42 protein-coding genes and 1 pseudogene (1 of these 43 running past the window's edge) are annotated in these 57,671 nt (G+C 69.6%); 14 read left to right on the forward strand and 29 right to left on the reverse strand.

Annotated features, from left to right (window positions below):
* Window positions 1-7: 7 nt before the first annotated feature.
* The gene (locus tag IMZ11_RS25730; RefSeq protein ID WP_061257157.1) at window positions 8-1,576 is read right to left on the reverse strand and encodes an acyl-CoA carboxylase subunit beta; all 1,569 of its coding nucleotides are present in this window, start codon (window positions 1,574-1,576) and stop codon (window positions 8-10) included.
* Between the two features lie 92 nt (window positions 1,577-1,668).
* On the opposite strand from IMZ11_RS25730, the gene IMZ11_RS25735 reads away from it, so the two are divergent.
* Window positions 1,669-2,355 carry a TetR family transcriptional regulator gene (locus IMZ11_RS25735; protein ID WP_228644960.1) on the forward strand — a complete coding sequence of 229 codons (687 nt, stop codon included), beginning with the start codon at window positions 1,669-1,671 and terminating at the stop codon, window positions 2,353-2,355.
* A gap of 61 nt (window positions 2,356-2,416) precedes the next feature.
* Here the strand turns inward: IMZ11_RS25735 and aceE are convergent, their stop codons facing one another.
* A complete protein-coding gene (aceE, locus tag IMZ11_RS25740; protein WP_228644962.1) occupies window positions 2,417-4,945 on the reverse strand; it encodes a pyruvate dehydrogenase (acetyl-transferring), homodimeric type in 2,529 nt (842 codons plus the stop codon).
* A gap of 415 nt (window positions 4,946-5,360) precedes the next feature.
* On the opposite strand from aceE, the gene wrbA reads away from it, so the two are divergent.
* The 4 genes from wrbA to IMZ11_RS25760 all read left to right on the forward strand — a co-directional run bounded on the left by wrbA (window position 5,361) and on the right by IMZ11_RS25760 (window position 8,410).
* A complete protein-coding gene (gene wrbA, locus IMZ11_RS25745; protein WP_228644964.1) occupies window positions 5,361-5,969 on the forward strand; it encodes an NAD(P)H:quinone oxidoreductase in 609 nt (202 codons plus the stop codon).
* 125 nt (window positions 5,970-6,094) lie between these two features.
* Entirely contained in the window at window positions 6,095-6,541 is a 447-nt protein-coding gene (locus IMZ11_RS25750; protein WP_228644966.1) for a MarR family winged helix-turn-helix transcriptional regulator, read from the forward strand.
* A gap of 92 nt (window positions 6,542-6,633) precedes the next feature.
* A complete protein-coding gene (locus IMZ11_RS25755) occupies window positions 6,634-7,593 on the forward strand; it encodes an ABC transporter ATP-binding protein (RefSeq protein ID WP_228644968.1) in 960 nt (319 codons plus the stop codon).
* Window positions 7,553-8,410 carry an ABC transporter permease gene (locus IMZ11_RS25760; RefSeq protein ID WP_255707096.1) on the forward strand — a complete coding sequence of 286 codons (858 nt, stop codon included), beginning with the start codon at window positions 7,553-7,555 and terminating at the stop codon, window positions 8,408-8,410. Before IMZ11_RS25755 ends, IMZ11_RS25760 begins: the two co-directional genes overlap by 41 nt.
* Window positions 8,411-8,456: 46 nt before the next feature.
* Here the strand turns inward: IMZ11_RS25760 and IMZ11_RS25765 are convergent, their stop codons facing one another.
* Window positions 8,457-9,059: a TetR/AcrR family transcriptional regulator gene (locus IMZ11_RS25765; RefSeq protein WP_228644970.1), complete on the reverse strand. Its 603-nt coding sequence runs from the start codon at window positions 9,057-9,059 to the stop codon at window positions 8,457-8,459.
* Between the two features lie 137 nt (window positions 9,060-9,196).
* Between IMZ11_RS25765 and IMZ11_RS25770 the strand changes: the two genes are divergently transcribed.
* Window positions 9,197-9,862 (forward strand): heme oxygenase (biliverdin-producing), encoded by a 666-nt coding sequence (locus tag IMZ11_RS25770; protein WP_228644972.1) that lies wholly within the window; start codon window positions 9,197-9,199, stop codon window positions 9,860-9,862.
* Window positions 9,863-9,955: 93 nt separating this feature from the next.
* Here the strand turns inward: IMZ11_RS25770 and IMZ11_RS25775 are convergent, their stop codons facing one another.
* The 7 genes from IMZ11_RS25775 to IMZ11_RS25805 all read right to left on the reverse strand — a co-directional run bounded on the left by IMZ11_RS25775 (window position 9,956) and on the right by IMZ11_RS25805 (window position 18,990).
* Complete coding sequence (locus IMZ11_RS25775; RefSeq protein WP_228644974.1) at window positions 9,956-10,144, reverse strand: ferredoxin; 189 nt, start codon at window positions 10,142-10,144, stop codon at window positions 9,956-9,958.
* Window positions 10,141-11,400, reverse strand: a complete 1,260-nt coding sequence (locus tag IMZ11_RS25780) for an NADH-ubiquinone oxidoreductase-F iron-sulfur binding region domain-containing protein (protein ID WP_228644976.1) — start codon at window positions 11,398-11,400, stop codon at window positions 10,141-10,143. Before IMZ11_RS25780 ends, IMZ11_RS25775 begins: the two co-directional genes overlap by 4 nt.
* Window positions 11,397-12,053, reverse strand: coding sequence for a heme oxygenase (biliverdin-producing) (locus IMZ11_RS25785; protein ID WP_228644978.1), 657 nt, complete (start codon window positions 12,051-12,053; stop codon window positions 11,397-11,399). The genes IMZ11_RS25780 and IMZ11_RS25785 overlap by 4 nt, the downstream gene beginning before the upstream one ends.
* A gap of 629 nt (window positions 12,054-12,682) precedes the next feature.
* Window positions 12,683-13,483 carry an IclR family transcriptional regulator gene (locus tag IMZ11_RS25790; RefSeq protein ID WP_228644980.1) on the reverse strand — a complete coding sequence of 267 codons (801 nt, stop codon included), beginning with the start codon at window positions 13,481-13,483 and terminating at the stop codon, window positions 12,683-12,685.
* Between the two features lie 522 nt (window positions 13,484-14,005).
* Window positions 14,006-14,302 (reverse strand): hypothetical protein, encoded by a 297-nt coding sequence (locus tag IMZ11_RS25795; RefSeq protein WP_228644982.1) that lies wholly within the window; start codon window positions 14,300-14,302, stop codon window positions 14,006-14,008.
* A 166-nt stretch (window positions 14,303-14,468) separates the two neighbouring features.
* On the reverse strand, window positions 14,469-17,540 hold the full coding sequence (locus IMZ11_RS25800; protein ID WP_228644984.1) for a DUF3427 domain-containing protein: 3,072 nt from the start codon (window positions 17,538-17,540) through the stop codon (window positions 14,469-14,471).
* Between the two features lie 226 nt (window positions 17,541-17,766).
* Window positions 17,767-18,990: a saccharopine dehydrogenase family protein gene (locus IMZ11_RS25805; RefSeq protein WP_228644986.1), complete on the reverse strand. Its 1,224-nt coding sequence runs from the start codon at window positions 18,988-18,990 to the stop codon at window positions 17,767-17,769.
* Between the two features lie 194 nt (window positions 18,991-19,184).
* Between IMZ11_RS25805 and IMZ11_RS25810 the strand changes: the two genes are divergently transcribed.
* Complete coding sequence (locus tag IMZ11_RS25810) at window positions 19,185-19,838, forward strand: TetR/AcrR family transcriptional regulator (RefSeq protein WP_228644988.1); 654 nt, start codon at window positions 19,185-19,187, stop codon at window positions 19,836-19,838.
* A gap of 41 nt (window positions 19,839-19,879) precedes the next feature.
* On the opposite strand, the gene IMZ11_RS25815 is transcribed toward IMZ11_RS25810, so the two are convergent.
* The 15 genes from IMZ11_RS25815 to IMZ11_RS25885 all read right to left on the reverse strand — a co-directional run bounded on the left by IMZ11_RS25815 (window position 19,880) and on the right by IMZ11_RS25885 (window position 36,981).
* Window positions 19,880-20,704 (reverse strand): glutamate ABC transporter substrate-binding protein, encoded by an 825-nt coding sequence (locus IMZ11_RS25815; RefSeq protein WP_228644990.1) that lies wholly within the window; start codon window positions 20,702-20,704, stop codon window positions 19,880-19,882.
* A 13-nt stretch (window positions 20,705-20,717) separates the two neighbouring features.
* A complete protein-coding gene (locus tag IMZ11_RS25820; protein ID WP_228644992.1) occupies window positions 20,718-22,172 on the reverse strand; it encodes a hypothetical protein in 1,455 nt (484 codons plus the stop codon).
* Between the two features lies 1 nt (window position 22,173).
* Window positions 22,174-22,887, reverse strand: coding sequence for an FHA domain-containing protein (locus tag IMZ11_RS25825; protein ID WP_228644994.1), 714 nt, complete (start codon window positions 22,885-22,887; stop codon window positions 22,174-22,176).
* 2 nt (window positions 22,888-22,889) lie between these two features.
* Window positions 22,890-24,182 (reverse strand): VWA domain-containing protein, encoded by a 1,293-nt coding sequence (locus IMZ11_RS25830; RefSeq protein WP_228644996.1) that lies wholly within the window; start codon window positions 24,180-24,182, stop codon window positions 22,890-22,892.
* Window positions 24,179-25,084, reverse strand: a complete 906-nt coding sequence (locus IMZ11_RS25835) for a PP2C family serine/threonine-protein phosphatase (protein WP_228644998.1) — start codon at window positions 25,082-25,084, stop codon at window positions 24,179-24,181. Before IMZ11_RS25835 ends, IMZ11_RS25830 begins: the two co-directional genes overlap by 4 nt.
* On the reverse strand, window positions 25,081-27,312 hold the full coding sequence (locus tag IMZ11_RS25840) for a serine/threonine-protein kinase (protein ID WP_228644999.1): 2,232 nt from the start codon (window positions 27,310-27,312) through the stop codon (window positions 25,081-25,083). The genes IMZ11_RS25835 and IMZ11_RS25840 overlap by 4 nt, the downstream gene beginning before the upstream one ends.
* Entirely contained in the window at window positions 27,309-28,484 is a 1,176-nt protein-coding gene (locus IMZ11_RS25845) for a hypothetical protein (protein WP_228645000.1), read from the reverse strand. The genes IMZ11_RS25840 and IMZ11_RS25845 overlap by 4 nt, the downstream gene beginning before the upstream one ends.
* Window positions 28,485-28,733: 249 nt before the next feature.
* On the reverse strand, window positions 28,734-29,987 hold the full coding sequence (locus IMZ11_RS46330) for a glycosyltransferase family 4 protein (RefSeq protein WP_228645001.1): 1,254 nt from the start codon (window positions 29,985-29,987) through the stop codon (window positions 28,734-28,736).
* On the reverse strand, window positions 29,984-31,291 hold the full coding sequence (locus IMZ11_RS25855) for a lipopolysaccharide biosynthesis protein (protein ID WP_228645002.1): 1,308 nt from the start codon (window positions 31,289-31,291) through the stop codon (window positions 29,984-29,986). Before IMZ11_RS25855 ends, IMZ11_RS46330 begins: the two co-directional genes overlap by 4 nt.
* The gene (locus tag IMZ11_RS25860; RefSeq protein WP_228645003.1) at window positions 31,288-32,601 is read right to left on the reverse strand and encodes a glycosyltransferase family 4 protein; all 1,314 of its coding nucleotides are present in this window, start codon (window positions 32,599-32,601) and stop codon (window positions 31,288-31,290) included. Before IMZ11_RS25860 ends, IMZ11_RS25855 begins: the two co-directional genes overlap by 4 nt.
* Window positions 32,589-33,383, reverse strand: coding sequence for an NTP transferase domain-containing protein (locus IMZ11_RS25865; protein ID WP_228645004.1), 795 nt, complete (start codon window positions 33,381-33,383; stop codon window positions 32,589-32,591). The genes IMZ11_RS25860 and IMZ11_RS25865 overlap by 13 nt, the downstream gene beginning before the upstream one ends.
* Complete coding sequence (locus IMZ11_RS25870) at window positions 33,376-34,077, reverse strand: HAD family phosphatase (RefSeq protein WP_228645005.1); 702 nt, start codon at window positions 34,075-34,077, stop codon at window positions 33,376-33,378. Before IMZ11_RS25870 ends, IMZ11_RS25865 begins: the two co-directional genes overlap by 8 nt.
* Window positions 34,074-35,336 carry a 2-phospho-L-lactate transferase CofD family protein gene (locus tag IMZ11_RS25875; RefSeq protein WP_228645006.1) on the reverse strand — a complete coding sequence of 421 codons (1,263 nt, stop codon included), beginning with the start codon at window positions 35,334-35,336 and terminating at the stop codon, window positions 34,074-34,076. Before IMZ11_RS25875 ends, IMZ11_RS25870 begins: the two co-directional genes overlap by 4 nt.
* Window positions 35,333-36,175, reverse strand: coding sequence for a glycosyltransferase family 2 protein (locus IMZ11_RS25880; RefSeq protein WP_228645007.1), 843 nt, complete (start codon window positions 36,173-36,175; stop codon window positions 35,333-35,335). Before IMZ11_RS25880 ends, IMZ11_RS25875 begins: the two co-directional genes overlap by 4 nt.
* A 68-nt stretch (window positions 36,176-36,243) precedes the next feature.
* Window positions 36,244-36,981, reverse strand: a complete 738-nt coding sequence (locus tag IMZ11_RS25885) for a hypothetical protein (RefSeq protein WP_228645008.1) — start codon at window positions 36,979-36,981, stop codon at window positions 36,244-36,246.
* A gap of 271 nt (window positions 36,982-37,252) precedes the next feature.
* Between IMZ11_RS25885 and IMZ11_RS25890 the strand changes: the two genes are divergently transcribed.
* A complete protein-coding gene (locus IMZ11_RS25890; RefSeq protein WP_228645009.1) occupies window positions 37,253-37,672 on the forward strand; it encodes a hypothetical protein in 420 nt (139 codons plus the stop codon).
* Window positions 37,673-37,747: 75 nt separating this feature from the next.
* The gene (locus IMZ11_RS25895; RefSeq protein ID WP_228645010.1) at window positions 37,748-38,581 is read left to right on the forward strand and encodes a trans-aconitate 2-methyltransferase; all 834 of its coding nucleotides are present in this window, start codon (window positions 37,748-37,750) and stop codon (window positions 38,579-38,581) included.
* Window positions 38,582-38,781: 200 nt separating this feature from the next.
* Here IMZ11_RS25895 and IMZ11_RS25900 read toward each other — a convergent pair.
* The 3 genes and pseudogenes from IMZ11_RS25900 to IMZ11_RS46335 form a co-directional block, all read right to left on the reverse strand.
* Window positions 38,782-39,484: pseudogene (locus tag IMZ11_RS25900) on the reverse strand (transposase family protein).
* Window positions 39,472-39,828, reverse strand: coding sequence for a hypothetical protein (locus tag IMZ11_RS25905; protein ID WP_228645011.1), 357 nt, complete (start codon window positions 39,826-39,828; stop codon window positions 39,472-39,474). Before IMZ11_RS25905 ends, IMZ11_RS25900 begins: the two are co-directional and overlap by 13 nt.
* A 203-nt stretch (window positions 39,829-40,031) precedes the next feature.
* A complete protein-coding gene (locus tag IMZ11_RS46335; RefSeq protein ID WP_228645012.1) occupies window positions 40,032-42,563 on the reverse strand; it encodes a DUF262 domain-containing protein in 2,532 nt (843 codons plus the stop codon).
* 453 nt (window positions 42,564-43,016) lie between these two features.
* Here IMZ11_RS46335 and IMZ11_RS25915 point away from each other — a divergent pair, with 453 nt between their 5' ends.
* From IMZ11_RS25915 to IMZ11_RS25930, 5 genes are all read left to right on the forward strand, one after another.
* Window positions 43,017-46,298, forward strand: a complete 3,282-nt coding sequence (locus tag IMZ11_RS25915) for an AAA domain-containing protein (protein ID WP_228645013.1) — start codon at window positions 43,017-43,019, stop codon at window positions 46,296-46,298.
* 60 nt (window positions 46,299-46,358) lie between these two features.
* Window positions 46,359-47,255: a phosphorothioated DNA-binding restriction endonuclease gene (locus tag IMZ11_RS25920; protein ID WP_228645014.1), complete on the forward strand. Its 897-nt coding sequence runs from the start codon at window positions 46,359-46,361 to the stop codon at window positions 47,253-47,255.
* 660 nt (window positions 47,256-47,915) lie between these two features.
* A complete protein-coding gene (locus tag IMZ11_RS45505; RefSeq protein ID WP_255707102.1) occupies window positions 47,916-48,047 on the forward strand; it encodes a hypothetical protein in 132 nt (43 codons plus the stop codon).
* A gap of 1,316 nt (window positions 48,048-49,363) precedes the next feature.
* Entirely contained in the window at window positions 49,364-55,465 is a 6,102-nt protein-coding gene (locus tag IMZ11_RS25925; RefSeq protein ID WP_228645015.1) for a hypothetical protein, read from the forward strand.
* A complete protein-coding gene (locus tag IMZ11_RS25930; protein WP_228645016.1) occupies window positions 55,462-57,507 on the forward strand; it encodes an MBL fold metallo-hydrolase in 2,046 nt (681 codons plus the stop codon). Before IMZ11_RS25925 ends, IMZ11_RS25930 begins: the two co-directional genes overlap by 4 nt.
* Window positions 57,508-57,584: 77 nt before the next feature.
* Here IMZ11_RS25930 and IMZ11_RS25935 read toward each other — a convergent pair whose 3' ends face one another.
* Window positions 57,585-57,671 carry the end of a transposase gene (locus tag IMZ11_RS25935; protein WP_228645017.1) on the reverse strand. The gene runs 525 nt beyond the window's last position, so only the last 87 of its 612 coding nucleotides appear in the window; its start codon lies beyond the right edge, outside the window; its stop codon occupies window positions 57,585-57,587.

The following is a 57,671-nucleotide window of genomic DNA, read 5'->3' on the forward strand; positions in this document are numbered from 1 at the left end:
AGCTCGCTCACAGCGGGATGTTCCCGTGCTTCTTGGGCGGCAGCCCCTCCCGCTTGCCGCGCAGCAGCCGCAGCGATCGGACGATCTCCCGCCGGGTCTCACGGGGGGCGATCACCGCGTCGACGTAGCCGCGCTCGGCCGCCTGGTAGGGGTTGGCCAGCGTGTCCTCGTACTCCGTGACCAGTTTGGCACGCAGCGCCTCGGGGTCGTCGGCCGCCGCCAGCTCCTTGCGGTAGAGGATGTTGACCGCGCCCTGGGCGCCCATCACCGCGATCTGCGCGGTCGGCCACGCGATGTTGAGGTCCGCGCCCAGATGCTTGGACCCCATGACGTCGTAGGCGCCGCCGTACGCCTTGCGGGTGATCACGGTGATCAGCGGGACGGTGGCCTCGGCGTAGGCGTACAGGAGCTTGGCGCCGCGCCGGATGATGCCGTTCCACTCCTGTTCGGTGCCGGGCAGGAAGCCGGGGACGTCGACCAGCGTGAGCACGGGGATGTTGAACGCGTCGCAGGTGCGCACGAAGCGCGCGGCCTTCTCCGACGCGTTGATGTCGAGGGTCCCGGCGAACTGCATGGGCTGGTTGGCGACCACGCCGACCGGCCGGCCGTCCACCCGCCCGAAGCCGATGATGATGTTGGGCGCGAACAGCGCCTGCACTTCGAGGAAGTCGCCCTCGTCGAGGAGGGACTCGATGACGACGCGCATGTCGTACGGCTGGTTCGCCGAGTCGGGGATGAGCGTGTCGAGCGCCAGATCGGTCTCGCCGATCTCGAGGTCGGCCTCCTCGCCGGTGACCGGCGGGTCGTCGAGGTTGTTCTGCGGGAGGTAGGACAGCAGCGCCTTGACGTACTCCAGGGCGTCGTCCTCGTCCTGGGCCAGGTAGTGGGCGTTGCCGCTCCTGGCGTTGTGGGTGTGGGCGCCGCCGAGCTCCTCGAACGTGACGTCCTCGCCGGTGACGGTCTTGATGACCTCGGGACCGGTGACGAACATGTGCGACGTCTGGTCGACCATGACGGTGAAGTCGGTGAGCGCGGGCGAGTACACGTGGCCGCCCGCGCAGGCGCCCATGATCAGGGAGATCTGGGGGATCACGCCGGAGGCGTGCACGTTCCGCCGGAAGATCTCTCCGTACAGGCCGAGCGAGACGACGCCCTCCTGGATGCGCGCCCCGGCACCCTCGTTGATCCCGATGATCGGGGAGCCGGTCTTCACGGCGAGGTCCATGACCTTGCAGATCTTCTCGCCGTACACCTCTCCGAGGCTACCGCCGAGGAAGGTGAAGTCCTGCGCGAAGACGCACACGTTCCTGCCGTCGATCGTGCCGTAGCCGGTGATGACTCCGTCTCCGGGGACGCGGTTGCGCTCCAGCCCGAAGGCGGTGCTGCGGTGCTTGGCGAGCGCGTCCAGTTCGACGAACGATCCCTCGTCGAGCAGCCGCTCGATCCGCTCCCTGGCGCTGATCCTTCCCTCGGCACGCCGTTTCTCGGCCGCGCGTCCGGTGGTTCCGACCCGTACGGCCTCGTCGCGGCGGTCTTCGAGATCGGCGAGCTTGCCCGCCGTACTGTGCAGATCCATTGACCACCACACCTCTTGAGACTCAGTTTCAAGCGTACGATACTGAGTCTCACATCATTCGACAAGGTCGGGGAATCCGGGAGAATGGGCCGATGGCAAGATCGCCAACCAGCCAGCGCCTCGCCGACGCGGCCATTCGGCTCTTCAACGAGCGCGGCTACGACGAGACGACCGTGGATGACATCGCGGCCCGCGCGGGCGTGAGCCGCAGCACCTTCTTCCGGTATTACCGGTCCAAGGACGATGTGATCTTTCCCGACCACGACGCGCTGCTCGCGAAGGTGGAGGCCCGCCTGAGGGCGTCGACCGCCGACACCGCCATCGTGGCGGTGTGCGACGCCGTCCGGATCGTCCTCGCCCACTACGTCGAGGACGCCGAGGTGTCGCTGCGGCGCTACCGATTGGTCGGACGAGTGCCCGCGCTGCGCGACCGCGAGATCGTCAGCGTCGCGCGCTACCAGCGGCTGTTCCGGGAGTACGTCGGCGACTGGCTGGCCGGATCGCCCGACGCCGCGCTGCGCGCCGAGCTCATGGCCTCCTCCGTCGTGGCGGCCCACAACCAGGTGCTGCGCGGCTGGCTGCGGGCGAGAGGATCGTACGACCCGTTCGAGCCGCTCGACCACGCGCTGCAGTACGTCATCAGGACCTTCCGGCACCTGGAGAACCTGGAGGGGCCGCGCGACGGCGGCGACCAGGTGGTCGTGGCGGCCTTCCCGCGCTCGGCCTCACCGGACGACGTCATGGACGCCATCCGGGCGCACCTCGGCTCGCGGCCGTAGCGTCCACCGCGAGCCGAGGTGCCCGTGGGCCCGGAACTCTTTCGAGTGCTCGGGCCGGTGCTCAGGCGTACCGCTGGGCGGCCTGCTCGGCGAGTTCCGGCTTCAGCGCCCGGAGGGTGGCGACCGTGATCGCCCGCGCGTCCACGCCGAAGTGCCTGCGCGCCGCCTCCCTCGTGTCCGACAGGCCGAAGCCGTCGGTGCCGAGCGAGACCCAGTCCTGGGCGACCCAGGGCCTGATCTGGTCGGGCACGGCCCGCATCCAGTCGCTCACCGCGACGACCGGTCCGTCCGCCCCGGACAGGGCGGCGGTGATGTACGGCACGCCTTCCCGCTCGGCGGCCATCGCCTCGCGGCGCAGCTCGCTCCACGACGTGACCGACCAGACGTCGACGCCCACGCCCCAGTCGTCCGCGAGCAGCCGCTGCGCCTCCAGCGCCCAGTGCATCGCGGTGCCGCTGGCGAGGATCTGGGCCTGGCCGCCGCCCGCCGAATAGCGGTAGACGCCGCGCACGATGCCCTCCTCGACGCCCTCGGGCATCGGCGGCTGGGGCATCGGCTCGTTGTAGACGGTGAGGTAGTAGAAGACGTCCTCCCCCGCCTCGCCGTACATCCTGCGCAGCCCCTCACGGACGATCACGCCGACCTCGTACGCGAAGGCCGGGTCGTAGCTGAGGCACGCCGGGTTGACCGAGGCGAGCAGTTGCGAGTGACCGTCGGCGTGCTGCAGCCCCTCCCCCGTCATGGTGGTACGGCCGGCGGTGGCGCCGATCAGGAACCCGCGCCCCATCTGGTCGGCGAACGCCCACATCTGGTCGGCCGTGCGCTGCCAGCCGAACATGGAGTAGAAGATGTAGAACGGGATCATCGGCTCGCCGTGCGTGGCGTAGCTCGTGGCGGCCGCGGTGAAGCTGGCCATGCAGCCCGCCTCGGTGATGCCCTCGTTCAGGATCTGCCCGCTGGCGGACTCCTTGTAGGACAGCAGCAGCTCCCTGTCGACCGCGTCGTACCTCTGCCCGAGGGACGAGTAGATCTTCGCCGTGGGGAAGAGCGACTCCATCCCGAACGTCCTGGCCTCGTCGGGGACGATCGGCACCCAGCGGTGCCCGCTCTCGGGCACGCGCATGAGGTCTTTGACCAGGCGGACGAAGGCCATCGTGGTGGCGATGGTGCCGCCGCCCTTGGTGAGCGCGGCGAACGGCCGTTCCGGGGCCGGCGGCAGCGGCGCGTACGCCGTGACGCGCCGGGGCACGGGGCCGCCGAGCGCGCTCCGCCGTTCGGCGAGGTACTCGCGCTCCTCCGGGCCGGGCCGCAGGTAGGGCGGCAGTTCACCGGCGAGCGCCGAGTCGGGCACGGGCAGGTCGAGGCGGTCGCGCATGGCGCGGAACTCGTCCTGCGTGAGCTTCTTCATCTGGTGGTTCGCGTTGCGCGACTCGAAGCCCGAGCCGAGCGTCCACCCCTTGACGGTCTGCGCCAGGATCACCGTGGGCCCGTCGCGATGGTCCAGGGCCGCGCGGTAGGCGGCGTGGACCTTGCGGGGCTCGTGTCCCGCGCGCGAGCCGCCGACGATGCGTTCGAGATCCGCGTCGCTGTACGGCGCCGCCAGATTCTCCAGGCCCTGGAACAGGCGTTCCCTGATGTAGGCGCCGTCGGAGGCGGCGTAGGTCTGGAACTGCCCGTCCGGCACCTCCCCCAGCCGGGCGGCGAGCCGGCCGCCGAGGTCGCGGGCGAGCAATCCGTCCCACTCCTCGCCCCAGAGCGCCTTGACGACGTTCCAGCCCGCACCCCGGAAGACGTTCTCCAGCTCCTGTACCACGCGGGTGTTGCCGCGTACGGGACCGTCGAGCCGCTGCAGGTTGCAGTTGATCACGAAGGTGAGGTTGTCGAGCCCTTCCCTGGCGGCCAGGGGAAGTGCGGCCGTCGCCTCGGGCTCGTCCATCTCGCCGTCACCGAGGAAGGCCCACACGTGACCGCGCGAGGTGTCCTTGATCCCTCTGGCCGCGAGGTAGCGGTTGAACCTGGCCTGGTAGATCGCGTTCAGCGGGCCGAGGCCCATGGACACGGTCGGGAACTGCCAGAAGTCGGGCATGGCCCGCGGGTGGGGATACGACGGCAGGCCGCCGCCGCCCACCTCCCTGCGGAAGCGGTCGAGTTGCGCCTCGGTCAGCCGGCCTTCGAGGAAGGCTCTGGCGTAGATGCCCGGCGAGGCGTGGCCCTGGAAGTAGACCTGGTCCTCGGTGCCGTGGAAGAAGTGGTTGAACCCCACCTCGTACAGCCACGCGGCCGAGGCGTAGGTGGAAATGTGTCCGCCGAGGCCGTATTTGCTGGCCCTGGTGACCATGGCGGCGGCGTTCCACCGGTCGTAGGCCGCGATCCGCTCCTCGATCGCGAGGTCACCCGGATACGGCGGCTCCTCGCCGGTGGGCACGGTGTTGAGATAGGGCACAGGCGGCCGGCCGATCGTGTCGAGCAGCCGCCCCATCAGATACCGGGCCCGGTCCGGACCCGCCTCCCGCACGAGCGCCTCCAGAGACTCGCGCCATTCGGCCGTCTCCTCTGGATCCACGTCGGGGATCTGGTCCCACAGTGACATAGCTGACCGCCTCTGCTTCCTGTGAAGTCCAATCATCCGATCACTCCATGAGATGATAGTCCCCGATCCCGCGTCCTCCCATGCCCGGATCAGGACATGTGAGAACGCCGGTGCTCATGTGGCGGCGGCGGCAGGAACCGCCAAAGGTAGACGACCGGGTGCCGGATGCCGTTGAGGCCGAAGGCCGCAGGCGTGTCGCGGGCCGCGCCGCACGACGCCGGCGGCTCGCGGATCGAGCCGGCCGGCTTCGGGCTCGGATGGATTGGTCACGGTGTCGCCGACTCCCCTGGTCGCGTCCTCCCTCACCCGGTTCGACGAGGCGCCGCACCGACCTGAGAGATCGACGCGTCGCCTCACATTTCGGAAGGTTGTGTCGTCGTACCGGTGAACCGAACGCGAAGGAAGGAAACCGATCATGGAACCCGTGAACGTCGCGATCATTTACTACAGTGCCACTGGCACCGTGCATGCCTTGGCGCAAGCCGCCGCCGAGGGCGCGGAAAAGGCCGGCGCACACGTGCGACTGCGCAAGGTCCCCGAACTGGCCCCACCGGAGGCGATCAGCGCCAGGCCGGCCTGGGCCCAGCACCTCCAGGACACCTCCGACGTCGTCGAGGCCGACCTCGACGACCTGGCCTGGGCCGACGCTGTACTGTTCGGCACCCCCACCCGCTTCGGCAACCCGGCCAGCCAGCTCAGGGCATTCATCGATACCACCGGTGGCCTGTGGTATCAGGGCACGCTCGCGGACAAGGTGTACTCGGCTTTCACCGCCTCCAACACCGCCCACGGCGGGCAGGAGTCCACCCTCCTGGCGCTGGGAAACACGTTCTACCACTGGGGCGGCATCATCGTGCCCCCCGGCTACACCGACCCCGTCCAGTTCCAGTCAGGCAATCCCTACGGCACCTCCCACGTGGCCGGCGATGGCCCACCCAGTGAGGTGGCCTTGCAAGCGGCCCGTCACCAGGCCCGCCGCGTCGTCGACACCGCGGCCTCGCTCAAGGCCGGCCGCGCCGCCTGATCCGGCACGGAACACCAACAGGGCTGGTACGGCGGCGATGAGTGAGAAGTGACGGGCACCGGCGCCCGCCCCTTCCATTACCTCGTACGCAGAGCTAACGTTCCAATATGGGCACAACGGGCATAATGGATCTTCCTGGCGCCCTCGCCGACGTCCTGTCGGGAATCCAACGGCTCATCCGGCGCAGGTTGCGTCGCGGCCTGACCGGGCCACGACTGCGCGGCGCCCAGGTCGAGCTGCTCCAACTGGCCCTGGCCAATCCCGGTATCGGCGTCTCGGCGGCGGCCAGGGAGCTCTACCTCGCCGGAAACTCGGTGTCCACGCTGGTCAACCAGCTCACGACGGCCGGTCTGCTGCTCCGCGAGACCGATCCGGGCGATCGGCGATCCGCGCGGCTGCTGGCCACGCCCGAGGCCGAGTCACGGCTACGGGCGTGGCAGGAGAGGCGCGCCGCGCTCGTCCGCGCGCAGGTGGAGCGGCTCGGCGACGACGACCAAGCGGCGCTGGCCGCCGCACTGCCCGCGCTGCGCAGGCTCGCCGAAGGCCTGCGGGAGGAGGTGGAGGGTCCGTGACCGAGCGAGAGCGGAGTCCGCACAACCCTCAGGACACACATGGGGCACCTCAGCAGAGTCCGCAGGACGCGCCGTCCGTCCAGAACGCCCCGATGGCGCCACCGCTCCGGAACGCCCGGACAGCCGACCGCGCCCAGCCGGACACCGGGCGCACCGCCCCTGACGCCGTGAGCTGCACCGGGCTGAGCTATTCCTTCGGGCGGACGAAGGCCGTGGACGGCATCGATCTGTCCGTCGCCTCCGGCGAGGTCTTCGGCCTGCTCGGCCCGAACGGCGCGGGCAAGTCCACGGCGATACGCTGCCTCACCACGCTGCTGCCGGTGCCGTACGGCATGGTGCGGATCTTCGGCCACGACGCGGCGAGGGAGCGGATGTCGGTGCGCCGCCTGCTCGGCTACGTTCCCCAGCAGCTGTCGGCGGACGCGAGCCTGACCGGCCGGGAGAACGTCGCGCTGTTCGCCCGCCTGTTCGACGTCCGCCTCCGTGAGCGACGGGCGCGGGTCGCCCTGGCGCTGGAGGCGGTGGGTCTCGCCGACGCCGCCGACCGGATGGCCGGGACGTACTCCGGCGGCATGGTGCGCCGGCTCGAACTCGCCCAGGCGCTGGTCAGCGCGCCGCGCCTGCTGATGCTCGACGAGCCGACGATCGGACTCGACCCCATCGCGCGCACCAGCGTGTGGGAGCACATCACCGCGATACGGGCCGCCACCGGGATGACGGTGCTGGTCACCACGCACTACATGGACGAGGCGGACCAGTACTGCGACCGGGTGGCGCTGATGCACAGGGGACGCGTCCGGGCACTCGGCACGCCGGAGCAGCTCAAGGCCGAGCTGCGCGACCGCGACGGCACCGGCCACGGCGGCGATGGCGACGGCGACGGCGGCCGCGCGGCGCCCACGCTTGAGGACGTCTTCCGGGACGTCGTCGGTGGTGATCTCGGCGGCGCTCTCGGCGGCACTGGGAGCACAGGAGAGAACGGCGCAGGAGAGGAAGGGGGCGACTTCCGTGATGTCCTCCGCACCCGCCGCACGGCCTCTCGCGTCGGCTGACACCGCCGCCCGAGGGCTCGACCTGCTGCTGACCGCGCCGCGCGCCCGCACCGGCTGGCGCGTGCTCCCCGCCCGGGTCGCCGCGATGTGCCTCGTCGAACTGCAGAAGCTGCGCCACGACCGCACCGAGCTGTACACACGGGCGATCCAACCGGCCCTGTGGCTGCTGATCTTCGGGCAGACCTTCACCCGCATCAGGGTGATCCCCACCGACGGCATCCCGTACCTGGACTATCTCGCGCCCGGGATCATCGCCCAGTCCGCGATGTTCATCGCGATCTTCTACGGCATCATGATCATCTGGGAGCGTGACGCGGGAGTCCTGACCAAGCTCCTGGTCACACCGACCCCGCGCGCCGCGCTGGTGACGGGCAAGGCGTTCGCGGCCGGGGTGAAGGCGTTGATCCAGGCGGTGGTCGTGCTCCTCATCGCCACCCTGCTCGGCGTCACCCTGACCTGGAACCCGCTGCGCCTGCTCGGCGTGGCCGCCGCCGTACTGCTCGCCTCGGCGTTCTTCTCCTGCCTGTCCATGACCATCGCCGGGATCGTGCTCACCCGCGACCGCCTGATGGGGATCGGGCAGGCCATCACGATGCCGCTGTTCTTCGGCTCGAACGCGCTGTATCCGGTCGACGTCATGCCCGGCTGGCTCCGGGCCGTCAGCGCGGTCAACCCCCTCAGCTACCAGGTCGACGCGCTGCGCGGCCTGCTCCTGGGCACGCCGTCCCACCTGCCGCTGGACTTCCTGGTTCTCCTCGTCGCCGCGGTGACCGGCATCACGGCGGCGTCGTGCCTGCTGGGCAGGCTGGCCCGCTGACCCCCGGCTCGCAGCCCGACCGTCCCGCCTCCGGCGGGAACGGTGATCACGCGGAAAGCGGCCGGATGGCTCCCTGGACGAAGGCGATGACGGCGGTCCCCGCGCCCTCCAGCGTCACCTCGCCGCTGACCAGGGGGATGCGCTCGGCGCCGATGACCGCCAGAATGCTCCGGGCGGTCGCCTCGACATCGAGGTCACGGAACTCCCCCGACTGGATCCCGCCGGCGAGGATCTCGCACAGGATCTTGTGCATCGGCGCCACGTGCCCCGCGAGCGCCTGGTACGCGTCGGGCCCGAGCGCGGCGGTGATCTCGGCGGCACCCGGATGAGGGTGGGCGAGGAGCCCCTTGAGCTGCAGCCGGATGAAGGACTCCAGCCGCGCGGAGGCGGTGACGTCCTCGCGCAGGTCCTGTTCGAGGCTGTCGACGAAGTAGTCCGTCACGCGCTGGCTGAACGCGAGCAGCAGCGCGGCCTTGTCCGGGAAATAGTTGTAGAGGACCGTACGGGCGACGCCGGCCTCCGCCGCGACGTCGGTCATGGAGATCGCGTCGATGCCTCGGTTCCTGGAGAGCCGGGCCACCGCGTCGATGATGCGATTCACAGTCTGCGCGCGGTGCTCCCGGAGGTTCGGGGCGGAGATCCTAGGCATATCCGCATTTTCGCACGCAGCGGGCGCGCCGTCAGGGACGCCGTCCTGCTGGACCCCGATACGCCGTTTCAGTACGGTTGTTTTGGCGACAGTTTGTCGTTATCTTTATGGCGACTCGTCGTAAAACGGAGGAAGCCGTGGACACCAACACCGCTCAGGAACGCGAGCCGCTTTCCAAGCTGCTCTATCACGGGACGTCGGAGGCGCATCGTGCGGCCGAGAACACTCCGTACATGCTCGCCCTCTTCCAGGGCAAGCTGACCAGGGACGCCTACAGCGCGTGGCTGGTCCGGTTCCACGCGGTGTACTCCGTCCTGGAGCAGACGACGGAGGCCCTGCGCGATGATCCGTCCGTCGGCGCCCTTCACCTGCCGCGACTCAACCGCACGGAGGCCCTCGAACGCGACCTCGCCTACTTCTACGGCCGCGACTGGCGGGACGCGCTGACGACCTCTCCGGCCACCGACGCGTACGTGGCCCGGCTGCACCGTGTCCGCGACGAGTGGCCGCTCGGCCTGGTGCCCCACCACTGGATCCGCTACGCCGGCTACCTGCACGGCGGTGCGACGCTCGCCAAGCTGCTCACCACGACGTACGGACTGAGCGACGGCGCGGGCGTGGCGTTCTACGACTTCACGGAGATCGAGGACAACCGCGCCTTCATCGCCGACTATCACGCCCGGATGAACGCGGTGCCCGTCACCACCGACGACATCGAGCCGCTGGTCGAGGAGGGCAGCCACGCCTTCCGCGGCAACGCGGCGATCACCGTCGAGCTGGGCGAGGAGTTCGGCGTGTCCTGACACGAGACGATCACGCGGACACGCGGAGGCCACCCTCACGATGAGGGTGGCCTCTTCACGGGTCCGGCCGCTGCGGGACGGTGCCGGCCCCCGTCACACCGCCTTGATGGCCTGCAGCGGACACGCTTCGAGGGCCGCCCGCGCGTTGGCCTCGTACTCCGGCGGGACCTCGTCCACCAGGACCTTGCCGTAGCCCCATTCGTCCAGCGCGAACACCTCGGGGGCGAACCGCTTGCAGTACCCCTTGCCGTCGCACACGGCCGCGTCGATGACGACCTTCATGATCCCTCCCAAGAGACGCGGAACCTCGTGTCCGCGGTGACATCGGTGGCGGCGCACCGCTCGCACTCCGTACCGACATGAGCGTCGACGAGATCGCGGTGATGCCGGAAGAGCGAGCCGACCAGGGCCGTCACGGCGTCGGGTGTCGCGCAGTTGCCCCGTCCGGCCAGCGCCGCGCCCCACCGCTCCAGCCGTGCCACGTCCTCCACCGTCGCGGAGCGTACGGTCAGCCCGGCGAGGACGCCCGCCACTCCGGACGTGCCCGTGACGCACGGCCCGCACTGCCGGGCGTTCTCCCGATCGAAGAAGGCCGCCACCTCGGCGGCCACACCGACCGGGCAGTCCCCGGCCAGCAGGACGAACGCGCCGCAGCCCAGCGTGCTGCCCGCCCGCGCCAAGGCGGCGTGGGTGAGCGGGAGGTCGAGGGCCGAGGCGGGCAGCAGTCCTCCCGCGAAGCCCCCGGCCAGCAGTCCGGTCACCCCGGCGTCCGTCCCCATGTGAGCGGTCACCAGTTCGCGCAGCGGGACGCCGTACGGGACCTCGTACAGACCGGGTGCCCGGCCCGCGCCCGACAGCGTCGCGAGGAGCGTGCCGGTGGACTCCGGGGTACCCATCCCGCGGTACGCCTCCGGACCGAGCCGGACGGCGAGGGCGAGCTGGGCGAGCGTTTCGACGTTGCTCACCAGGGTGGGCGCTCCGCGCACCCCCTCCTGCCAGGGACGGGGAGGTTTCACGGTCGGGAGGGCGAGTCCGCCGGCGACCGCCCTGACGACCGCGGTCTCCTCACCCGCCACATATCCGGGCGCCACCGCCACGACGCCGACGGACATACCGGCAGAGATGCCGGGGGCACTGCCGGCGGGGACGTCGCCGCGCTTCGCCGCGAGGCGGCGGGCGGCGGACGGATCGCTGCCGTACACGTAGGCACGATCGGCGCCCACGGCCCGGGCGGCCAGTTCCAGCCCGCGGAGCACGAGATCCGGGCGTTCTCGGAGCAGGAAGCGGTCCTTGACGGAGGCGGGCTCGCCCTCCTCCCCGTTGGCGATCACGTAGCGGACGGGCCCCGGGGCCGAGGCGACCGAGCGGAGCTTGACTGCCAGGGGAAACCCCGCCCCGCCGCGCCCCCGGATCCCCGCCGCCTCGGCGATCTCGATGATCTCCGGCCCGGAGAGGTCCGCCGGGCCCGGTGTCCCGTCCGGCTCCGCACCGAGCAGCCGCGCGTTCCGGAGCGGGCGGACCCGCAGGGAAGAACTCATGCCACCAGGTAGTCGGGCAGCCGCTTGCCGATCTCGACGAGGACCTCGGTGTTGAGCTGGTAGGCGAGCACGGTCTCGGCGATGACCCTCCTGGCCTGCACCTCGTCCAGGTCCAGCGCGTTGAGCCGGTCCCGGTAGCTTTCCTTGAACGCCTTGAGATCGGAGATGCCGGTGAAGTCGTAGAACCTGGCTCCCGCGGAGCCGTCGAACCCGTACGTGCGCTCCGCGACCTTGCGAATCACCTGGCCGCCGGACAGGTCGCCGAGATAGCGGGTGTAGTGGTGGGCGATGAAGCCACCGGGCCAGTCGGCGATCTGGTTGATCCGGGCGACGTAGGTCGACGTCGACTTGGACGGGGTGATCCTGTCACGCCAGTCCTTCCCGTAGAGCTCCTCAAGGTCGGCCTCCAGGGAGGGGACGCGCTCCAGTTCCGGAGTGACGAACGGCCCGGCGACCGGGTCGCCGGTGAGGGCTCGTCCCGCTTCCTCCAGCGCCACGTACGCGAAATAGTGCTGGGCCACCATCTCGCCGTAGCCCTCCCGGGACACGCGGCCGCTCATGAGCGCGTCGAGATACGCGGTGTTCTCCGCTTCCTCGTGGTCGCTCCAGGTCGCCTTCTTGAGCCGCTCGGCGAAGGTCTCGCTCTCTGTCATACCCGGACTCCCATTGCGTCGCGATGCCGTTTCACGACAGAGTGTCAGAAAGATGGCCGGAAGGTCAAGAGTTTAACGACACCTCGTCGTCAACTGGGGAATCCGCTCTCCGGTTGTCGCCGGGTAGCCCGCCGTACACCCTGCTCGGATTCAGCTACAGCGAGGAGGGAAGGGCCGCGGTCGCCGCGCGGCCTGAACGCGTTCATTCCCGAGCGATACCCGCGCCGCCTCGAACAACTAATCAGCGGGGATCTCGTGCGGGACGCGGCCCGCCCCCCGAGCGAGGTGAGCGGCGGCGACCGCAGCGGGTGACAGGGCACTCGACGCGGCGGACGCGACCGGCGACGCGGCGGGAGCCGTGGTCGGGGCGGCGGCGGGAGATCCGGCCGACGACGAGCCGTCGGAGAAGGCACGGGTCATCCCGTGTGCTCGCCCGAGCGGCCCGCGGTGTCCGGAAGCGAACACCGCGGCTCCGCCCGCCCGGCGACTGCCATGTGAACGAGGTGGTCCGTGCTCAGCAGGGACTCGGGAGCAACCCCGTTCGATCGGCGCCCGCTGAATTCCGCGGGCGCGCCGGGAACTCCTTTCTCATGAGGCGGTCGCATCACGTCATGACACGACCGGCCGATTTACAGGTGGCCCATCTGGGCCGAGATCCGGTTCGTCGATTCGAGCAGGGTCTCGGCGCACTGTTCCGCCTCGTCCCGGAATCGTTCCAGCGGCCCGCAGACGCTGATGACACCGGCCGGCCTGCCGTGATGGTCGAAGATCGGCGCGGCGACCGAGGCCGAGCCCGGCTGACGCTCGGCGCTCGATTTGGCGTATCCGCGCCGGCGAATCGCCGCGATCTCCTTGCGCAGCACGTCCTCGTGCACCAGAGTGCGTTCGGTCAGCCGGACCAGCGGGACGGTTCTGACGTACGTGTCGATTTCCTCATCAGAAAGAAAGGCGAGGAACGCCTTGGAAGAGGCGCCGGCATGCAAGGGATAGGGGATGCCGAGAGAGATCGACATGATCACTTCCCGGCTGGGCGTCACCTGGTCCACATAGACCCGCGTCGTTCCCGTACGAATAGACAATGTGGCGGTCTCGGACAACGTCCGGGAAAGTGTGACCAGTTCCGGCGCCGCCAGCCTGCGCACGTCCAGCCTTCCGAGGTAGGCCAGGCCCAGCCGCATGGCCGCCAGCCCGAGCGAGTAACGCCGGGTCTTCTCATCCAGCTCGATCAGCCCGTGCAACCGGAACGAGGCCAGTACACGGTGAACCGCGGCTTTGGACATACCGAGTTTGTCCGCGATCTCGGTGACACCGAGCGTGACGGACGCGGGATCGGCGAAGAGCACGAGCACGTCCGCCGCGCGTTCGACGGTCGCGACCGTCTGACTGGAGGATTCCGCCGCACGGCGGCGTAACGGCTTGACAGTGTCCATCGGCTTCTCAGCCCCTTAACAACGGCGGCACACCCTATTCCCGGGAGAATCCCACGGGCGCGGGTGTGTCGGTGACGATCCTTGTGTCGAGGAAATCCCACCACGATTCCTGGGACACCCGCTCCTTCTCCCGTGAAGGATCGGTCTTCAGATCGGCCGGCGCGGACAGGGTCTCGCGGGAATCGCGTCCAGGCCGTCTCCCCGAACACGCCATCCAGGATGGAACATTTTTCCGCAAATTGGAACACCCTATTCAGGGTCGCGCTCATCGAACTTCTCGGCCTTTTGCCGTCCTCGACTCCGCTCGCCGTTCTCGTCACACTCCGATGACGACCGCGACCCCCGAAAGAGGGTGATCATTTCCCATAAAAGGGCAGATCACAGACCCGCCGCACGCGTGTGAAGGCGGCGCGGCCACCGCCCCGGCCGGAAAGGCGGCGCCCATATGACCATGCGGAAGAGTGCCGTCGATCAGCACCGCGCCGCTCGGACCCGCGACGAGGACGCCCTTCGTCGAACTCGCTACGGGACGGGCTTCCAGCGCCAGGTTGAGCTCGTGTAGCGAACACACTTGTAGCGCCTGCTGTGGGCCGCGTGCCGGGCCGAATACCCGTACGCGCCGTGCTGGGAGCTCGCGCAGTACGCGCCGGGGAACACGCAGTCCCAGTGCTTGCCGTGCTTGTAGTAGTACGTGCCGTTGCTCTGCTTCTTCGCGCACCAGGCCGCTGTCGCGACCGTCGCGGACGTAGCCGACGCGGCGGGAGCCGTCACGAAGAGGAGGGATGCGGCGGTGAGCGCTGCGATGAGGGGTTTACGCATGGATCGCGAAGGTATCGGCGTGACATAACGATCAGGAATCACGAGATCGAAACGGATCGTCATCGCCGGTTCAGGCCGGCGACCGCCGCTCGATGAGCTGCGGACGGCTACCGAGGATCCCGCCGCCGGGCGGACACCGCGGACGAATCCCGTAGCTCTGATCGCGTCAGCCCGCGGTCACCTTGGCGAAGTGGAAGACATCCGGCGGAAGCGGGTGTTCCAGGCGCCACCGGAACCGGACCGGCCGATCGCCTTCGCAGTGCTCGTAGATCATGGGTCCGGCGTACAGGTACGGCGGTGCGCCCAGACCTTCCTCGCGCTTGTGCTCCCTGACGAACAGGTGGACGCTTGATCGCCCGGATCGGTAGCGCTGGGCCGTGGGGTTGCCGCGGCGCAAGGTGGACTGGGACTCCCACTGGAACAACGACGGGGTGATGGCCCGGTCGTGGTACATGGTCGTGGGCAAGTAGTGGTCCGCGGACTTGTCGATGGTGACGAAGAACAGGTCGGCACCCGCATCGGGAACCCACTTGACGCCTTCACGCATATGGGCGGGTTTGTCCACGCCGAAGGCGGCCAGCGCCTCGTTCTTGCCGTAGGTGGCGTGGACGTGCAGCGGAATGTCTCCGGACAGCGGGTGCGTCACACGACGTCTGCGCTCGGCCAGCAGGCCGGCGAGGTCCAGCAACTCGCTCACCCGGTCGGGGTGGGCCAGCAGGTCGCTCAGGCGTGCGTCGGCGGTGGAGGCGGGCTGGGTGCCACCCCAGAGCGCGACGTCGAGCATGGCGAACAGCCGCCGCTCGCGTACGGTGCCACCACTGCGCGGACTGCGGAGGACGGAGAGCCGGTCGGGGTCGTCGATGTGGAGCATGCGACCGAACGCGCTGCCGATCTTCACGTCGAGGGGACCGGCCGCGGAACCTCGGCCAACGGCTCCGCGGAGCCCGGCCCAGCCGGGGCGGCGGCGGTAGAGATCCTCCAGCTCCAACCCGGTCTCCTCGATGAACCCGGCCAGGGTGGTCCGCTCGGGCAGCGCCGCGAGTTCGGCGATCAGATCGGGCCAGCGCAGGTTCAGCGTCTGGCGGATGTTGTTCAGCACCAGCCGGGAGACCTCGCGATCGAGATCGATATGGCAGCCGGGCGGCAGTGTGGGGAAGCCCGCCTCGACCTCGCGGGCGACCGCCGTACGGCCGGCGCCGGTCAGCGCGCGGTAGCGGCGGTCGAAGCGGAACTGACGGTGCTGGTTGCCGATGAAGTCCAGAACGGTCAGGCAGGCCTTGCCGGTGTCCAGTCGCAGCCCTCGGCCCAGTTGCTGCAGGAAGACGGTGGCGCTGTCGGTGGGACGCAGGAACAGCACGGTGTCGATGCCGGGAATGTCGACGCCCTCGTTGAACAGATCGACGGCGAACACCACGTTGACCTGACGGGACCGCAGCGCGGCGAGCCCTGCCTCCCGGTCGGCGCGCGGGGTGCGGGAGGTGATGGCCAGAGAGGGGATGCCCGCCTCGGTGAAGCGGGAGGCCATGTACTCGGCGTGTTCGACGCTGACGCAGAAGCCCAGCGCCCGCATCCGGCCGACGTCACCGATCTTTCGGTGCAGGGTCCGCAGCACCAGCCGGACGCGGGCGTCGTTGCCGGTGAAGACGTTGCTGAGGCGGGCCAGGTCGTACCCCTGTCCGCGCTTCCACGGTACGGCCGACAGATCCACGCCGTCGTGCACGCCGAAGTACTGGAACGGCGCCAGCAACTGCCGTTCGATCGCCTCCCACAGCCGTAGCTCGACCGCGACCCTGCCGCCGAACCAGTGTTTGACGTCCTGGCCGTCGGCCCGTTCCGGCGTGGCGGTCAGGCCGAGCAGGACGCGTGGTTCGAGGTGGTCGAGCAGGCGGGTGTAGGTGGCCGCCTCGGCGTGGTGGAACTCGTCCACCACCACCATGTCGAACGCGGCCGGGTCGAGCAGGTCCGGATCGAGGCGATGAAGCGACTGGATGGAGGCGAACACGTGCCGCCACTGCTCGGGTTTCTTCCCGCCGACGTAGAGCTCGCCGAAGGCGCCGTCGCGCAGCACATGCCGGAAGGTGGCCAGGCTCTGGGTGAGGATCTCCTCCCGATGCGCGACGAACAGCAGCGCGTCGACCTGGCCCGCCTCGCGCAGCCCGCGGTAGTCCAGCGCGGACACCACCGTCTTGCCGGTTCCGGTGGCCATCACCACGAGGTTGCGCCATCGGTCGTGGACCTGCCGCTCGGCGGCCAGCCCGGCCAGAACCTCGCCCTGGTAACCGTAGGGCCGCACGTCCAGCGACGCGATCGCCAGGGGGAGCTCGCGGGGCCCGGCGCTCTCCAACTCCAGTGCCTGGTCCAGGCGGCGGCGGTCCGCCTCCGCGCCGGGGTCGTAGTCCTCGAAGGCCGGGTCGCCCCAGTACTCCTCGAAGGTGGCCGAGAAGGTGTCCAGCAGGTGTGGCTGCTCCAGGGCGGACAGACGGACGTTCCACTCCAGCCCGTCGATCAATGCGGATTTGGACAGGTTGGAGGAACCGACGTAGGCGGTGGAGAAGCCGCTGTCCCTGCGGAACAACCACGCCTTGGCGTGCAGCCGGGTCGTCCTGGTCTCGTAGGAGATCTTGATGGTGGCGCCCAGTTCGGCCAGCCGGTCCAGGGCGCGGCGTTCGGTGGCACCCCGGTAGGTGGTGGTGATGACCCTGAGCCGCCCACCCCGCCGGACGAACTCGGCCAGATCCTCCTCGAGAATCCGCACGCCGTGCCAGCGCACGAACGCGCACAGCAGGTCGACCCGGTCCGCGGAGGCCAACTCCCGTCTCAGCTCATGGCCGACGCTGGGCTGGCCGTGTCCGTTGACCAGGAGCGCGCTGGACGCCAGCGGAGTCTCCGGACGCCGCGGGAAGACCGGTTCGCCCGTGGGAGTACGGCTGCGCGTCACGGCCAGCAGCAGTTCCCGGGACGTCGCCACCAGGTCATCGGATGTGTCGAGGAGGACCTCGCCGAGGACCGCCGTGAGCCGGTTGACCAGCTCGACCTGCCCGGCCAGCCGTTCGGCGTCGTCGCCCCGCAGCGAGCGCAGCGCCCTGCGGGTGAGTGCGGCCAGGTGGGCGGTCAGCACGTCAGCGGCCTCGACCTGGTCCAGCGGGCGCAGTTGGGCCAAATCTCCGTGACTGGCCAGGTCACGCGCCAGCCCTTCGGTGACGAGCCGTTCGTACAGCCCCGGCGCGAGATCACCCATGGCCGGCACCGTACCGGATGACTGTCCGGCCGCGCCGCCATTGCGGATGAATAGCGTCTTTGGTGGTGGTACGCCCTGCGGATCGGCCTGGAGACCGCCGTCGTTCCTGGCCACACGTACACCGGGGCCAATCGTGCGGCCATCGTGCGGCCACCGTGCGGCCAATCGTGCGGCCAATCGTGCGGACACCGTGCGGCCACCTTCGCCGCAGCACCGACGCTCACGGTCACTGTTCGCGCATGCCCCACGGGGCGCCGTACGCGGTCAGCAGGTCGAGGAAGGGCCGGGGCGGAAGGGCTTCCGGGCCAAGGACGCCGACGCCGGACCAGACGCCCGCGGCTATCAGCTCAAGGGCCACCACCGGGTTGACGGCGGTCTGCCACACCACGGCCTGGGAGCCGTACTCCCGCATGGACCACTCGTTGTCGACCACGTGGTAGAGGTAGACCTCGCGCGGGCCGCCGTTCCTGGTGCCCTTGACCCAGGTGCCCGCGCACGTCTTGCCGCGCATGCGCTCCCCGAGGGTCGCCGGGTCGGGCAGGCACGCCGCGACCACGTCGCGCGGGGAGACCATGACGGGAGTGCCGTCCGCACCGAGGACCTGGACCGGCTCGGTGCGGTCGAGGCCGAGCAGACGCAGGGTTCGCAGCGTCTGGATGAACTCCCCGCCCAGCCCGTACTTGAAGGTCACCCGCTCGGCGTCGACCCAGCGGGGGACGAGCAGCACCTCCTCGTGCTCGACGTTGACGCACTCGACCGGGCCGATGCCGTCGGGAAAGTCGAACACCTCCGGCTCGCTGAAGGGCGGGGTGGTGAACCAGCCCCGGCCGGCCTCGTAGACGACCGGCGGGTTGAGGCACTCTTCGATGGTGGTCCAGATGTTGAACGAGGGCGCGAAGTCGTACCCATCAACGGTGAGGTCGGCGCCGTCGCGGACACCGATCTCCTCGATGTGATCGAAGAGCTCGTCGGCCGCGTAACGGGCGAAGACATCCGACAACCCCGGCTCCACACCGATGCCGACCAGCGCGAGCTTGCCCGCCTTCTCCCACTCGGCGGCCAGTTCGAACTGAGCGTCGCCGAGCTTGACCCCGCACACCTCATGGGGACGCTCCGGGTGCGGCCGGGACAGCGACATCGCCATGTCCAGGTAATGCGCGCCGACGCTCAACGCCGCCCGGAACAGCGGCATCACGAAGCGCGGGTCGGTGGCGTTGAGCAGGACGTCGCAGCGGTGCTCCTCCAGCAGTGCCGCCACGGCCGCCTCGTCGCTCGCGTCGACCCGCCCGGCGCCGAAGCGGGTGCCCGCCTCCCCGAGCGCGGCGACCGCCGCCTCGGCGCGGGACAGGTCGTAGTCGGCGACGACCATGTGGTCGAAGAACGATCGGCGGGCCGCGATCCGGGTGATCGCCGTGCCCACACCACCGGCACCGACAAGCAGAACACGCATGACAGAACATCCCCTTTCCGAGGCACATGCCTTGGTGCGCCCGATCCAACGTCACCACCCCTTCATACGTCAATGGTGTTGGCATAAGGTAGGCTCCCCGGCGACAGAACAGGCGACAGGAGGAGGGGAGCACCGTGCCCAAGCCGGTGGTCTCGGAATCGGCGCGACAACGCCGCCGCCCGACGAAGAGCGGGATGGTTCTCTCGGAGGAGCTGATCGTGCGGACCGCGCTGCGTATGCTGCGCGAGCATGGCTCCGCGGGTCTGACCGTGCGACGGCTCGGCATCGCCCTGGGAGCCGACCCCAGCACGCTCTACCGCTACTTCACCGGCATGGACGACCTGACCCTGGCCATCGGCGACATGCTCATCGGCCGGGCGATGGCCGACTGGCACCGCACCGGCGACTGGCGCGCCGATCTTCGCGAGCTGGGCCTGCGCATCCACGCCGCCTACCTCGAACACCCACAGGCCGCGGTGCTGACCGCCAACCGCATATCCGGCAAGTCTCACGAAGTCGCGGCCGACGAGGCGATCCTCGGGCTGCTGCGGGGCGCGGGGTTCCCGGACCCAGACGTGGTCCGCGTCTACCACGCCTTCATCGACATGACTCTGGCCTTCGCCGCGCTGGACGCGGCGTCCCTGGCGCTGCCCGAGGAAGCACGCACGGCGGACGAGGAGATCTGGCAGGCGACCTACGCGCGCCTGCCGACGGCCACTCATCCCAACATCGCGGCGGTCGCCCCCCTGCTGGTCGCCGGCATGAACGACAGCGCCTATCCCGCCGCCCTGGAGATGCTGCTCGGCAACGCCGAGTCACACCTCACCGCCGGTCCGGGCGCGGCCTGACCGCCCGGCCCCGGACCACGGCCTCGCGTCGGCGGCGGAGGTCAGCCGCAGCCTTCGAACTGGGGGACGGTGAAAGTGAGCGCCAGGCCGGACTTCCCGAACCACTTCCGCAGCAGCTTCTTGGCGGTTCCGTCCAGATACATCTCGGTGATGGCCTTGTTGACCGCCTCGCAGCCGTCCAGGTCCCCGGCCTTGATGCCCACGCCGTACCGCTCGTCGGTGAACGGCGCGTTGACGATCTTCAGGTCCGAGGTGGCGAAGCCGGCCAGGATGAGGTCGTCGGTGGATACCGCGTCCACCTTCCCCGCCTTCAGATCGGACATGCACTCGCTGTAGGAGGCGGCCTCGACCAGCTCCACGGCGACCTTGCGTTCCTCCTTCACCCGACGCCAGGAGTTCGAACCGGTCACCTGGCACAGCTTGCGCCCCTTCAGGTCCCGCACGCCGGTGACCGCGCTCTCCCGGGCCCGTACGAGAGTGTCCTGGTGTGCGACGTAGTACGGCCCGCCGAAGGTCACCTTCGTCTTGCGTTCCGGAGTGATCGAATAGGTGGCGACGACCAGATCGATCGAGCCGTCCATGAGCACCTTCTCCCGCTCGGACGAGGGCACCGCGACGAACCTGGCGTCCTTCCCCAGCTTGCGGGCGATGTAGGCGGCCACATCGACGTCGAAACCGGCGAACTCCCCCTCCGCCTTCTTCATCCCCAACCCGGGCTGGTCCGGCTTCACCCCGATGACCAGGGCGTCCTTGTCGAGGATCGACGAGCCGGCGCCGCAGGCCGACGCCGACAGCAGCGCTACGGCCCCGAGCAGCACCAAGGCGGCGATACGCCGCGAACGGCCCCTGCTGGTCAGCGCGACCATGAACATCTTCCCTTCACCGGTACTCGGCGAGCCGGGGCCGGACTCCGACCAGGATCAGCAGGGCGGCGGCGAGCGCCGTCCCCGGCAGCAGAAAGTTCCAGCCACCGAGGGCGCGGTCGCCCTCCGCCACGGCGTCGTCGAACGCCAGGCGGTGCAGCTTCGTCAACTCGACCAGGGCGCCGTCATAGGCCCCGAACGAGGCACCCGTGGCCTGTCGTACGGCGTCCCCGCTCTTGCCCGCCGTGGCGAACTGCCGCATCTGCCGGTCATCGTGCTGGAACTTCTGGTAAAGCGTGAGCACCCTGGCCAGTGCCTCACGCTGGCCGGGCAGGGTGATACGACCGGCCTCCGATCCGTAGAAGCCGAGGAAGTCCGCCTTCCCGGGGAAGGCGGCGACGCTGACGTCCACCGCGGCGTAGTACTTGTCCAGGTTCCCGCCAGGGACGTAGAGCACCGACTGTGACTTGTCGAGGTATACCTGCTCGTAGGTGTCCGCCCGCTGCGGGTCGAGCAGATATCTGCTCTCGTCACCGTGCAGACTGTTTCCGATCGCGCGGGCCCGAGACAGCACGAGAACCGAGTCGAAGCCGTCCTCCTTGGCCGTCCGCAGATCGTCCGACACCCGTTGCAGGACGAGCACTCCCGCGATGGTCAGCACGCCGACGACGACGGTGGCGGCCAGCAGCGCCGGGTTGATCGCACGGCGGAACCTGCGGGACAGGAAGACCTGCAAGGCGACCAGGACGGCCAGCGCGAGCGCCCCACCGAGCGCCACCCAGAACCGGCCCGCCAGCACGGCGGACGACTCGGCCGCGTAGGCGTGCCTGACGACGGTCCCGCTCTCGAGCGTGAGGTTGTACGCCTTGGGCAGCAGGTCCAACCGCATCAGGTCGGTGGCCTGGCGGTAGACGTCGAGAGCCTGCTGCGAGGGAGGTCCGGCGGCATGCCGGGACTGCTCGTCCAGGAGCAGGGCGCGCGACGCGAGCCGCTCGTAGCGGCCGAGCCCGTCGAGTACGGCACGCACGGTCATCTGCTCCGTCGGGTCGCCGCGAGCCAGGTCGGCGGCCTGCAGCACGGCGCTGTCGGCCTGCGCGCGGCGCTGGTCGTAGCGGTCCAGCGCGGCCTGGCGGCCGGGCCCGCCCTCCACGCCGGCCAGCAGCACGGTGGCCACCTGAGCGTCCATGTCGCTCAGCGCGAAGTACAGGTCGGCGGTGGCCACCACCTGCGGGCCCGCTGTGTGCCCGATCGCCTGCAGCCCGTCCCCGGCGTGCCCCAGGGCCACGCCCATCAGCGCGAACAGCAGGCCGACGGCGAGGACGGCGGCGCCGGCCCCGGCGCGGATCCGCCCGGGAACCGTTCGCAGCCGCAGGGCGCGCGGCGGCGAAGAGGCGGGCATGGCCGCGGGCATGGCCGCGGCCACAGGCGCGGGGCCTGTGGTGGTGGTGGGGGTGGGGGTGACAACGGCCATCTCAGCCCTTCCGCACCGTGATGCTGGTCCATGCGCCGACGTGGACGCGATCCCCGTCACCGAGCGGGATCAGCGCGTTGTGCTCCACCGTCGTGCCGTTGAGCAGGGTTCCGTTGGCGGATCCCGGGTCGACGAGCTGCCACGTCCCGTCGGCCTGGGCGAGCAGCACCGCGTGCAGGTGGGAGACGCCGGGATCCTCGGGCGGCCCGGCCAGGTCGATCTCGGGGGCCAGCCCCCGCGACTGGCTGCGCCGCCCGATCCTGACCTCGGTGCCGACCAGAGGTACCCGCCGCTCCGGGCAGTACGGCGGGAACGTGACGCGGGCCGCGTCGGGGCCGCCCTGCCCGATCATCGCCTCGTAGTGGTCACGGTCCGCCTCGATCACCGCGACCCAGCCGGGGACCGGCGTGGACGGCGTGGACGACGGAGACGGCGTGGACGGCGTGGACGACGGAGACTGCGTGGACGACGGGGACTGCGGCGTCCCCCGGTTCCCGCCGCCGAACACGAAGTCGTAGCCGCAGCTCTCGCAGAATCGGCCGCCACGTGGTGCCCCGCAGTCGGGACAGTCGTCCATCTGGTGGGCGTCGGGCGGGACGGCCGGAGCCGAAGCAGCCGGTGCGGCCGGGGCTGCCGGGGTGCCCGCCAGCAACGCGCCGCAGACGTCGCAGTACTCCTCGTCCGCGGAGTCGTGCCCTACCGGACAGATCGCCATGCTCAGGCCTCCGGGTCCTTGCGCATCCGGACGGTGCGGACCGACCGGGTGTCCAGCGCGATCTCGTCTGCCTTGTCGACGTCCCGCCGGAGGCGGGCGGTTCCCGTGGCCGGGTCGATCTCGATCACCTTGTCGAGCAGCGTGGCGGTCTCCTCGTTGCCGGCCTTCTCGGCGATGCCGCGCGCCTTGCCGAGCCGGGCGGTCGCGGTGTCCAGGTCACCGTCGTTGCGGGCCTGCAGGCCCTCCTGGATGAGCGAGGCGAGTTCCTGCTGGCCGGTGTAATGGGCCACCCGGGGGTTGATGCGGGTCGACTGGACGGGGTCGTCACTCCACTGCGCCAGGATGTTCCCCTTGGCCAGCACCTCCCCGGACCCGGGCAGGACCAACCGCACCAGGCCGGCGCGCATCTCCTGGCCGACGTTCCCGGCCGGCACCCGCACGCTGATGTGGTACTCGCGGGACTCACCGCCCCAGGCTCCGGTGGGGTAGTCGCCGGTCAGCGCGTCCACCTCGGTGCGTCGGCCGGTCAGGTCCTCCAGCGCCGGCGAGACCTGCTTGACGAAGTTCAGCTTCGCCGCCCGCGGCGTCCACAGGCGCAGCGCCACGTCCGCGACCGTCTTGCCCATAGCCGCCTGGGTCATCGCCCGGAAGTCGGCCTCCAGGTCCTCGGGCCGGCGGATGTCCATCACGCTGCCGAGCAGGGTGGAGGCGATCTGGCGAAGCTCGGCGACCGCCCAGTCGACGCCCACGCCGCGGCAGTCGCAGACGAACTTCCCCGTGCAGTACGCCAGATTCGCGGCGAACTCCGGAGCGCGCTCATGCTCGTTCTTGCCGTCGGTCAGCAGGATGGCATGCTTGATCGCGCCGGGGTACGCCTGATGGAAATCGCCGAACAGGTCGGCGGCGCGACGCAGCCACCGGCCCATGGCCGTCCCCCCTTCGGCCACCAGCCGGGAGACGGCCTCCCTCGCGGCGTTTCTGCTCTCCGGCGTCGCCGGCACCAGCACCACCGCCCGGTCGGGGAAGACGAGGTGGGCCTCGTGGTTGCCCGCGATGACCGCGAAGTACACGCCGTCGCGGAGGGTGTCGATGGCGGCCCGCGCGGCCTTCCTCGCCTCAGCGATCTTGTCGTACGACATCGAGCCGGAGGTGTCGACGATGATGATCTCGGCGGCCTCGGCCATGGGGGCACGCTCGATCGGGCCGCTCGCCTCGACCGTGACGATCGCGTGCACCTCCTCGCTTCCCGCGGGAAGGTATTTGTTCTGATCTACGCGCATGGTGAAGTCGGTCACTGCTGCTCCTTCGGGAAGACCACGGTGGCCTCGGCCTGATCCCCGGGTCCGAAAGGGATCACCACGACGGTGATGTTGTCGTGTCCTCCGGCCTCCAGCGCGAGCCGCACGAGCCGCTGTGCCGCCGCGCGAGGGGTGGCGTTCAGGGCGACGGCCGCGAGCGCCGACGGCTCGGGGTAGTAATTCCACAGGCCGTCGCTGCACAGCAGGACCACGCCCGGCCCGTCCGGGGTGAACGTGCGGACGTGCGGCACGACCTCGCCCGCGTCCGCGCCCAGCCAGGCGGTCAGCATGTGCGTCCCCGGGGTGGCGTCGTCACCGGTCAGCACCTCGGATCCGGATCCGGATCCGAGCCAGTAGGCCCGGCTGTCGCCCACCCAGCCGACCGTGACCTGGCACCCGCCGGCCACCGCCGACACGTAGGTGCAGGCGGGCGCGTCCTCGCCCTGCTCGGCCAGGGCGAGGACGGCTTCGGCGGCGAGCCGTACCGCCTCCCGGGTCGCGGTCTCGGGGTCGGTCCCCTCCCGCAACTGTTTGGCGAGGGCGGCCACGGCGGTGTCGGCGGCGGTCCGGGACGCCTCCTCCGGGCGCGGCGAGGTGGACACCCCGTCACAGACCACTCCTACGGCGATCGTGCCCGCCGCCGTCAGCGCCATGGCGTCCTCGTTGCGGCTGTGCCGCAGGCCACGGTCACTCACCCCGGCCGCGACCTCCAATTCGATCTCGACGTGGTCGCTCTCAGAGGGCTGGAGCATGCCGCAGTTCTCGCAGTAACCGTCGGCCCCGACCGCCGGGGCGCCGCACGCGGTGCAGCAGGCGGCTCCCAGCGCGTGGCCGCACTGCTCGCAGAATGCCTCGCCGACCAGGACGAGCGTCCCGCAGGCGGGACAGGCGCCGCTCACCACAGCGTCCTCGGGCGTACGGTGTTGGCCAGGTCGACGAAGTCGTGCCGCTCCTCCGTGGATCGCGCCGATCTGGCCAACGCCCGGTAGACGCGCTCCAGCTCGGCGCGCACACCCCGCTCGTGCAGCGGAGTGCCCAGCAGCGTCGCCTGCCCGGACGAGGTCGCCTTACCGGTGGCGATCCGGCCGAGGGCGCTCCGCAGCACCTCCGAGAGCAGCCCGTCGCGGTCCCGGGCGTCGAGCTTCAGGCTCCGCAGCCGTTCGCCCGCGGCGACGAGCTCGCCTTCGGCGGGGTCATGTCCTCGTACGGTCGCCGCCACCGCGGCCGCCTGCGCGGCGGTGCGGTGGATGGAGGTCGCGGGCACCTCGTCCAGGGCGGCGGTCGCCCCGGCGCGGTCGCCCTCCACCAGCCGGAGCCTGGCCAGGCCGAAGCCGGCGCTCACGTATGACCGGTCTGTCTGCCAGATGGCCGCGTGGTGGCGAGCCGCCTCCTGGCCCGCTCCGCCGGCTTCGAGGGCGAACGCGAGAGCGAGCCTGGGCGCGGCTTCGCCGGGAAACCAGGAGTAGAGCCCGTCGAAGATGCGCGCCGCTTCGTCCGGGTTCCCCGAGGCCAGCTGCCCGACCCCCCGGTACCACCAGATCCGCCAGTCTCCCGGCAACTGCCCGGCGGCGGACGCGAACAGCGTGTCCGGAACTGGACGGCCGAGTTCAGAGAGCACTCTGATCAGCGCGAGCGTGGTCTCCGGGGTGGACGGGGCCGATTCGAGCACCGTGACCAGCTCGGCGGGGTTTCCCGAAGTGAGGCCCGCGAGCAGGCCGGCGGCGGGGTCGAGCGGGTCCACCAGGGGGACGGGCAGCGCGGACACGGCGGCGAGGCGGTCGAGCGGGCCGAAGACCCGCCCCGTCGCAGCCGCGGCGAGCTCGGTTCCGACGGCCCGGCGCTCCGGGCCGAACAGTCCGGACTGCGCGGGGTGGGGGACGCCTTCCTCGGCGGCGCGCACCTCCCTGAGCACACCGACGAGTTGGTCGGACATCTCCGCCGTGCCCTGGAACCGCCGGGCGGGCTCGGAGTCGGTTGCCCGTTCCAGGAACCGGCGGTAGGACTCGTACCCCTGGTCGATCACCGGCAGCGGAGCGGCGGCCCCGCCGCTGACGGGGCTGAACGGGAAGCTCAGCACGGCGAGCGTGCGCCCCACCGTGTAGAGGTCGGAACAGACTGACGGCCCGGCGGAGGCGATCTCCGGCGCCTGGTATCCGACCGTCCCGTAGATCGCGCTGTCGGCGTCGTCGATCCGCCGCACGGCGCCGAGGTCGATGAGCTTGAGCTGCTCCTCCACCTGGATGACGTTGCCCGGCTTCAGATCGCAGTACAGCAGGCCCTGGTCGTGCAGGTAGCCGAAGGCCTTGAGGATCTCCAGCCCGTAGGCGATGGCCTGGGCGATCGGAAGCGCCTGGCGGTTGTCGCTCTCCCATAGCCGCGTGCGCAGCATCTCCTGGAGCGGCACGCCGCCGATGTACTCCATCACGATGTAGCCCACCATCGTCCCGGTGCCGGGGTCGGGGTGGGTGACGAAGTTGAAGATCTTGACGATGTTCGGGTGGTCCATCGCGGTGAGGAAACGCCGCTCGGCCTCCGCCGCGGCCAGCGCCTCCACGTCCCCGGTGTCGAGCAGCCCCTTCAGGACCACCCACCGGCCTTCCAGGTGCCGGTCGGCCGCCAGGTAGATCCAGCCGAGACCACCGTGCGCCAGACAACCCTTGACCTCGTACTGCCCGCCGACGAGGTCGCCGTCGGCGAGCTTGGGCGTGAACGAGAACCGCCAGCCGCAGTGCGGGCAGAACCCCTCCGGCCGCCCCGGCTGGTCACCTCTGCGGCGGCCCACCGGCTTGCCGCAGTCGGGATTGCCGCAGAAGCGCCGGTCCTCCGGCACCTGGGCGTCGGCCAGCACCACCCCGGCCGGGTCCCGGTACGGCACGGCCGGCACCTCGACCAGGCCCATCCCGAGGTGGCCCCGGCTTGATCGGCGGCTCGACCGGCTGCTCGACCGGCCCGTACCGGTGCGGGCCGTACCCGACATGTCCAGCGGGATGGACGGTCTGGTCGGCGGCGCCGGCTCCGACTGTGACGCCGGCTGTGGCTGTGGGGCCGGCTGTGGGGCCAGGCCGCAGGCGTCGCAGTAACCGTCCTCCACCGTGCCGCCGCATCCCGGCTGGGCGCATCTGATCATCCGGCCACTCCGATCCGGCTGATCGCCCGCTGGTAGGCGGCGATCGCGACCGTGGCCTGCCGCAGATCGCACGGTGCCGTCCAGAGCAGGGCGCGGGCCTCGCCGTACATCTCACCGAGCGCGGCATCCTCGGCATGCCCGAGCCGGACCACCTTGGCGTGGTACGCCTCCAGCCGGCCACGCAGCTCGTCACGACGGCCGATGAGGCCCGCCATCGATTCGGTCGCGGTCCGCGCTCGCGCCAGCGCCTCGTCCACGGCCCGTTCCAGCCCGGTCAGCCGCTCGACCAGCTCCAGCCAGCGGTCGCCGACCGTGTCCAGAGCGCCCAGCCGGTCCCGCAACGCGGCGGCCTGGTCCGGCAGCGCCGGCAGCGCGGGTGAGGCGATCTTGACGAGCACCGTGTCCCGGATCGATCGGGCCTCATTCTCGGCGTCGGCGACCTGCGCGATGCGGTCGCCGAGACGGTGTGCCCGGTCGCCGTACTCCGCCCGGATCCGCGCGGCCTGCTCCAGCAGCCCGCGACGGGCGACGAGGTCGGCGAGCAGTACGTCGAGTTCGCCACCGATCGTGCCATCGGGGGCGGCAGAGCCGAGCGGGTCGGCGGTGACCGCCGCGCGAATCCGGTCGATCCCGGCGCCGATGCGCTCCAGATCCGGATCAGCGCCGTCCAGGTCACGCAGCAGGTCCGCAGCTGAGCGGCGGACGGCATCGGCCTCGTCGAGGCGCGGGAGCAGCGCGTTCCAGGCGGCGTCCACGGCCGCGACCGTCTCGGCGACGTCGCGGTAGGCGGCGTCCATCCGCGCCACCACCGTGTCCAGCGTGATCCACTCGCCCGCGGCCCGCAGCAACGACCGCTTCTCCACGGGCACGTTCTCCGGCTTCAGCTCCACCGACGGGCCGGCGAGCAGCCCGGTCAGCGCGGCCAGGTCGGGCTTGCCGTCCCTGAGCTCCCGCGCGTGGTCGAGGACCCCCCGGTAGGCGTCGAACAGCCACCACAGGGTCACCTCTCTGGCCTGTGCCCCGTCCCAGCGGCGCCGGGTCTCCCCGGTCGGCCGCGCGCCCTTGAGCAACTGGTAACCCGGGTGGGAGTCGAGGTCCAGCAGGTCGTCCGAGATCCTGTCACGTTCCTCGGCACGGCGACGCAGTGCGAAGTCGACTCCTTCGATGCTCATCAGCGGGCCACCGGCCCTTGGCATGGCCAACGTTGCTTGCGCCCCCAGCGTGGATGGACAAGATTCTTATTACCCCCATTCTTTATACAATTTTGGGATTCGCGCGCTACATCCGTCAGCTCCGCCGGTCGACGCCCGGAGGGATGGACAAGCTCCCCCGGGCGGCCACGTTCACGCTCTGGTCCGCCTCCGCGACGGCCTGGGCGAACGGGACGGGCCGGGCCGGATCAGGGTGAGCTCAGCGCGCGCTCACCGGTCGTCGCGTCCGGCCAGCGCGACCCGGTAGACCGCGATCGTCTCCCCCGCGGCCCTGGCCCAGCTCAGCCGCTTCCGGACGAACCGCTCCCCGTTCTCCGCGAGCGCGCGGCATGCCACCGGATCGTTCACGAGGTCGATCACGGCATCGGCGATGGAGCCGGGGTCGGCGCTCCGCGCGTACCGCACGGCGGGACGGTCCGGGTCGCCGAGGAAGATCCGGGAGAACCCGTCGCCGAGGATCGTCGGCCTGGCCAGGGCCATGGCCTCGGTCGCCACCAGGCCGAACGGCTCGAAGAGTGAGGGGAAGACGCAGATGTCGGCCATCTCGTAGTACTCCAGCAGCGCCCGGCCGTCGACGAACCCGCCGGAAGTGAGGACACGCCCGTCCAGCCCGGCGTCCGCGACGATCCGCGCGACTCCGACCTCGTCACCCTCGCCGACCATCACCAGCCGCAGCCCGGGGAGCGCGAGGGCGATCTTCTCCATCGCCTCCAGAAGTTGATAGATCCCCTTCTGCCGTTCGAGGCGGCCGACGAAGAGCAGGACCGGGTCGTCGTCCGCGATGCCGAGCCTGGCGCGTAGCGCGGCGGCGCCGGAGCGGAGCCCGGCGCGGTCGAAACCGGGGTCGGCGAGCACCCGTTCGAACGTGCCGCCCAGGCAGACCACGTCGATCGTGTCCCGGTTCCATCCGGCGGCGGCCAGCTGCTCGCGCACCTCCGGTGTGGCGACCACGACCCGCCTGGCGATCCGTCCCAGCCACCGCTCGACGGCGGCGAACACGCCGAGCGGGTCGGCGATGCTGCGCTGCGGCGCGACGCCGTACTCGGTGGTGTGCACATGGAAGACGACCGGCAGCCGTAACACGTAGTGGCACAGCAGGGCGGTCAGGAAGTTCGTCGAGTCGTGCACGGCGACCAGGCCGGGCCGCTCGCCCGGGTCCAGCCGCCGCAGCCGCAGGAAGTACCGCCAGTTGCTCACCACGACGTTCATCGCGAGCAGGACGAACTCGGCCCTGCGCGTACGGTTGAGCCTGCGGCGGCGGCTGACCGCGCCGAGCACGCGGCCAAGCGGCCGGTAGACGGTGACACCGTCGCGCCGCTCGTGCACCGGCTGGTGCCCGTCGTTCAGCGTGAAGACGGCCAGCCGGAGGTCGCCGGCCAGGTGCGGCGTGATCTCCTCGACGTAGCGGCCGAGCCCCGCGGTGATGGTGGGCGGGAACTGGTTGATGACGTAGGCGACCCTCACCGTTCTGCCTCCAGAGTGTGTGCCCCGGCCGCCGCCGGGGTCTCCGGCCGGTACACCCGGGCCGCGGCGGCGGCCACGACGGCGACCAGGATGAGATTGGTCAGTGCGAACGCCACCAGGCCGCCGGTCAGGCCCCACCAGGAGATGAACGCCGCCTGGCAGGCGAGCGCGGCGGGCGACCCGATGGCGAGGCAGGCGATGAACACCCTCGCGCCGCGTACCCCGTCCATCGACAGGGCGAAGAAGTAGAGGTTGAACACCGTGTGGGCGCCGATCCCCACCGCGGACAACGCCATCAGGCCGGGCGAGTACGGATACTCCGCGCGCAGCAGCAGGAAGAACACCACGCTCGCGGCGAAGGAGAAGGCCGCGGTGGCCGCCGCGATCGCGGGTGCGACGCGGCCGATCCGCCGCAGCGCGGCGACCTTGTCGGTCGTCGCCAGCACGGGCAGCAGCACGAGGCCGATCCCCTCGGTGAACACCACACCGAGCAGCCGCTTCGGGAAGCCGTTGTACACCGAGTACACGCCGACGTCGCTCCCGGAGGCCCAGTGGTTGAGAAAGATCACGTCCACCCCGAACAGCACGGCGGTGCCGGCGGCGATGACGCTCATGTAGGCGCCGTGCCGGAGCAGCGAGCGTGCCAGGGACGCCGACCAGGAACGCGGGACGACGTCGAGACCGGCCACGGCCACGACGGCGAAGACGACGTTCGTGACGATGAGCGCGACCAGGTAGATCTCGGCGTCCCGGATGCCGGCGACGAGCAGGCAGTAGGCGGCCGTGACCAGGTAGGCGACGGCGACGGCGAGCTTGAGCCCCGCCACGAACGCGAACCTCTTCAGGCCGCGCAGGAAACTCTCGGTCAGCTGGTTCACCGTCATCGACAGCGCGAGCGCCAGCGCGGAACACAGCGTACGGACGTCCACGCCGAGCAGGACGGTCAGCAGCGGGGAGGCCAGCAGGCCGGCGGCGACCAGACCGCCTCCCAGCGCCAGCGTGGTGAACAGCGCCGTCGTCACCAGGGCCGGCCGGCTCGACGGCTCGGCTCTCGGCAGCTCCTGGTACATGACGTAGTTGAGGTTCAGCAGCATGCCGACGGTGACGATCAGCGCGATCGCCAACACCAGGGTGAACCGGCCGAAGGCCGCGGCGCCGATCCCCCGGGCGATGACGAGCGTGGTCGTCGCGGCCGTGCCGCTGGCGGCGATGCTCACCAGCGTGGGCCAGACGGCCCAGCCTCGGCCGCCGAGCAGCCGCGCCACCCGGTCGTGTACCGAGCCGGACCGCGGACGCGACGTCACCGGGTCACCTCCGCGTACGCCGCGAGAGTGGTCTCGGCCGTCCGCGCCCAGGAGTATCGCGCGCGGACGTGCGCGGCGCCACGCCGGGCGAGCCCGGCCGCGACCTCCGGGTCGTCCAGGCAGCGCGACAGAGCCGCGGCCAGTTCCTCCGGCGAGTCGGTCCGGCAGCGGATCGCCCCGTCCCCGACCACTTCCGGGGAGTAACCCGGCCCGACCACGACCGGACGTCCCAGCGCCATCGCCTCGACCGCGACCAGCCCGAACGGCTCGTACGCGGACGGGAAGGCGCACACGTCGGCGGCCAGGAAGTGCGCGAACAGCTCGGGCGGGTCCAGGAATCGGTAGCCGGCGACCACGTGTCCGCCGACGCCCTCCTCCTCGATCAGCCGGGCCACCTCCGCGTCGTCGCCGGTGCCCGGGGTTCGGCCGCCGATGAGCACGATCCGCAGGTCATCGCGTTCGCGGAGCATCGCCGGCACGGCCCGGATCAGCGTGTGCACGCCCTTGTGCGGCGACAGGCGCCCGGCGAAGACGACGAGCCGCCCGGCGCCGCCGGGCAGGTAGCGGCGACGCACCGCCGAGCGGAGCCGGTCGCGGTCGGCTCCGGGCAGCCCGGCCAGCCGTACCAGCTCGGGATCCTCGAAGCCGTGCGGCACGACACGCAGGCGGCCGGCCGGCCAGCCGCGCGCCGTGAGCTCGTCGCGCATGCCCGCGCTGGGCACCACGATCAGGCCTGCCAGCCGGGCCTGCGCGGTCTCCAGCGCGGCGATGCCGCCGGCCACGGCGGAGCGGCGCGCACGCGGGACGGCGTTGTGCTCGCAGGTGTGCACGTGGAACACCACGGGCATACGGCCGAGCAGCCGGCACAGGATCCCGGCGAGGCAGCCCATCCAGTCGTGCACCGCGACGACCGCGCCGGAGCGGGCACCGCCGCGCAGGATGCGGGCGGCGACCCGCACGTTGAAGGCGAGCAGCCCGGCGATCCTCACCAACGGCCCGGCGATCCTGACCGGCGACCGGGCGATCCTGGCCGGCGGCCGGGCGGCCTCCGGCGTACGCGGCCGCCCGGTGCCAAGAACTTCGGCGGTCCGGCCGGCGGTGCGCAGCCGATGCAGTGTGACGCCGCCGATCCGCTCCGTCCCGGCCGTCCGGTGCCGTCCGACCGCGCCGAACACCTCGACCGGGACGCCGAGGTCGCGCAGGGCGGGCATCATCCGCTCGGCGTACCGCCCCAGGCCGCCGACGACGTCCGGCGGGACTTCGGTGCAGACGACGTAGCAGCGGCCTGGCCGGGCCGTCAGTCCGGGCACCGCTGGAACGCCCGCCGGGCGAAGTCGAGGTCGTCCCCGGTGTTGATGCCGCGGGCCTCGCCGGGGTCGGTGACCGGCACCACGGTGACCGGCCAACCGCGGACCTGCGACAGGTACGGCAGAAACGGCAGGAAGTTGACCTCACCGGTCGCCGCGCCGGGGACGGCGCCGGCCAGGTAGCCCGCCCACGCCTCCGGCAGCCCGTCCGTCCCGAGGCAGAACACGCCGACGTCGCTGAGCCCGCCAGGGCGGCAGCCGTCCCCCTCCCGGGACATCCGCACCCTGACCAGGCCGGGCGAGGCGGTGTCCGGATCCGCCCCGGTCAGCTCGTACTCGACGTACGGGTCGGGCATCGGCACCAGAGGGAGGGTGAGGCCGGGGCGGCCCGCTGCGGCGTCGCCGTGGCGGGCGTGCACCACCTCGCGTACGGTCACCGGGGACAGGTTCACCTGGTCGCCCCACACGACGAGGATCCGGTCGTAGGACTCCCAGTGTGCGACGGCTCCGAAGACGGCGTCGCCCATGCCGGTCGGCCGGTCCTGGACGCTCACTGAGACGGCTCCCCGCTCGATCTCATCGGCGGCCAGGCGCCGGAACGGCCGCTCCCCCGCCGGGGAGACGACGACGTGGACGTGCTCCGCCCAGGGGCTCAGCCGCCGATGCAGCAGGTGCCACACGGTGACACCGTCGGCGATCTCAAGCGCGATCTTCGGGATGCCGAGGCCGAGCCTGGTCCCGCTCCCTGCCGCCGGGATCACCGCGCAGACGCGCTGGTCACTCACTGCCGCTCACTCCCACGTCGAGGAAGGACACGATCTCGTCCAGATGCCGCACCTGGACCGCCCCTGCGGCGGGTTCCACCGCGTTGACCTGCAACGTCACCAGTCCGGCGCCGACGGCGGAGGCGACGCCGTGGGCGGAGTCCTCCACGGCCACGGCGTCGTCCGGGTCGACCGACCAGCTGTCGCAGGCGTGCCGGTAGAACCTCGGGTCCGGCTTGCCTGACGGGACGTCGTCCCCGGTGAGCACGCCGCTGAAGTAGCCGCCCAGTGAACAGTCCGCCAGGATCCGCTCGACCGACCCCCTGCTGCCGCTGGTGACGAGGTAGGCCGCGCGGCCGTCGGTGTTCAGGCGGTCGAGAAGCCGGTGGGCGCCGGGGAACACCGGCACCCTGCCCGCCTTCACGTACTCCCGGTACAGCCGCTGCTTGTGCCGGACCAGCCGTTCGGCCACGTCGGCGTCGGCGCCCAGGCCGGCCACCACCTCGCGGGTGGTCGCCCCCGCGTGCACGTCGTACCGGAAGGAGCCGAGCAGGGAGGGCGCGATCTCCGCGATCGCGGCACGGAACGCCGCCTCGTGGACCGGGGCGGAGTCGACGAGCGTGCCGTCCAGGTCACAGAGCCAGACCCGCCGACCGGCGATGATCCTGGCGATCCGCCCGGTCGGGGCGGCCTCCGGAGGCCGGGCCGGGCTCATCGGACTCCCGCCAGGGCGGCCTCGCCGGCGATCTCGGTCAGCGCGCGGACGGTGCGCGGGCCGCAGTGCACGCCGGGACGCTCGGGATCCTCCAGGTCGGCGTTGATCCACCGTGCCCCCGCCCAGACGCCGCCGTCGACGACGCCGGACGGCAACCGCGGAGCCTTCGGGGCGGCCGTCGCCCGCGCCGCCGCCCGGTGGCAGAGCACGTGGGTGACGGTGTTGCGCTCGTTACACGGGTCGCCGAGGTAGGACAGGGTGCGGCCCACCAGTTCGGGCGCGCTCAGTCCCTGGACGTCGTGGTCGTCCCGGGTGTTGACGACGAACACCTTGGCCGTGGCACGGCTCTCCGCGATCGCGTCCGCGATACCCGGGGTCAGATAGCTGGGGAGCAGTGACGAGTGGGGCGTGCCCGGGCCGTACACGAGGAGGTCGGCGTTCCGGATGGCCTCCCGGGCCTCCGGGTTCGGCGAGACCGTGGCACGGTGTCTCGCCAGGGTCCGCCGTGCCTCTTCGACGGTGTGCGCCTCCAGTTCGGCCCGGCGTGCCGGGGTGACCGGCTCGCGGAGCAGGAACAGGTCGGTGATCGCGGCGGCGTCCTGCGGCGCGACGATGTCGGCCTCGTCGGCCAGGAGACGGCCGTCCTGCTTGAGCGCGACCAGGAAGGCGTTCTCCCCGTTGGTCACGTTCAGCAGGCGGGCCGGTGACTCGAACGTCCGGGCGCATGCGCGGACCGCGGCGTTGAAGTCACCGCCCACCCGCAGGTACGCCCCGGCGAACACGAGGTTGCCGAGCGCGCAGTCGGTCAGGTCGAGTCCGTCGGGGTGGCTGTCGAGCCTGCGCAGGAGCGCGGCCAGGTCCCGCAGGATCGCGGTGCGCGCCCGCGGTGGCAGGGCGGGGAACGCCGGGCGGCCGACCCGTCCCTCGGACGCCGGCGAGCCGATCGCGTCGACCAGTTCGCCGAGCGCCTCCCGCGTGGTCCCGGCCGGGAGACGATGTTCCAGGACCGCGATGAGCGCGGCCTGCCGCGGGTCCCGGTCATCGAGATGGAGCAGGAGGTTCTTGCGGAAGTCCGACGGGCCGAGCATCCCGGGAAGGTAGCGCCGGAGCGCGCCGGTGGACCGCCCGTTGTCGTATCCGTTGATCACCAGGGACACGTCGATCCCCGGCGTGCGCAGCAGGCTGCGCGCGATGCTGGCCCCGCCGCGTCCCCCGCTGAAGAGGGTGACCGCGGTGCGGCCGGACCGCCGCGCGCTCATCGGGCCCGCTCCGTCATCCTGTGCGCCGGTTCCACGGCCGCCTCCGGTAGCGTCCCGGGCGCCTCCGGCCGCGTCCCGGGCGCCTCCGGGACGCGGAGCACGCCGCGGCGCAGCAGCCACTGGCGGTAGCCGAGATAGCCCACGAACAGGGCGCGGTCACGCGCGCCGCGCCAGAACCGCCACCCTCTGGCCCCGCCGCCGCGTTCCCGGTGCTCGATCGGGACCTCCACCCACGTACGGCCGAGCTCCGCGACCCTGGCGGTGATCTCGGTCGAGCAGTTCATCCCGCCGGATTCCAGGTGAAGAGCGCGCAGCAGCGGGCCGCGCACCACCTTGAAGATCGAGTTGAAGTCGCGGTACCGGGTGCGGTGCGTGAGGTTGCTGACCGCGCCGCTGGCCGCCGAGCCCCACCGGTACGCCAGTCCGTCGGCCTTCCTGATCCTCGCACCGGAGAAGGCGTCCGCCTCGTCGGCCAGGATGCGGTCCACGAAGGCGTCCAGGTTGGAGATCGGGAACTGCCCGTCGGAGTCGAGCAGCACGACCCACTCCATCCGGGTGTGCGCGATGGCCGCGGCGACGGCGGCCCCGGCCCCCCGATTCCTGGCGAACTCGACGACGACCAGCTCTGGGCAGCCTTCCCGCAGGCCCGCGAGGATCGCGCCGGTCGCGTCGGTGCTCCCGTCGTCGCAGACGACGATCTCCCATGCTCCGATCGCCGGGTGCCCGGCCAGGTACTCCCCCCATTCGGTCACCGCCGCCGCGATGTTCGCCGCCTCGTTGTAGGCGGGCGCCGCCACCGAGATGTCGATGGTCCGGGGTACGTCGTAGGTGTCCGGCAAGCTTCGCCTCCTCGTGGTGGCTTCGGTCGCGTCGGTGACGGCCCACGGGCGGGGGCCGCCGGCATCGGTCACCGCGCCGGCGTGGACGCCCCGCTTCCCAGCAGGCGGGAGATCCAGCGGTCCAGCGGGAGCAGGTTGATCCCGGCGACGATCGGCACGTGTGCCAGCGTGAACAGGACCGCCGCGCCGAACGGGATCGGCCCACCGGTGAGCACGTTGATGTGTGGCGCGTCGATGACGTCGGGAATGCCGACCGGATTGACGAGCTGCCACATGATGTCGAGAAAGCCGGAGAACACGATGACGATGCCGCTGATCGCGATCTTCAGGCACCGCCCCGGGCTTCCACCGCCGATGCGGTAGGCGGCGGCGACGGTGAGCACGATCCCGGGATAGAACAGCAGGTAAAGATGGGTGTAGAAGCTGTCGCCCTCGGCGCGCGCGACGTCACCGTAGTAGAAGTAACTGACCCGCGGAATCACGTACCCGGTGAAGAAGACGAACGGGACGTACAGCAGCCAGTACAGGCGCGGCGACACCCAGGGAAAGAACGCGATCGCGCAGCACAGGAAGGCGAAAGCGAGCAGCTTGACGCCGAGTTCCCAGGCCGCGCCGATCTCCCGGCCGTGCGGCGTGGCCAGCCACACGAACGCGAAACCGGCCACCCCGGCGACGAGGGCGATCCACCACAGGTGCGCGGCCCATCCGCGTGGGGCGGCGGCGCGCGCCTGGCCGGGGTGCTCCGTGGCCGGATCCCCGTCAGCGAGGCGCGGCGGGGAGTGCGGAATGTCGCCACGGGCCGTCATGAAGCTCGTACCTTCCTTCCGACGTCGCCGCCGTGAACGCTGTGGGACCTGGAGGAATGCATCGGATCGCGGCGCCGCATCCGGACCACGCCGAAATACGCGACGCACGGCGTTACGGCATCCGAATACAACTCAATGTCCGACCAACATTCCGAAACCGGACCTTATCCGTTCTTCTGCATTGATGGGGTGATTTTTGCGCATCTCTCGCCGTGAATCGCGGAGATTTCGGTCCTGCGCTCGCTGACGTTGCGGAACGCGAAAACAGCAAATGAAAGTTTCACGAGAGCGCCCGGCGCTGCTGGTCGCACTGCGCATCGTTCAGGGCTTCGCGGCCGGTGGCGAGTGGGGCGGCTCCGCCCTGTACGGCATGAAGTGGGCCCCGCCCTGTACGGCGTGGGTCGGCGGCGCCCTACGGCGTGGAGTCGGCTCCGCGCTGGGCGGCGGCCTGGCCCCCGCGATCGCGACCGCGCTGTACGCCTCCAGCGACCACGCGTCGTGGCCTGTGGCGGTCTACGGGGCGGTCGCCTCTGTGATGGTCATCGCCCGCGCGGCGTCGCCGCGCGATACTCCGCCGGCGCGGCACCTGCCGTGGTGGAGGTTCCGGCAGCGATCGAGGAGTACGACGAGGCGAGCCGCGACGCCTTCCTCGATCGGTACGGATATCGCCCGGCCCGGGATTACTTCCTGATCCGCGAAGGAAGGCGATACGCAACGCCCGGATCACAACTGCCACCCAAGCATCAGATCAGAGCAGGATAATGCGGTGACAGCAGCGTTGCCGCGCTATCAAGATTGGATCATGTCACACGATCTTCGGCTGCGAACCACCTTCGACAGCGCGGCCGGCTCCTATCAGAACGCACGCCCCGACTACCCGGCCGAGCTGTATTCGGACCTGCTTGCGATCACGGCGATCACGCCACCCGCGCACCTGCTCGAAGTCGGATGCGGTCCGGGGAAAGCCACGCTGCCATTGGCGCGGATGGGCTTCGAAATCACCGCGGTCGAGCTCGGCGATGCTCTGGCGACGGAGGCACGGCGCCGCCTCGCCGAATTCGCCGACGTTTCCGTGATCACGTCGTCATTCGAAGACTGGGAGCCGCCGGCAGGGATCCGCTTCGATCTCGCCTACGCGGCCACGGCGTGGAAGTGGGTGGACCCGGAGGTCAAGTACGCGAAAGCAGCCGAGCTGCTCACCGAGGGCGGCCACTTGGCCGTGTGGAACGCCGACCACGCGATGCCGGCGGGCTTCGACCCGTTCTTCACCGAGATCCAGAAGGTCTACGAGGAAATCGGCGAAAGCCATGACGGCCCGTGGCCACCGCCACCGCCCGAGGCCCTGCCCAACCCCATCGCCACCGAACTCGATGCCTCCGGACATTTCACGGCGGTCGGGACGAGACTCTACGTATGGGCTTTGCGCTACACCGCGGACGAATACATCGCTCTGCTTGACACGTTCTCCGGCCACATCGCCATGGAGCCGGCCAAGCGGGAACACCTCTACCAGGAGATACGCCGCCGCCTCGCCGCACGCCCGGACGGACAACTCACCCGCCACTGGTCGGTCGTCCTCACAGTCGGCCGACGCCTGTGACGGGAGGTAAGGGGACCTGAAGGAGAAGCTCGCACTGAAAATGCAGATTACTCCGCAGATGTGGCCACCATCATTCGGAGCCACCTGAAATCGTGCGGGCCCGAAACTGGACAGTACGACGACTGCGCCCGGACGCGACACGTGTCTGCGGCGCTGCCTTTCGGGCCCAGAGGAACACTGAGCCGTTTTCATCCTGCTTCTCAAGCCTGAAGGACGTGAATGGCTTTGACGAGTTGACCTGCTCGTTTGGGGCAGCGGCGTAGTTTCTGGAGGATGCGCCAGTTCTTCAGCTGTGCATTGGCCCGCTCGCCGGGACCGCGGAGCTTGGCGGGAGCTGAGTTGGCGATCTTCTGCCCGACGGGCTTGCCTCGGCCCTTGTAGGGCACGCGTACTGGTTCGCCGGCGCCGACGTAGCCCTTGTCGGCGAGAGTGACCATGTCGGCGGCGTTCAGGCGGCGGATGATGCCCCAGATCCGGGCGGCGCTCCGGTCGTGCACGGAGCCGGGCAGGGAGCCGGAGGCCCACACGATGGTGCCGTCCGGAGCGGCCAGGGCCTGGATGTTCATCCCGTGGCAGCGGTTCTTTCCCGAGTAGTACGGCCGGTCGGCGGCCACACGATCGATCCGTATCAGGGTGCCGTCGAGCACGAGGTAGGGGTAGCCGGCCTTCTTCGCCGCGCGTAGGGCCTGGTCCAGGTTGGGGGCGCGCGTTGCGAGCAGCGCGACGGTCTCGGTGACGTACCGCCAGGCGGTGGCGACACCGACGCCGAAACCGGCGGCGATCTCGGCGTAGGTCTCGTTCTTACGCAGGTGAACCAGGGCGAGAAGGGCTTGTCGCCCAAGTGTGAGCCTGCGCCAGCGCGTGCCGATGGCTTTGCAGATGGCGGCGGATCACGCCGGCCACGTAGTCCGGGGTTCGGCGTGGACAACGTACGCGTAGGAGATCGGAGCCTTCCCGGTGTGGATCCTCTTCGGGAACCTGCGCATGTTCGAGCCGTGCCGTACTCCGGAGGAGACCGCCAGGCCCATCACGTCGGCCAGTCGGGACAGGTCCGCCTCCGGGTGGATCATCACCGCGATCACATTCAACGGGGTCCGCTGGCGATTGAGATAGACGGCCACGCCTTTGGGATGCTCGAGTTCGCAGTAGTACTTGACGGGCTCCCTTGCCAGCGTGAAGCCGTGGTCAGCCGCCACCGAGACCAGGCGGCTTTCGAGGTCCGAAAGGGAGTGCCTGACGACAACCATTCGCTGATCCTTCCTGCTGATGAAGTTTCGCCACAGTGGAACCGGGACTCGGAGTGTGGGCTCGGGACCGATGGAGGCCCCGCGAACCGCGCGTATCTGGTTCGAGCACGACAGCGATCTCCGCGGCTGCCCACCAAGCCTCCCCGATGTCAGTCGAACTGAGAAAGGCTGGCGAGGCAGCCAGGGCGTCGGCTCACCTTTGCTCAGGTGGCGGCCTTCACCTGTGCGGCGAACCAATCAAGTACGGCAACGACGATGTCGAAGACGCCGACGTTGACGAGTTGAGTGGCCTTGAACGAGGGATACAGCTCCAGCTTCCCTACGGGGATGTCGACGCCTGGCGCCTGGTTGAGCCACTGCCTTAGCTTTTCGCGCAGCGCCGGGTCGTCGAACGGGGGGCGCCTCTTGAGCGTCCCGAAGGGAATCGACGCCGTGTCGGCGTAGAAGCGGATGACGTGGATCGTCTTGCCGGCGACCTTCATGATGGGAGCACACGAGGCACCCGCCGAGGTGCCGTACTCGACCTCTCCACCGTGCGTGCGCCAGTGCTCCAGCACCCGCTGGACCGCACCGGCCGCCTGGGGTCCACTCTGCTCGTTGAGCTGCTCGAAGAAGCGCCGCGCGCGTTCTCCGACGACCTCGGCGTCCGATTCGGCCTCGCCGCGCAACTCGATCTCTGCCAGGTCGGCCGCAGCGGGAAGTCCGAGCAACTCCGCGAGCTCACGAGCGCTGACGCGCTGGCCCGGGTCAGCGCGCCTCGCTTCGTCAAGTTTGATCCCCTCGGCGCGCAGGACCTCGTGCACATCTCTGTCGTCTTCGGCGTCCGTCCAGCGGAAGCTCTCCGACACCTGGCCCGAAAGGGTGAGCACCCGATGGGCGTTGAGCACCGGAACGGTGGCCAGATGCACCCCGACGGGAACGGCGTGCGAGCCGATCAGCTCGGCGAGATCCGCGTACGAAGTCCAGGTCGCGGGTGGCAGCGCGGCCAGCGCGTTGTGCAGCAGTGTCCAGTCACGGGAGGCGGCGCTGCCGCGGTCAATCTCCTCCGGGCCGGGCCAGATCTTGATCGCGCGATCGGCGAGCAGGTCAGCCCGGGCGAGGATCTCCGCCTTGCCCCAGGATTCGGCGGCGGCGATCTCCTGGTTCATCACCAGTCCGCTTTGCGCCAACAGCTTGCGCTTTTCACTGAAGGATCCGTTGCTCAGCTCCGAGTTGTACCCGGTGAGGGTCAGGTTACCTAGAGTGTGCAGCAGTTGCCGGTGCAGCATGCCGGGGTCGTCGCTGGCGGCCGACAGCTCGCGAAACCAGTCGGCGGTCAGGGTCTGCGGCAGCACATGCTCGATGCTGATCCCCTTGTCGGACAGGTCGACCCGTTCCTTGCTGCCGAGCGACTCCTCCAGGCGGCGCAGGACCAGCTTTCGCTGCGTCGCACGCCCTTGCCAGTAGAACGCCCGGCTACGGATCTCCTCGCGCAGCTGGTCGTCGGCAGGCCAGTAGAGCCTCGCCGGTGACAGCGCGGTGCGGACGGCTTCCGGTATCGACGGTTCATCAGCCGACAGTTGCACTGCGAGCCGTTGGAAGATCCGGTTCAGGTTTCCGGTGGTCACCCCGGCAATCAGGCGGCGAACGAGGAAACTCTCCACGCAAAGAAGGGTTTCGGCGACATCGTCGTCGTTGTCGATGACGTGGTCCTCGCGGAACTCCAGCAGGCGCATCACCAGCGGGTAGACGGTGGTGGAATGCCACTCATTGAGGAACCGCAGCCGTCGCGCTGTCGGAGAGTCATCCTTGGGAGCGAGGATCTGCTCCAGGTGGCGGGCACGGCGGTGGAGCTCTTTGACGTACTCCTCGACCTTCGCCTCGTCGCCCGCCAGCTCCAGCAGGATCTGCTGATGCCCCCGGTAGACGGCGTTGTACTGCGCCTCGTCCCCCTCCCTGAGAACCAGGACCAGGTACATCAGCTGTTCCATCGCCTTGGGCGACAACCGCTTCTGCATCGGCAGCCAGTAGTCGTCGTAGACGTCTTGGCCCCGCGTCGGCAGACACATGAACACGTAGTTGCGGATCAGGTCGACCTGGCTGAGCCGCATGCCGGTGTTGTTGATGGACTCGAAGATGCGGAACGCGTTGTCGTCCTTCTCCACCAGGATCTGCACGAGGTTGAGCCGGTCCAGCAGCACCGACTCCACCCGCTCGATGTCGTGCGGATCGGCCGGATCGTCGAACTCCACGAGCATGCTCTTGAAGAACTGATACGCATTGCCGACGAGGCTGTCGGCGGCCCCTCCCTCCTGCGCCCCGTCCACGCACGCGATGAACGCCGCCCGGTCACTCTGGGTCGGCAGCAACCGGTACCGCTTCTCTCCGTGCTGCCACTTGTTGATCAGGTGCAGCTCGTTGATCCGTTCGCGGTGCTTCGGGTCCTCCGCCGCCAGATGATCCCTGATAGCGCACAGCGCGAGCATCAGTGTGGTCAGTCGCTGCTGTCCGTCCACCACGATCCACTGCGACCGGCTTGGCGCAAGATCCGGTCCGGGTGCCAGTACCACCGAGCCCAGAAAGTGGCTCGGCGCTGCCTCCCTCCCCTCGGCCAGCGCGTCAACCTGGACCTTGATGTCATCCCACAGCTGCGCCAGCTGCGGACGCTCCCAGGTGTACTGGCGCTGGTACAGCGGGACGAGCAGTTGCTGGTCGCCCTGGATGAGTCGGCGAAGTGTGGTCTCGTTCGCTTTCACGGCATCTCCTTCTTCGCCATCCTCGTGATCATGCGCTGGGGTGCGTAGCGATCACGCGGAAGCGTAAGCCGCCCTGCCGTCACCCGTCAGCGGGATGGCGAACATACGGACATCAGGGCGTCACAGCGTGTGGGGCGTGGCGAGCATGGCGGCCTCACCCCATGTCTGCGCGAGACCTACGGCCCGCCGGACGACCTGGCGCCCCGCGGATGCCTCCCGGTTCCTCGACCGTCACCATCCGAAAAGGTCATCCAATTCATATTTACCGGGAACCTTTCCGGCCATTACAACGGACCGAATATGCCGGAATCGGCATGCCAGCCGGCAAGAGAGCCGAAGCAGGTCATCACGTAATTTAGGCTCGCCTATCAGGAAAGTTGTTGATTGGGCCAGCGCGTCTGGCAACGTCAGGTGTCGCTCGTACGGAGGGGCCATTTGGGCTGGCGCGATGAGATGACCACGGCACTGAACGAGTGGATCGCGACGGAGGGAGGAAGTGGACGGGCGCCGCGCTGGCGACGCGTCGGCCCCGCACGTTCCACGGCAGAGCCCGGTGTCTTCGTGGTCGACATCCGAGGTTCGGAACTGAGTGCCGATCAACTGGACAAACTTCGCGTCGCAGGCGCAGAGGAAAGCAGCGTCAAGGGCGGCTTTCCCGCGATGGAAGCGACGGTCGAGGGGCAGCTCCTGCGGGTGCGTGTGGCGGAGTTCGCCCACCCTGCCGATCCCCACGTCTGGCGCCTACCGCAGCCGTCGACGTTCCTGATCACCTCGTTGAGAGACGGCATCGACACGCTCACCGATGGCGGTCTCGCCAACCTGCTGGCCCGTGGCGAGATCGGCGGGACCCTGTCGACGGTTCCGGCGCCGGCCGGGCTCCTTCCCGCCCAGGCGCAGGCGTACCGTGCCTGTCTCGGCGCCGGAGTGTGGCTGGTGTGGGGACCTCCGGGAACAGGGAAGACCCGGCTGCTGCAAGCCGCGATCGGCGACCTGATCGCGGCGGGTAAGCGCGTGCTGCTGGTCTCGAGCACGAATATCGCGGTCGACAACGCGCTGCTGGGCGTCATCAGAGAGCGGCGCCATCAGCCCGGCCAGATCGTCCGAGTGGGGCCACCGCACCTCCGAGAGATCGCTGAGAATCCGCAGGTCTGCTTGCCCCTGATGGTGCGGGCCCAGCTGGCCTCGGTGGAGGAGCAGCGGCGTGCGCTGGCCATGAACCTCATGGAGATGCGCCGCGACGACGAGCGGCTACGCCATCTGGAAGCACGGCTGACCCGCTTCGACGCGTCCGCTTACGACAAGGCCAGATCCCGGTTGCATACGCCCGGACTCGACACCCCGTCGCTCGTACGAGCCCTGAAGGAGTGCGAGCAGGCGGCGGAGTCGGGCACGAACGCCCTCGCCCACGCGCGACAGCAGTTCGAGGCGGCCCAGGCTGAGGCGGCAGAAGCGACGCCGTCACAGCACCAGTGGCAGCTGGTGGAAGCGCAGCGCCGGAAAGTGGCGGAGGTTGAGCAGGCCGCTACCCAGGCGGAGGGCGACGCTGTACTGGCTCATGACGCCTGCATGCGCGTCGAGCAGGAGATCGGGCGGCTGCGGCGGCCTTCGGGGAAAGTCCGGTGGTGGGACAGGAGCAAGCTGGCGGAGATCGAGGGCCGGCTCGCCAGGGCGCGGGCCATTCGTGCCGAACGCCGTTCCCATGCCACAGCCGCACGTACCACAGCTGAGCGCTTGCGTCAGGACACAGAGGCGGCACTCGCGGGGGTCGTCGCCCGCATCCCGTTCAGCCAGGATGAGATCCGTCGCCGTCAGGATGCCGAGCGCCGGGCTGTCGACCATCTCAACGGTCTCCAAGTGGCACAGCGGGAGACGTTGGAACGCCTTGAGAACCTGCGCCAGGCCGAGGTCGCCTCCCGGACCGCGGAGGGGCTTGTCGCCGAGTGCGACCGACACGGCTGGCCAGACCAGCACGCCGAGGCCGAGAAACTGCGTCGGCGTGCGGCCCAGGACGGCCCACGCCGCGCCGCCTTGGAAAAACGGCACAGCGAGGTGCAGGAGCAGTACGAAAGGCTGGCCCGTGACGCTCAGGGTGAGATCATCGGCACTGCCCGGCTGGTGGCCACCACGCTGGCCCGCTTCCGCACCAACAAGGCCGTCTTCCGGGGTCCCTACGACGTGGTGCTGGTCGACGAGGTCGGTGCCGCGACGCTGCCGGAAGTGCTTCTCGCCACAGCCAAGGCGTCGACCTGTGCGGTACTGCTGGGTGATTTCATGCAACTCGGCGCGGTCCTCCCCAAGACGATCAAGGAAAGCAACCGCCCGGATATTCGGCGCTGGCTGCTGCCTGACGTCTACGAACACTGCGGCATCACCTCAGCCGAGGCCGCCAGAACGCACCCCGGCTGTCTGGTCATGGAAACGCAACACCGGTTCGGCCCACAGGTGATGGAGCTGGCGAACCGGCTGGCCTACGGCGGCATCCTGAGAGCGGGAAGCGGGATGCGCCCACGTACGACGGAGGACCCGGAAATCGTCCTCATCAACACCGACAACCTGCACGAACTGGCCCAGATCCACCGTATGGGCCGGGGTGGGGGATGGTGGCCGGCCGGCATACTGCTCTCCCGGGCTCTTCTCGACCTCCACCAGGACGACGGCGAGACCACCGGGATCGTCACCCCTTATCGAGCCCAGGCCGAGGCCACACTGGAGGCGCTGCGCGACATCGAGCAGGGTGACCGCCGGCTCGCGGAAGTCGGTACGGCGCACCGCTTCCAGGGCCGTGAATTCCCCGTCGTCGTTTTCGACATGGTGGAAGAGAGGGACGGCCCGGGCATGTGGATGGCCCAGGCATCTCTACACCCGGACGCCGGACGGTCGCAGCGCGAAGGCGGACGGCTCTTCAACGTCGCCGTCACCCGGGTCCAGACCCGGCTCTACATCATCGGAAGCCGCGACCGCATCATGCAGGCTCGCCGGGGAACCGCGCTCGGCCACATCGCCGAGCTATACAAGCAACGGAAGATCCGGACAGTCGAAGCGACCGCCTTGATCTCGCCACCTACTACCGCCATGCCGAACCTGGGTCCCTTCGGCGCGCGGCTGGCCGACGTCCTCGCACGGCATGTGGAGATCACCGCGGTCGACGACGAGCGCTCGTTCTACGCGACCTTCAGCGCCCGTCTCGCCGAGGCGAAGACCTCCATCTGGTTATGGTCCCCCTGGGTCGCCGATCGCGTACGGAGCATCCTCCCTGTTCTGGAAGACGCGGTGGCACGTGGGGTTCACGTCACCGTCTTCGTCCGAGACCCCAGCGACACGCTGCAGCAGAAGCAGAGCTTCGCCGACTGCCTGGCGGAGCTGCGCGCAATCGTCCCTACGGTCGTCCAGGTCAACGTCATGCACCAGAAGATCGTCGTCATCGACGATCGTGTGGTGATGCTGGGCAGTCTCAACGCGCTCTCCCAAAGGCGGACCAGAGAGGTCATGCTCACCCTGCGCGGGGGCCACTTCGCCCGCAAGATCCTTGAACATGAGCACGCAGAAGACTTCAGCAGGCCGCCCCGCTGCGGTCGCTGCCAACAGACCAAAGTGGATCTACGACGGCGAACGGACGGCCGATGGTACTGGCGCTGTTACAACCAGAACTGCCCGGGGGGTTCAGGCAGGGGCGCGTGGACGACCGATGTGACCTTCTACGCCGCCGCGCACGTCAAAGCGCCTCACCCGCGTTGACCTCCTGGATGGACCGCCCTTCCACCTCATCGCATTAGAGATCACCATAGGGTGACGGTCATGGACTGGATCGAGCGCATCTCCAACATCCGGCCATGGAAGCGCAATGGCGAACGCGCTCCACACAAGCCGCTCCTGCTGCTCTACGCGCTCGGCCGTTTCCAACGCCACGGCGGCGAGCCGATCCCGTTCAGCGCAGCGGAACCCGACCTCAAGCGCCTGCTCAAGGAGTTCGGACCGCCACGGGACACCAGCCCCGGTTACCCGTTCCACCACCTGACCAACGACGGCATCTGGCTCGTCGACACCGTGCACGGCCCGGGGAGCCCTGGATCGGAACTTGGCCGCCTGCGTGACGCCCAGGCCTCCGGCCGGCTCCACCCCGACCTCCTGCGCGCACTGTCCGATGACTCCCACCTGGTCGTACGCCTCGCCCGGCACCTGCTCGACGCCAACTTCGAACCCTCCATGCACGCCGACATCTGCCTGCTCACCGGCCTGGACCTCGAAACGCGTGGCGCGGCCGATCCCATGGGCGTCCAGGCGCGTCCGGGGGTCCGGCGTGATCCCGCCTTCCGGGAGCACGTACTCATGGCCTACGAGTACTGCTGCGCCTTCTGCGAGTACGACGGATGGCTGGACGGCGCCCCCGTCGGTCTCGATGCCGCCCACGTCCGCTGGTGGGCCTTCGAAGGAGCCGACGACCTCGCCAACGGCCTGTGCCTGTGCGCGATCCACCACAAACTCTTCGACAAGGGCGTCCTCGGCCTGACCACCGAGCGGACCATCAGTGTCTCCGCGAAGTTCGTCGGCCGAACGTCGACGGCCAAGGAGATGGTCCTCGCCCTGGCCGAACGCCCCACCCGCATCCCGCAACCGGGACTGGCCCCCGTCGACGCCGCGAACATCGAATGGCACCAGCGCCAAGTCTTCCGCTCTCCCGCCCGTAATGGTTGACGCAAACCTCAAGGCTTCGATGACGCATCAGGTCGCGCAGAAACAACTACTTCCTCCCATCGACAGAACGGCCGCAGCCATCATCCGGCCACAGGCAGGTACCGGTTGCCGATCATGAACCAATGTCGCGCCGGAACGCGTGCACGACCTCGATCAGCCCGACGATGGCGGCGTTGAACTCGGCCAATTCCTGGGCCCGGACCTACATCGAGGACGTCCCTGCCGCCTGCCTGCTGTACACCGGGAGAGGGCGCCTCTGTCGACCCGGAAGCGGACGACATACCCGACGCCGGAGTGCGGGACGTTCCAGTCGCGGGCGATCTTGATCGCGCAGCCGCTGGCAGCGGTAGCCCCCGCTGCGGTGGCAAGAACCCGGCTCATACCAGGGCGAGACAGAGGCGGAGCCCCAGTTGCCAGATCGGTTCCTTCTTCCACCCCCGCCACCGTCAGACACAGTCCACACATGGATGGTCACAATCAGTGCCAAGATGAGACGGCTCACGAAGTGTCCGCGCACGTCGTGAGCCTTCCCATGCGCCGCCGTGGAGGATGTCGAACCTCGTGAATCACCCCTGGGCCATCTACCTACAGGCTTGCTTGGCCGTTCGGGTCCATCGTGCCCGCACCGCCCCTACGCGTGGCGCCTCAGCCGTCGAGTGGGTGATCATCACGGCCATCATCGCCGGAGTCGCGCTGGGCCTGGCCACCCTGATCAAAACCGTGGTGGAGCAGAAGCAGGTCGAGATCCAAGACAGCCTGGGCGGCGGCGAGGACACCCGACCTGCGACATGACGACCGCGACGCCGGCCCCTCCGCCTTCGGGCCCTGTCAACGACCGCACGACCCCCTTGCAGGCGCACCAAGTGACGCTGTTGTTCGCGCCGACTCGCCCCTGGCAGAGCTTGAAGACCCTGACCGATCCGAAGAAAGAACCGTCGGTGGCTCAGCCACCCTGCGGTGCCTGTAGCGACGTACACGATGGACGATGCCGTACGTGCTGGTCGCGAACCATCGCCGGACACCTCAGGGCCAGCGCCCACCCCCTGCCGCTGAAGCAACTCGGAGGCACAGCTCCGCCGTGCGCGGACAGATCGCGCGCTGGGCCGGGAGCGGCTCGCTTGTGGCCGTGACAGACGCGAGCCGTCGTGCGTCCTACGGTGGCATGGGTCACGTCGTCTCCGACGGCCGCTGGGGGGTGCACTCCGGGCATTCCGATCAGCGTGATCCGGGCGGACCGTCAAAGGTCCTGGTCATCGAACTACGAGCGGTCGAATTCCTGCTCGTGGACCTGGGGCCCGACACTCGGTGTGCCGAGATCCTCGTGGACAGTTCATCGGCGCGGTGACCTCTGCGCCGCCGGCAGGCGGGTGACGTGACCGCCATGCCGCCGGGCTACAACCTGCGGCCTGCAGCCACCGACCGCCGGCCGACGCCGGTGCGGCTCGCCGAACAGATCGCCACCACACCCGGCATCGTCATCGCGGAGGTCAAAGCCCACACCGGCCACCCGCTCAACGAAGCGGCCGACCGCCTCGACGAGATCGCCCGCCGTAGGGGAGCGGAGAAGTTCAACGTGCGTTTCCCGCGCCCATCTCGTGGTCGATGCCTTCCTCAGTGCCTGGCACGCGGACAACGCCATCGGCCGCACCCTCTGGCTTCTCCCCAACTTGAAGATCCGTATGAACAGCAACCCGCAGAACCAGCCCCCTTACGGCTACGCGCAGCCCGACGTGCCCAAGGGCACCAGGCTCACGGCCGTCGAGCTACGGGACTCGATCTTCTCGGGCGTGTGACCGCCTCTCTGAGCTGACCGGCGGCGCCCAAGCGTCGCCCGACTCCCTTCACTCTGGACTCAACGGACTCAACGGACTCAAGCAGCTCCTAATCGACATAAAACCCATCATGTCAAATTTTGGCTATTCGCCCATTAACAATGGGTTCCACAGCTTATGGTCCACCATGCAGCGATAAAAGAAAGGCGAGGTCGCATGCAGCGAAACTCCCCCCGCAATGACCCGCATAGTCCCCACACAGCCCCATTGGGCCATGTTCACGATTTGTCGGATTTCACGCAGTTCGATGTGATTCTGGCGGACATCACGGCCCGGGTGACTATCGATGATGTGATGTCGATCCGCCACTACCCGGCGCCGCTCCGCAAGGACATCCTGAGCCACGCCGGGATTCGTGACATGCGGACGATCACCAGGTCGGCGGCCACCGGCCTGGTCCGGGTCCTCCAGGGCAACGACAGGAGACGCCGCCGCTCGCTCACCTGCTTGCTGGGCTCGCCCGTAATAGCCGGGTTCGGGAACCACGACGAGATGACCCGTGAAGATTGCCTCTCGCTGCTGCGCCGCGGTGAGGCGGGCGAGGCCGGCGAGGCGGCGCTGCGCCGATCCCCCGGACTTCTCAATTCGCTGCTGGCCACTGGGACACTCCCTGACGCGCTCATCGATCTTGCGCTTGCCGACGTCTACGGACACGACATGCCGTTGTCCACGGTGGCGGTCGCCCTGCTGGTCGGTTCCGCCGAGCGGTTGGGGCCGCAGGCCGCGAATGCCGTCCGCTCGGCATGGCGGGAACTCCGGGACCTACATCCTGATCTCCCGGAAATCCCGGTGACGCTGCCGGAACTCCATGATGCCGCCGTACGGACCATCGCGGGAAGACAGCAGTACGTCCCCGCTGGCGAGCCCGACGCCACCCATGGCGATGAGGCGGGAGATCAGGAATCGGGATCCGAGCAGGAGCCCGATCGGCTTTCCGTCGAGGCTCTCCGCGATCGGCTCGACACCCTGCGCGATACGTTTGTGACGGCGGCGAGCGCCGCCGGACGCATCCAGCGGGCGCTGGCCGATGCCGCGCGCCCTCTCGACGAGGACGTCGACGCGGTCGTACGGGGAGTCCGGGATTTCGACGGCCTTCGGGGCGAACTGGAATCCATGGGCGATTCCCCGATCACTGAGCCGACGGCGGACGGTCTCCAGCGCACACTCGACCAGCTGGCGGCCACCGACGCGCGAGATCGTCTGATTCTCCCATTGGCCCAAGTCACCGGTCCGGCCCCACTGGAGGAGATCCTCCGGGAGGTGCGTGAGGCAGCGGTCATCAAATCCCCCATCCTTGAGCCGCTGGCGGAACTGATCCGGTTGGCCGGTGATCCCGATGCCGTCCTGGAGGTGTACGACCTGCAGGAACGCTTCCGGCAGGAGGCGCCCGCGCATTGGATGCCGGTGGCCACGGCCGCCGTGCAGGGGCGGTTGACCGCTCCGGCCGAGATCCCCGAGAGCGTCGTCACGGTGGCCGCGTCGCATCAGAACCCGGAGCTCCGAGCCGACGAACAGCCTGACCCGGAAACCGCCGCCGACGAAAACGGCGGGAACCAGGGAGACGAGGACGGCGACGGCGGCGACACCGTTCCCGAGAAAGAACCACCGGTACCGTCTCCCTCGTCCGGCGCGCAGGACGCGGCCGGAGCCGTGGACCACGACGAGTTGGCCGATCTGGACGCCTTCATCACCAGCAGGCTGGTGCGACAGTCGGCCCCCACACCCCCTGCGCAGACGGAAGCGAAAGCGGGGAAGGCTGCTCCCCCATCCGAGGGAGTGAATCTCCCCGCGGCGCGGCATGGCACGCCTGACCAACCAGCTCCGGCTCCCGTCGACGCCTCGCCTGCGGACACCGAGCCGATGGAGATCACAGACCGGGTGGCCGCAGCGGAAGCGTCCGCGCTGCGGGCCGGGCGGTTCGGGTTGGCCGCCTGGCTGCATGAGGCCGCCGGTCGACCGGAGGCCGAGGTGAACGCGCGGCGATGCGCCGCGATCGCCGCCGAGATGAGCCAGTTCGCCGGCCCGCTGTCGGCCGCGTTCACCGGATCGGCCGCCGGGCTGACCATGAGAGCACTCGGCAACGACACCGCCGGGCATCTGCTCGCCTGGGCTGCCGCCCTGCGCGCCGGACTCGTCCACCCGACGGCGGAGGTCTACCAGCTGTTCGACGAGCTCGCCCCGGTGTTCTCCCGGTACCCCGGCCTGACGGCCTACGGCGAGGCGTTCAGCAAGGTCGCCGAGGCCGGCGCCTATTTGGTGCCCGGCCTGTCGGGCCGGCTGTACGACGCCTCGCAGGCGGAGGAGCACCGGGCATGCGCGTCGGCCGCAGCCGACAAACTCCTCGAAGAGGGGCCGTCCCAGAAGATCAAATTCGCCCTGGCCTCCGAAGTGTGGAAGTCACTCCTGCAGAACCGCGCGGCCGGCCTGGGGAAGCTGCTGTCCCTGACCGCTCACGACGACGCCGCCCGGGTGCGGGAGGTCAGCCAGGAGCTGGACGATCTGCGTACAGGAGACGCGATCGGCCGGATGATCGACATGACCGCCAAGTCACGCCCGGCCGGCCGGGGGAACACGCGTATCCACTCCGGAGCGCGCGCGAAACTGATCGAAAAGATCAACAACGCCATGCAGCTCGCGGCGGACTGGACAGCGGCCGTCCACGAGATGGAATCGCTCCGCACCGACGACTCCGGCGTCTCCCGGGTGGTCAGGCACCTGACCGATCTGCGTGAGGCCGTCAACCAGTACCGCGATCAGGTCGAGGAGGAGCTGTCGCTCCTGGCGGGATCACCCGATCTCCTGGTCGCCGGGGCTGCGTCCGGCGCGGCCGCACTGATCCATGACACGCAGCGCCTGCTGGACGGTGAGCCGCCGGCGCAGTCGGAGCCGCTCCCCACGCATGTGCTCAACGGTGATCTGTTGCTGTTGTCGACGATCCGGATCGCCCCGGACACCCTCGTCCCGCCGGTGACGCCTTCCGTCGACAGCCTCCTCACGCTCTGCTCGGTCCCGGACCGCGACTGGCGCGCGGCCTTCGAAGCGCGCGCCGCCCTACGCGATCACGAGGGAACCCGGGCGCTGCTCGCGGTCCTCACGCACCGGAACCCGTCTCTCGCCGGCGAGCTCCGGATCCGCCGGGACAAGCTTGTGGAGTCGGCTCGGCATGACCGTGACGACCGGATCGAGGACCTGCACGACCGGATCGCCGAATGGCGCCGGGACGGCGTACTGCCCGAGGTGGCCGCCACCCGCTACTCCACCGCGCTCCAGGCCCTGGGCGACGACACTCGCGACGACTTCGGGGTCATCGCCGACGCGCTGTCCGAACTGGAGCGGGACGCGGCGAACATCCGCGGCAGCGAGATCGCCGCCGCCCGCGACCTCCTGACCCGGCTGAGTGAGGACAACGCAGACGTCGCCGCCGCGCGGAAGCTGATCCGGGGCTACATCGAGGCGGGAGATCTGACCACGGCGCGCGAGTCCATCGCGCAGGTCACCGAAGGAAAGCGGCTTCCCGAGACCTCCGACACGGTGGATCACCTGGAGCGGTTCTTCCCGGGCTTCCCTCAGGCGTTCGAGGACGTATCCGCCCAGCTGAAAGGGCGGCAGCGTGGTGCGGAATGGCTGCAGAAGCTGCACGACGCGCTCAGCACTGGCCGCGAGATCGCCGACCCCGACCTCAACGGGCTTCTCCTCCGGACCGGCCTGTCGGTGACCGGCATCCTGCGCGGGCGGCGCGGCGTGGCGGAGAACGGCCTTCGCCGGTGGCAGATCCTGGCGCGGGGGCCGAAGACTGCGGGCAACCTTAAGTCCGCCGTCGCCGAGGTGCTGCAGATGATCGGTCTGGAGGGAGAGCAGGAGTCACCGCGCGAGGAGCAGAACCGGCTGTGGATCACGCTGACCCAGGTGCGCCGCATCGGTGATTCGCCGTTGCCGGGCTTCGGGTCCCGGATGAGCCCGTCCGGCGACCGGCTCCGGCTGCTGCTGGTGTGGAAGCCGCCGGGGCCGCAGCAGGTCATCGAATGGCTCAAGGATCAGCCGGAGGACCAGACGGCCCTCGTCTTCTACTTCGGCGTACTCTCCGCGGAGCAACGCCGCCAGCTGGCGGCCCTGAGCCGTAGACGCCCCGCGCCGGTGGCCGCGCTCCTCGACGACGCCATGATCGGCTATCTCGCCTGCCTGCCGGACGCGAACTGGGCGACGGCGGTGAGCCTGCTGGCACCGTTCACCGCGGCGAACCCGTACGCGCCGACCGGCGAGGTGCCCGAGGAGATGTTCTACGGGCGGCAGGACCAGCTCCGCGAGGTCACTGGGAGGACCGGATCGTCATTCGTGTTCGGCGGCCGTCAACTGGGCAAGTCCGCCCTGCTGCGCGAGGCCGAGCGCGAGGTCCGCAAACGCGACCCGCATCGGAAGGTCATTTCTGAGATCATCCAGGACATCGGCAAGCTGGCCCCGGTCACCGCGTTGTGGCCGATGCTCGCGGAGAAGCTCGCCAATGCCGGTGTCCTGCCCCTAATCGCGGCGTCCTTCAGCGACCCCAAGGAGATCTGCCGCCGGGTGCGGGAGTGGATCGACGAGGACGACACACGTCAACTGCTGATCTTGCTGGACGAGGCCGATGAGTTCCTGAACAAGGACGCGCGGGACGCCTCGTTCGCCAACGTCATGGCGCTGCGCAACCTCATGAACGAGACGAACCGCCGGGTCAAGGTCGTCTTCGCGGGGCTGCATCAGACCGCCCGCTTCCAGAGCCTCCCCAACCAGCCTCTCACCCATCTGGGCACCCCCATCGCGGTCGGGCCGCTCGAACCTCAGGATGCCTACAACCTGCTCACCAAACCGCTGGCGGCGCTCGGTTTCCGCTTCCCCACCCGGCTGGCGGCACGGGTCATCGCCGAGGCGAACAACGCTCCGGCCCTCATCCAGCTCTTCGCCGAGGCGCTGCTCACCCGGCTGCGCCGGATCTCCACGCCGAACGCGGCGCCGCCGTACGAGATCACGCGAGAGGACGTCGACGCGGTCTGGCGGGACAACAAGCTGGCCCGTGGATTCCGTGACCGGTTCGAGTGGACCTTGAACCTGGACAAGCGCTACAAGGTCATCGCCTATACCGTGGCGTTCCACGCGCTCAACGAAGGAATCGACGTCACCCTCACAGCCAACGAACTGCACAGCGAGTGCCAGGAGTGGTGGCCGCAAGGGTTCACCGACTCCAGCAGCGACGGTTTCCGCGGCCTGCTGGAGGAGTGCGTCAATCTGGGCGTGCTGGCGGCGGACGGAGAGCGTTACCGGCTCCGCACCCCGCACATCCTCAACCTGCTCGGCGGAGCCGAGGAGGTCGAGGCGGTGCTCGACCAGGCGGAGTCGTTCGAACGGCCGGACTCCTTCGACGCACAGTCCTATCGCGAGGCCTACAAAGGGCACGGCGAACGCTCGCCGCTGACCGGCAGCCAGGTGACGCGCCTGCTCACGCCCCGCAATGTCCTGCATCTGATCGCGGGCTCCCCCGCGACGCAGATCAACCGAGTGTCCACCGCCCTTGAGGACGCGGCCGCCAGACACCGGCAGGCGCAGGTCCTGCGGGTCGGAGCGGGCGGTCTCACCTGGGAGGGAGCGGTAAGTCGCGCCGAGCAGAACTCCGACCACAGCATCCTGATCGTGGACCTCACCGACCAACCGCCCAGAAAGGCGATCACCGTCGCGCGTACCGCAGCGAAGGCGATCACGATGCCGACCAACGGCACACTCGCGGTCGCCCTGATCGCACCTCCCGAGCACGCGTCCGAGTGGCTCACCGCCGGTCGCGGCCCCGACCCGGCGTACGGCAGGGCGAGTGAGTTGATCGGCACCGCCGAACTGATCGAGTTGCAGCGGTTCAACCGACCGTCCGTCCGGCAGTGGATGCACGAGGCGGGGCTCGGCTTCCAGGACGAAACGAGCCAGGACGCCCTGCTGCGCGTCACCGGGGGGTGGCCGCTGCTGATCAGCAAGGTGATCAGCGCGCTGACCGGCAGCGCCGACCGCGACCACGCCCTGGACGCCTGCCGCTCGTACCTTGAGCGGGCTCCGGAGGAGTTCGTCCGATCGACCGGCGTACTCTCCGGCAGGGCGCTCGGAGCCGCGTGGCACACACTCGTCGAGGCCGACGCCGCCGAAACTCCTGACACGCTGGCCGAGTTGCTGGCCTGGACCGGGCAGGATGACGAGACACATCCGTTGTCCGAGACCGGACTCCAGGAGGAGGGCTATCTCTCCACCGCGGGCCTGATCGAAGTACTGCGGATTCTCGGCGCGGTGGTGGATCAGGGAGACGGAAGGATCCGCCTGGAACCCGTTCTCCTGCAGACCACCCGGCGGATGGGATTCGCCGGATGACGCCGGACCCGCTGCTGCCGGTCCTGCGTGCGGCGGCCGAAGTGTTCCTGTCCCGGCCGGGCCTTGCGGGACAGGAACACGACGTCGAACGGTTTACCGCCGAACGGCGCCAGGTGATCGTCGATGCGCTGCTTGCCGTACCCGCGTTTCGTGACCGAATCCGGGAGAGCCTGTACCCACCTTCCGACCAGCCGGACTCGTCAGCGGTCGCCGCGCTGGTGCTGCACTCGGACGCCGATGTCGTGCGGGCCGCACTCCGGCTGGTGGGACAGTTGGACAGGGAGAACACGGCCCGGCAGACGCTTCGCAAGCGATACCAGGACAGATTCCACGACCTCAAGGGCAAGCTGGAGACGGCGAGAGGGCGTCACGAGCACGCCGTCGCGGCGCTGCGGAACGCCAACGCCGCGCTCGCCGACGCGGAGAAGCGAGCCGAGGAGCTGGACATCCAGTTGTCGGCTCTGCAACGCCGGCTGCAGGACCCGCGAGCCACCGCGTCCGGTCTTCTGGGGCTCCTGCAACGACCGGCCGATTCCATAGATGAGGGACCGGAAACCCGGGATCCGCGCAACCGTCGATCCGCACCGCCGGAGCAGCCCGTTCCTCTCATCAAGCTCGCCGCCGACGCCGCAGGCATCGAGACTGACGCCCTCGTCTCTGCCCTGCAGGCGATTGTCACACCACCCCGGAGATCCTCCGGCCACCCCGTGATGGGCATCACCCGGGAGCGGCGTCTTCAGGTGCATCCACTCGGCGGTGCGACCGAGATCGGCGGATCCTGCCTGCTGATCGAGGCCGGGGAGACACGTCTGCTGATCGACGCTGGACTCCGCCCCGGCGACCCGGCACTCCCGCCACGCGACATCGCCCGGGCCCTGTCCGGGTCGATCGATGCCGTCGTGGTCACCCACGCGCACACCGACCACTGCGGTTACGTCCCTGCCCTGGTCGCACGCCACTCGGACCTGCGCGTCATCGCCACTCCGGAAACCACGGCCCTGATGCCCCGCATGTGGGCCGACTCCGCCAAACTCATGGGGGAGCGCGAACGCCTTCACCGCCGGTGGGGTGCGGACGGTGAGGCGTTGTACCAGCGCGACGCGGTCGAGGCCGCCGCGCAGTGTTGCGAGGAGGTTCCGTTCGGCATCGCACGCAGAATCGGCGATGTCACAGTGGAACTGTTTCCCTCCGGGCACATCCTCGGTGCGGCAGGCGTCGTGGTCCGGGCCGGAGAACAGCGCGTCGTCGTCACCGGCGACATATCCGGGTTTCGCCAGGAGACAGTAGACGGATACGCCATCCCGGACTCGGCACGCGACGCCGACCTGTTGATCATGGAGTCCACCTGCTGCGCCGAGGAGCACTCCCCACGTGAGGTCCGCGTCAACGACCTGGTCCGGGCCGTCGAGGAGGTTTACACCGCGGGTGGGCGCGTCCTCATTCCCGCGTTCGCTCTCGGCCGGGCCCAGGAACTGGCCCTGATCATGCGCGACCGGCTTCCACATGTCCCCGTGCTCATCGACGGCATGGCCGCGGACGTCGCATCGTCGTTCGAGCGCATCACCATCGGCCGATCCGCGCCCATATGTGTTTTCGGTGGGGGCGTGGCCCGTGCCAGACGCCCCGAGGACTTGGATGTGTTCACCTCCGGCGTCGTGATTACTACGTCGGGGATGCTGACCGGAGGCCCCGCCGTCCAATGGGCCGCTCGGATCCTGCCCGACCCGCGCAGCGCCCTGTTCCTATCCGGCTACCAGGACGAGGAGTCAGGTGGCGCCAGGCTGCTCAGGCTGGCCGAGAAACAGGCGGCCTCCATCTCACTCAATGACCGTGGTGTCGAAAAGCGCATCCCTCTGAAGGCGCAGATAGAGATGATGCGCTTGTCCGCCCACGCCGACAGGCGAGGGCTCCTCGAAATCGCGGATGAGGTCGGAGCTCGCGAAATCATGCTGGTCCACGGTCTCCCGCATCGCCAGCGAGGCTTCGCGAAGATACTGGAAGTCCGCGGCCACAAGTCATCAGAAACCGGCTATTGGCGATAAATACATACATCTCGCCCCCTGCGTCACCGCCGAGGCGTATGGAAGGGACTGAGCCTCTTGGCCGGATGAACGAACGGTCACCGGAGCGCGGCCCAGGGTGCGCCTGCTCGTCTTGTACAAGTCACGCAGCGATAGCGAGCGGGCCGGGCCGGGCTTACGTCTAC

Origin of the sequence: Microtetraspora sp. AC03309 (genome assembly GCF_020826795.1) — a bacterium.
Lineage (GTDB): Bacteria > Actinomycetota > Actinomycetes > Streptosporangiales > Streptosporangiaceae > Microtetraspora > Microtetraspora glauca.

Bases quoted from the DNA above. Each gene is read 5' to 3' on its own strand.
- IMZ11_RS25730 (WP_061257157.1), bottom strand. From the start codon at position 1,576: ATGGATCTGCACAGTACGGCGGGCAAGCTCGCCGATCTCGAAGACCGC.
- IMZ11_RS25785 (WP_228644978.1), bottom strand. From the start codon at position 12,053: ATGACAGAGAGCGAGACCTTCGCCGAGCGGCTCAAGAAGGCGACCTGG.
- aceE (WP_228644962.1), bottom strand. From the start codon at position 4,945: ATGTCACTGTGGGACCAGATCCCCGACGTGGATCCAGAGGAGACGGCC.
- IMZ11_RS25815 (WP_228644990.1), bottom strand. From the start codon at position 20,704: ATGGTCGCGCTGACCAGCAGGGGCCGTTCGCGGCGTATCGCCGCCTTG.
- IMZ11_RS25870 (WP_228645005.1), bottom strand. From the start codon at position 34,077: ATGAGCCCGGCCCGGCCTCCGGAGGCCGCCCCGACCGGGCGGATCGCC.
- IMZ11_RS25790 (WP_228644980.1), bottom strand. From the start codon at position 13,483: ATGGACACTGTCAAGCCGTTACGCCGCCGTGCGGCGGAATCCTCCAGT.
- IMZ11_RS25765 (WP_228644970.1), bottom strand. From the start codon at position 9,059: ATGCCTAGGATCTCCGCCCCGAACCTCCGGGAGCACCGCGCGCAGACT.
- IMZ11_RS25920 (WP_228645014.1), top strand. From the start codon at position 46,359: ATGGACTGGATCGAGCGCATCTCCAACATCCGGCCATGGAAGCGCAAT.
- IMZ11_RS25805 (WP_228644986.1), bottom strand. From the start codon at position 18,990: ATGCGTGTTCTGCTTGTCGGTGCCGGTGGTGTGGGCACGGCGATCACC.
- IMZ11_RS25930 (WP_228645016.1), top strand. From the start codon at position 55,462: ATGACGCCGGACCCGCTGCTGCCGGTCCTGCGTGCGGCGGCCGAAGTG.
- IMZ11_RS25750 (WP_228644966.1), top strand. From the start codon at position 6,095: ATGGATCTTCCTGGCGCCCTCGCCGACGTCCTGTCGGGAATCCAACGG.
- IMZ11_RS25775 (WP_228644974.1), bottom strand. From the start codon at position 10,144: ATGAAGGTCGTCATCGACGCGGCCGTGTGCGACGGCAAGGGGTACTGC.
- IMZ11_RS25845 (WP_228645000.1), bottom strand. From the start codon at position 28,484: ATGAGCATCGAAGGAGTCGACTTCGCACTGCGTCGCCGTGCCGAGGAA.
- IMZ11_RS25885 (WP_228645008.1), bottom strand. From the start codon at position 36,981: ATGACGGCCCGTGGCGACATTCCGCACTCCCCGCCGCGCCTCGCTGAC.
- IMZ11_RS25780 (WP_228644976.1), bottom strand. From the start codon at position 11,400: ATGAGTTCTTCCCTGCGGGTCCGCCCGCTCCGGAACGCGCGGCTGCTC.
- IMZ11_RS25755 (WP_228644968.1), top strand. From the start codon at position 6,634: ATGGCGCCACCGCTCCGGAACGCCCGGACAGCCGACCGCGCCCAGCCG.
- IMZ11_RS25800 (WP_228644984.1), bottom strand. From the start codon at position 17,540: ATGGGTGATCTCGCGCCGGGGCTGTACGAACGGCTCGTCACCGAAGGG.
- IMZ11_RS25840 (WP_228644999.1), bottom strand. From the start codon at position 27,312: ATGATCAGATGCGCCCAGCCGGGATGCGGCGGCACGGTGGAGGACGGT.
- IMZ11_RS25825 (WP_228644994.1), bottom strand. From the start codon at position 22,887: ATGGCGATCTGTCCGGTAGGGCACGACTCCGCGGACGAGGAGTACTGC.
- IMZ11_RS25820 (WP_228644992.1), bottom strand. From the start codon at position 22,172: ATGGCCGTTGTCACCCCCACCCCCACCACCACCACAGGCCCCGCGCCT.
- IMZ11_RS25890 (WP_228645009.1), top strand. From the start codon at position 37,253: ATGAAAGTTTCACGAGAGCGCCCGGCGCTGCTGGTCGCACTGCGCATC.
- IMZ11_RS25915 (WP_228645013.1), top strand. From the start codon at position 43,017: ATGACCACGGCACTGAACGAGTGGATCGCGACGGAGGGAGGAAGTGGA.
- IMZ11_RS25760 (WP_255707096.1), top strand. From the start codon at position 7,553: ATGTCCTCCGCACCCGCCGCACGGCCTCTCGCGTCGGCTGACACCGCC.
- IMZ11_RS25810 (WP_228644988.1), top strand. From the start codon at position 19,185: ATGGTTCTCTCGGAGGAGCTGATCGTGCGGACCGCGCTGCGTATGCTG.
- wrbA (WP_228644964.1), top strand. From the start codon at position 5,361: ATGGAACCCGTGAACGTCGCGATCATTTACTACAGTGCCACTGGCACC.
- IMZ11_RS25875 (WP_228645006.1), bottom strand. From the start codon at position 35,336: ATGAGCGCGCGGCGGTCCGGCCGCACCGCGGTCACCCTCTTCAGCGGG.
- IMZ11_RS25795 (WP_228644982.1), bottom strand. From the start codon at position 14,302: ATGCGTAAACCCCTCATCGCAGCGCTCACCGCCGCATCCCTCCTCTTC.
- IMZ11_RS25735 (WP_228644960.1), top strand. From the start codon at position 1,669: ATGGCAAGATCGCCAACCAGCCAGCGCCTCGCCGACGCGGCCATTCGG.
- IMZ11_RS25905 (WP_228645011.1), bottom strand. From the start codon at position 39,828: ATGGTTGTCGTCAGGCACTCCCTTTCGGACCTCGAAAGCCGCCTGGTC.